The 56,194-nt window shown below is 74.2% G+C and carries 53 protein-coding genes and 6 pseudogenes (1 of these 59 running past the window's edge); 33 read left to right on the forward strand and 26 right to left on the reverse strand.

Translation table 11 applies throughout. The annotated features are described in order from the left end of the window. Positions 1–65: 65 nt before the first annotated feature. The 5 genes from KPL57_RS05430 to KPL57_RS05450 are packed head-to-tail and all read left to right on the forward strand — an operon-like array spanning position 66 to position 3,535. The gene (locus KPL57_RS05430) at positions 66–824 is read left to right on the forward strand and encodes an energy-coupling factor ABC transporter permease (RefSeq protein WP_020626267.1); all 759 of its coding nucleotides are present in this window, start codon (positions 66–68) and stop codon (positions 822–824) included. Next, the gene (locus tag KPL57_RS05435; RefSeq protein ID WP_020626268.1) at positions 821–1,111 is read left to right on the forward strand and encodes an energy-coupling factor ABC transporter substrate-binding protein; all 291 of its coding nucleotides are present in this window, start codon (positions 821–823) and stop codon (positions 1,109–1,111) included. The genes KPL57_RS05430 and KPL57_RS05435 overlap by 4 nt, the downstream gene beginning before the upstream one ends. Beyond that, on the forward strand, positions 1,111–1,842 hold the full coding sequence (gene cbiQ / locus KPL57_RS05440; RefSeq protein ID WP_226350751.1) for a cobalt ECF transporter T component CbiQ: 732 nt from the start codon (positions 1,111–1,113) through the stop codon (positions 1,840–1,842). The genes KPL57_RS05435 and cbiQ overlap by 1 nt, the downstream gene beginning before the upstream one ends. Continuing rightward, the gene (locus KPL57_RS05445) at positions 1,839–2,687 is read left to right on the forward strand and encodes an energy-coupling factor ABC transporter ATP-binding protein (RefSeq protein WP_226350752.1); all 849 of its coding nucleotides are present in this window, start codon (positions 1,839–1,841) and stop codon (positions 2,685–2,687) included. The genes cbiQ and KPL57_RS05445 overlap by 4 nt, the downstream gene beginning before the upstream one ends. 5 nt (positions 2,688–2,692) lie before the next feature. Continuing rightward, the gene (locus KPL57_RS05450; RefSeq protein ID WP_064485377.1) at positions 2,693–3,535 is read left to right on the forward strand and encodes an SAM-dependent methyltransferase; all 843 of its coding nucleotides are present in this window, start codon (positions 2,693–2,695) and stop codon (positions 3,533–3,535) included. 7 nt (positions 3,536–3,542) lie between these two features. Here the strand turns inward: KPL57_RS05450 and KPL57_RS05455 are convergent, their stop codons facing one another. Next, positions 3,543–4,358 (reverse strand): crotonase/enoyl-CoA hydratase family protein, encoded by an 816-nt coding sequence (locus KPL57_RS05455; RefSeq protein WP_020626272.1) that lies wholly within the window; start codon positions 4,356–4,358, stop codon positions 3,543–3,545. Positions 4,359–4,437: 79 nt separating this feature from the next. Here KPL57_RS05455 and KPL57_RS05460 point away from each other — a divergent pair, with 79 nt between their 5' ends. After that, a complete protein-coding gene (locus tag KPL57_RS05460) occupies positions 4,438–5,226 on the forward strand; it encodes an RNA methyltransferase (protein ID WP_226350753.1) in 789 nt (262 codons plus the stop codon). Here KPL57_RS05460 and KPL57_RS05465 read toward each other — a convergent pair. Then, positions 5,214–6,791, reverse strand: coding sequence for an AMP-binding protein (locus tag KPL57_RS05465; protein WP_226350754.1), 1,578 nt, complete (start codon positions 6,789–6,791; stop codon positions 5,214–5,216). The two genes, KPL57_RS05460 and KPL57_RS05465, sit on opposite strands and share 13 nt — an antisense overlap. A 104-nt stretch (positions 6,792–6,895) precedes the next feature. Then, complete coding sequence (locus KPL57_RS05470) at positions 6,896–8,104, reverse strand: MFS transporter (protein ID WP_075308010.1); 1,209 nt, start codon at positions 8,102–8,104, stop codon at positions 6,896–6,898. Between the two features lie 45 nt (positions 8,105–8,149). Between KPL57_RS05470 and KPL57_RS05475 the strand changes: the two genes are divergently transcribed. Then, entirely contained in the window at positions 8,150–9,370 is a 1,221-nt protein-coding gene (locus KPL57_RS05475; protein WP_226350755.1) for an ROK family transcriptional regulator, read from the forward strand. Between the two features lie 10 nt (positions 9,371–9,380). On the opposite strand, the gene KPL57_RS05480 is transcribed toward KPL57_RS05475, so the two are convergent. Continuing rightward, complete coding sequence (locus KPL57_RS05480; RefSeq protein ID WP_226350756.1) at positions 9,381–11,117, reverse strand: pyruvate dehydrogenase; 1,737 nt, start codon at positions 11,115–11,117, stop codon at positions 9,381–9,383. A gap of 196 nt (positions 11,118–11,313) precedes the next feature. On the opposite strand from KPL57_RS05480, the gene KPL57_RS05485 reads away from it, so the two are divergent. The 8 genes and pseudogenes from KPL57_RS05485 (at position 11,314) to KPL57_RS05520 (ending at position 18,435) form a co-directional block, all read left to right on the forward strand. Then, positions 11,314–11,469, forward strand: a complete 156-nt coding sequence (locus KPL57_RS05485; RefSeq protein WP_020622688.1) for a hypothetical protein — start codon at positions 11,314–11,316, stop codon at positions 11,467–11,469. Positions 11,470–11,674: 205 nt separating this feature from the next. Further along, entirely contained in the window at positions 11,675–12,274 is a 600-nt protein-coding gene (gene aroQ / locus KPL57_RS05490; protein WP_226350757.1) for a gamma subclass chorismate mutase AroQ, read from the forward strand. Positions 12,275–12,372: 98 nt separating this feature from the next. Further along, the gene (locus KPL57_RS05495; RefSeq protein WP_226350758.1) at positions 12,373–13,419 is read left to right on the forward strand and encodes a leucyl aminopeptidase; all 1,047 of its coding nucleotides are present in this window, start codon (positions 12,373–12,375) and stop codon (positions 13,417–13,419) included. Further along, positions 13,416–14,162, forward strand: a complete 747-nt coding sequence (locus KPL57_RS05500) for an aspartate/glutamate racemase family protein (protein WP_308252782.1) — start codon at positions 13,416–13,418, stop codon at positions 14,160–14,162. The genes KPL57_RS05495 and KPL57_RS05500 overlap by 4 nt, the downstream gene beginning before the upstream one ends. Before the next feature lie 203 nt (positions 14,163–14,365). Further along, complete coding sequence (locus KPL57_RS05505; protein ID WP_226350759.1) at positions 14,366–15,070, forward strand: GntR family transcriptional regulator; 705 nt, start codon at positions 14,366–14,368, stop codon at positions 15,068–15,070. A 20-nt stretch (positions 15,071–15,090) separates the two neighbouring features. Beyond that, positions 15,091–16,068, forward strand: coding sequence for an ADP-ribosylglycohydrolase family protein (locus tag KPL57_RS05510; RefSeq protein WP_075312282.1), 978 nt, complete (start codon positions 15,091–15,093; stop codon positions 16,066–16,068). 12 nt (positions 16,069–16,080) lie between these two features. Continuing rightward, positions 16,081–17,521: pseudogene (locus KPL57_RS69350) on the forward strand (cytosine permease). Then, a complete protein-coding gene (locus KPL57_RS05520; protein WP_226350760.1) occupies positions 17,518–18,435 on the forward strand; it encodes a PfkB family carbohydrate kinase in 918 nt (305 codons plus the stop codon). The pseudogene KPL57_RS69350 and the gene KPL57_RS05520 overlap by 4 nt, the downstream one beginning before the upstream one ends. Positions 18,436–18,611: 176 nt before the next feature. On the opposite strand, the gene KPL57_RS05525 is transcribed toward KPL57_RS05520, so the two are convergent. From KPL57_RS05525 to KPL57_RS05550, 7 genes and pseudogenes are all read right to left on the reverse strand, one after another. Further along, complete coding sequence (locus KPL57_RS05525; protein ID WP_226350761.1) at positions 18,612–19,088, reverse strand: hypothetical protein; 477 nt, start codon at positions 19,086–19,088, stop codon at positions 18,612–18,614. Positions 19,089–19,157: 69 nt separating this feature from the next. Then, entirely contained in the window at positions 19,158–19,343 is a 186-nt protein-coding gene (locus KPL57_RS05530) for an alpha/beta fold hydrolase (RefSeq protein WP_226350762.1), read from the reverse strand. Further along, complete coding sequence (locus KPL57_RS05535; RefSeq protein ID WP_226350763.1) at positions 19,340–20,014, reverse strand: alpha/beta fold hydrolase; 675 nt, start codon at positions 20,012–20,014, stop codon at positions 19,340–19,342. Before KPL57_RS05535 ends, KPL57_RS05530 begins: the two co-directional genes overlap by 4 nt. After that, positions 20,011–20,391 carry an isochorismatase family protein gene (locus tag KPL57_RS69355; protein WP_308252786.1) on the reverse strand — a complete coding sequence of 127 codons (381 nt, stop codon included), beginning with the start codon at positions 20,389–20,391 and terminating at the stop codon, positions 20,011–20,013. The genes KPL57_RS05535 and KPL57_RS69355 overlap by 4 nt, the downstream gene beginning before the upstream one ends. Beyond that, complete coding sequence (locus KPL57_RS69360) at positions 20,292–20,663, reverse strand: isochorismatase family protein (protein ID WP_308252783.1); 372 nt, start codon at positions 20,661–20,663, stop codon at positions 20,292–20,294. Before KPL57_RS69360 ends, KPL57_RS69355 begins: the two co-directional genes overlap by 100 nt. Further along, a complete protein-coding gene (locus tag KPL57_RS05545; protein WP_226350764.1) occupies positions 20,660–21,208 on the reverse strand; it encodes a (2Fe-2S)-binding protein in 549 nt (182 codons plus the stop codon). The genes KPL57_RS69360 and KPL57_RS05545 overlap by 4 nt, the downstream gene beginning before the upstream one ends. Beyond that, positions 21,205–21,618: pseudogene (locus KPL57_RS05550) on the reverse strand (molybdopterin cofactor-binding domain-containing protein); the annotation flags it as partial. The pseudogene KPL57_RS05550 and the gene KPL57_RS05545, both read right to left, overlap by 4 nt. A gap of 142 nt (positions 21,619–21,760) precedes the next feature. Here KPL57_RS05550 and KPL57_RS05555 point away from each other — a divergent pair. Beyond that, positions 21,761–22,984: an ISAs1 family transposase gene (locus KPL57_RS05555; RefSeq protein ID WP_226350739.1), complete on the forward strand. Its 1,224-nt coding sequence runs from the start codon at positions 21,761–21,763 to the stop codon at positions 22,982–22,984. A 16-nt stretch (positions 22,985–23,000) separates the two neighbouring features. On the opposite strand, the pseudogene KPL57_RS05560 reads toward KPL57_RS05555, so the two are convergent. Further along, positions 23,001–23,675: pseudogene (locus KPL57_RS05560) on the reverse strand (molybdopterin cofactor-binding domain-containing protein); the annotation flags it as partial. 108 nt (positions 23,676–23,783) lie between these two features. Here KPL57_RS05560 and KPL57_RS05565 point away from each other — a divergent pair. Continuing rightward, entirely contained in the window at positions 23,784–24,581 is a 798-nt protein-coding gene (locus KPL57_RS05565) for a transposase family protein (protein ID WP_226350737.1), read from the forward strand. Positions 24,582–24,612: 31 nt separating this feature from the next. Here KPL57_RS05565 and KPL57_RS05570 read toward each other — a convergent pair. The 6 genes and pseudogenes from KPL57_RS05570 to KPL57_RS05600 form a co-directional block, all read right to left on the reverse strand. Further along, a pseudogene (locus tag KPL57_RS05570) lies at positions 24,613–25,893 on the reverse strand (xanthine dehydrogenase family protein molybdopterin-binding subunit); the annotation flags it as partial. Next, positions 25,886–26,670: pseudogene (locus tag KPL57_RS05575) on the reverse strand (xanthine dehydrogenase family protein subunit M). The pseudogenes KPL57_RS05570 and KPL57_RS05575, both read right to left, overlap by 8 nt. Further along, positions 26,667–28,073 (reverse strand): MFS transporter, encoded by a 1,407-nt coding sequence (locus tag KPL57_RS05580; RefSeq protein WP_226350765.1) that lies wholly within the window; start codon positions 28,071–28,073, stop codon positions 26,667–26,669. The pseudogene KPL57_RS05575 and the gene KPL57_RS05580 overlap by 4 nt, the downstream one beginning before the upstream one ends. A 12-nt stretch (positions 28,074–28,085) precedes the next feature. After that, positions 28,086–29,356: pseudogene (locus KPL57_RS69365) on the reverse strand (FAD-dependent monooxygenase). A gap of 135 nt (positions 29,357–29,491) precedes the next feature. Further along, positions 29,492–29,905, reverse strand: a complete 414-nt coding sequence (locus KPL57_RS05595; protein ID WP_226350768.1) for a MarR family winged helix-turn-helix transcriptional regulator — start codon at positions 29,903–29,905, stop codon at positions 29,492–29,494. 200 nt (positions 29,906–30,105) lie between these two features. Continuing rightward, positions 30,106–30,612, reverse strand: a complete 507-nt coding sequence (locus KPL57_RS05600; RefSeq protein ID WP_308252784.1) for a TetR/AcrR family transcriptional regulator — start codon at positions 30,610–30,612, stop codon at positions 30,106–30,108. 403 nt (positions 30,613–31,015) lie between these two features. On the opposite strand from KPL57_RS05600, the gene KPL57_RS05605 reads away from it, so the two are divergent. Both KPL57_RS05605 and KPL57_RS05610 read left to right on the forward strand, forming a co-directional pair. Next, complete coding sequence (locus KPL57_RS05605; RefSeq protein WP_226350769.1) at positions 31,016–31,270, forward strand: hypothetical protein; 255 nt, start codon at positions 31,016–31,018, stop codon at positions 31,268–31,270. Next, positions 31,213–31,809, forward strand: a complete 597-nt coding sequence (locus tag KPL57_RS05610; RefSeq protein ID WP_226350770.1) for a hypothetical protein — start codon at positions 31,213–31,215, stop codon at positions 31,807–31,809. The genes KPL57_RS05605 and KPL57_RS05610 overlap by 58 nt, the downstream gene beginning before the upstream one ends. Positions 31,810–31,903: 94 nt before the next feature. Here the strand turns inward: KPL57_RS05610 and KPL57_RS05615 are convergent, their stop codons facing one another. Further along, positions 31,904–33,556 carry a glycoside hydrolase family 13 protein gene (locus KPL57_RS05615; protein ID WP_075307981.1) on the reverse strand — a complete coding sequence of 551 codons (1,653 nt, stop codon included), beginning with the start codon at positions 33,554–33,556 and terminating at the stop codon, positions 31,904–31,906. Positions 33,557–33,639: 83 nt separating this feature from the next. Here KPL57_RS05615 and KPL57_RS05620 point away from each other — a divergent pair, with 83 nt between their 5' ends. Next, the gene (locus KPL57_RS05620; RefSeq protein WP_226350771.1) at positions 33,640–34,665 is read left to right on the forward strand and encodes a LacI family DNA-binding transcriptional regulator; all 1,026 of its coding nucleotides are present in this window, start codon (positions 33,640–33,642) and stop codon (positions 34,663–34,665) included. Here KPL57_RS05620 and KPL57_RS05625 read toward each other — a convergent pair. Beyond that, positions 34,658–36,394, reverse strand: a complete 1,737-nt coding sequence (locus tag KPL57_RS05625) for an HAD-IC family P-type ATPase (RefSeq protein WP_226350772.1) — start codon at positions 36,392–36,394, stop codon at positions 34,658–34,660. The two genes, KPL57_RS05620 and KPL57_RS05625, sit on opposite strands and share 8 nt — an antisense overlap. After that, complete coding sequence (locus tag KPL57_RS05630; RefSeq protein WP_170917028.1) at positions 36,394–37,122, reverse strand: GntR family transcriptional regulator; 729 nt, start codon at positions 37,120–37,122, stop codon at positions 36,394–36,396. The genes KPL57_RS05625 and KPL57_RS05630 overlap by 1 nt, the downstream gene beginning before the upstream one ends. 59 nt (positions 37,123–37,181) lie before the next feature. Here KPL57_RS05630 and KPL57_RS05635 point away from each other — a divergent pair, with 59 nt between their 5' ends. Further along, complete coding sequence (locus tag KPL57_RS05635; protein ID WP_226350773.1) at positions 37,182–38,720, forward strand: long-chain-fatty-acid--CoA ligase; 1,539 nt, start codon at positions 37,182–37,184, stop codon at positions 38,718–38,720. Between the two features lie 49 nt (positions 38,721–38,769). Then, positions 38,770–39,186 carry a hypothetical protein gene (locus KPL57_RS05640; protein WP_226350774.1) on the forward strand — a complete coding sequence of 139 codons (417 nt, stop codon included), beginning with the start codon at positions 38,770–38,772 and terminating at the stop codon, positions 39,184–39,186. Here the strand turns inward: KPL57_RS05640 and KPL57_RS05645 are convergent. Then, positions 39,171–39,458, reverse strand: coding sequence for a DUF1540 domain-containing protein (locus KPL57_RS05645; RefSeq protein WP_043279421.1), 288 nt, complete (start codon positions 39,456–39,458; stop codon positions 39,171–39,173). The two genes, KPL57_RS05640 and KPL57_RS05645, sit on opposite strands and share 16 nt — an antisense overlap. A gap of 349 nt (positions 39,459–39,807) precedes the next feature. On the opposite strand from KPL57_RS05645, the gene KPL57_RS05650 reads away from it, so the two are divergent. Beyond that, the gene (locus KPL57_RS05650; protein WP_020624910.1) at positions 39,808–40,614 is read left to right on the forward strand and encodes an SGNH/GDSL hydrolase family protein; all 807 of its coding nucleotides are present in this window, start codon (positions 39,808–39,810) and stop codon (positions 40,612–40,614) included. A gap of 66 nt (positions 40,615–40,680) precedes the next feature. Here KPL57_RS05650 and bla read toward each other — a convergent pair whose 3' ends face one another. Then, on the reverse strand, positions 40,681–41,592 hold the full coding sequence (bla, locus tag KPL57_RS05655) for a class A beta-lactamase (RefSeq protein WP_226350775.1): 912 nt from the start codon (positions 41,590–41,592) through the stop codon (positions 40,681–40,683). 84 nt (positions 41,593–41,676) lie between these two features. Here bla and KPL57_RS05665 point away from each other — a divergent pair, with 84 nt between their 5' ends. Both KPL57_RS05665 and KPL57_RS05670 read left to right on the forward strand, forming a co-directional pair. Further along, positions 41,677–42,546: a LysR family transcriptional regulator gene (locus KPL57_RS05665; RefSeq protein WP_308252785.1), complete on the forward strand. Its 870-nt coding sequence runs from the start codon at positions 41,677–41,679 to the stop codon at positions 42,544–42,546. Beyond that, positions 42,543–43,442: a serine hydrolase gene (locus KPL57_RS05670; protein WP_226350776.1), complete on the forward strand. Its 900-nt coding sequence runs from the start codon at positions 42,543–42,545 to the stop codon at positions 43,440–43,442. The genes KPL57_RS05665 and KPL57_RS05670 overlap by 4 nt, the downstream gene beginning before the upstream one ends. Before the next feature lie 9 nt (positions 43,443–43,451). Here KPL57_RS05670 and KPL57_RS05675 read toward each other — a convergent pair whose 3' ends face one another. Further along, positions 43,452–44,732 (reverse strand): amidohydrolase, encoded by a 1,281-nt coding sequence (locus tag KPL57_RS05675; protein WP_374111629.1) that lies wholly within the window; start codon positions 44,730–44,732, stop codon positions 43,452–43,454. A 223-nt stretch (positions 44,733–44,955) separates the two neighbouring features. Between KPL57_RS05675 and KPL57_RS05680 the strand changes: the two genes are divergently transcribed. From KPL57_RS05680 to KPL57_RS05715, 8 genes are all read left to right on the forward strand, one after another. Beyond that, positions 44,956–46,098: a hypothetical protein gene (locus KPL57_RS05680; protein WP_226350777.1), complete on the forward strand. Its 1,143-nt coding sequence runs from the start codon at positions 44,956–44,958 to the stop codon at positions 46,096–46,098. A 49-nt stretch (positions 46,099–46,147) separates the two neighbouring features. Next, a complete protein-coding gene (locus tag KPL57_RS05685) occupies positions 46,148–47,929 on the forward strand; it encodes a lipopolysaccharide biosynthesis protein (protein ID WP_226350778.1) in 1,782 nt (593 codons plus the stop codon). Between the two features lie 126 nt (positions 47,930–48,055). After that, positions 48,056–48,901, forward strand: a complete 846-nt coding sequence (locus KPL57_RS05690; RefSeq protein WP_020626597.1) for a 3-hydroxybutyryl-CoA dehydrogenase — start codon at positions 48,056–48,058, stop codon at positions 48,899–48,901. Positions 48,902–49,043: 142 nt separating this feature from the next. Further along, positions 49,044–51,203 carry a molybdopterin-dependent oxidoreductase gene (locus KPL57_RS05695; RefSeq protein WP_226350779.1) on the forward strand — a complete coding sequence of 720 codons (2,160 nt, stop codon included), beginning with the start codon at positions 49,044–49,046 and terminating at the stop codon, positions 51,201–51,203. An 84-nt stretch (positions 51,204–51,287) separates the two neighbouring features. Further along, entirely contained in the window at positions 51,288–51,602 is a 315-nt protein-coding gene (gene fdxA, locus KPL57_RS05700; protein WP_060713408.1) for a ferredoxin, read from the forward strand. Further along, a complete protein-coding gene (locus KPL57_RS05705) occupies positions 51,599–52,573 on the forward strand; it encodes an NAD(P)/FAD-dependent oxidoreductase (RefSeq protein WP_226350780.1) in 975 nt (324 codons plus the stop codon). Before fdxA ends, KPL57_RS05705 begins: the two co-directional genes overlap by 4 nt. Next, on the forward strand, positions 52,570–53,025 hold the full coding sequence (locus tag KPL57_RS05710; RefSeq protein WP_226350781.1) for a CBS domain-containing protein: 456 nt from the start codon (positions 52,570–52,572) through the stop codon (positions 53,023–53,025). Before KPL57_RS05705 ends, KPL57_RS05710 begins: the two co-directional genes overlap by 4 nt. A 22-nt stretch (positions 53,026–53,047) precedes the next feature. Beyond that, positions 53,048–53,983 (forward strand): helix-turn-helix domain-containing protein, encoded by a 936-nt coding sequence (locus KPL57_RS05715; protein WP_075308544.1) that lies wholly within the window; start codon positions 53,048–53,050, stop codon positions 53,981–53,983. Between the two features lie 38 nt (positions 53,984–54,021). Here the strand turns inward: KPL57_RS05715 and KPL57_RS05720 are convergent, their stop codons facing one another. Beyond that, the gene (locus KPL57_RS05720) at positions 54,022–54,831 is read right to left on the reverse strand and encodes an alpha/beta fold hydrolase (RefSeq protein WP_020622147.1); all 810 of its coding nucleotides are present in this window, start codon (positions 54,829–54,831) and stop codon (positions 54,022–54,024) included. Between the two features lie 41 nt (positions 54,832–54,872). After that, positions 54,873–56,194, reverse strand: the 3' portion of a protein-coding gene (locus KPL57_RS05725) for an NAD(P)/FAD-dependent oxidoreductase (RefSeq protein ID WP_020622148.1). It continues 151 nt past the right edge of the window; only the last 1,322 of its 1,473 coding nucleotides appear in the window; its start codon lies beyond the right edge, outside the window; it ends in the stop codon at positions 54,873–54,875.

Here is a 56,194-nt window from a genome sequence, read left to right on the forward strand (position 1 = left end):
GCACTGCACACCTGTCCGGATATTCAGGCTTGCACGAGCTAACGGCGGGGCCGTAGCGTTCGTCCGTGCACATCGCCGAGGGCTATCTCCCGCCGCTGCACGCGGCGGCCTGGACCGTCGTCGCCGCGCCGTTCGTCGTGCACGGCGCCCGGGCCGTGGTACAGCGCGTGCGGGAGGATCCGGACACCAAGCTGCTGCTCGCCGCGGCCGGCGCGTTCACCTTCGTCCTGTCCGCGCTCAAGATCCCGTCGGTGACCGGGTCGTCGTCGCACCCGACCGGCACCGGGCTGGGCGCGGTGCTGTTCCGACCACCGGTGATGGCGCTGCTCGGGACGGTGGTGCTGTTCTTCCAGGCCGTCCTGCTCGCCCACGGCGGGCTGACCACGCTCGGCGCCAACGCGTTCTCCATGGCGATCGCCGGGCCGTGGATCGCCTACGGCGCCTACGTCGTGGTCCGCAAGTTCGGGGGGTCGCTGGGGCCCGCGGTGTTCGCCGCGGCCTTCCTCGGTGACCTCGGCACCTACACGATCACCAGCGCGCAGCTGGCGCTCGCGTTCCCCGACCCCACCTCCGGGTTCGGCGGAGCCTTCGTCACCTTCGCCTCGATCTTCTCGATCACGCAGATCCCGCTGGCCGTGGCCGAGGGGCTGCTGACCGTGCTCGTCGTGCGGCTGCTCGTGCGCATCACCCCGGACGAGCTGCGCCGCCTCGGCGTGCTGCGTCCGGCCACGAGCACGGCCACGACGACGAGCACGACCACCGACACCGGTGGCGCCGCCCCGGCCGCGACCGCGCAGGGCCCGGAGAAGGAGGCGTCGGCGTGAGTCGCTCGACCGTCGTGAACATCCTGCTGGTCGTCGCCGTCGTCGCGTTGTTCGCGGTGCCGGTGCTGTTCGTGCCCGGCGAGTACGCCGGGTCCGACGGCCAGGCGGGCGAGGCCATCGAGGCCACCGGCTACCAGCCGTGGTTCAGCCCGGTGTGGGAGCCGCCGTCGGGCGAGATCGAGTCCGGGATCTTCGCGATGCAGGCCGCGGCCGGCGCGGGCGTGCTCGGCTACTGCATCGGCGTCGCCCGCACGCGCAGCCGGGAGAAGGCCGCCCGGCAGACCTGATGCTGCTGATCGACGAGACCGCCCACGCCAACCGCTGGCGGTCCCGGCACCCGGGGGAGAAGGCGTTCCTCGCCCTGGGGCTCCTGCTGCTCGCGGTCGTCCTCCCGCCGTGGCCCGGTGCCGTGCTGACCGGCGGCGCGGCGCTGGCGCTGCTCCTGGGTGGGGCCCGGGTGCCGTGGCGGACCGCGCTGCGGCTGCTCGCCCTGCCGCTCGGGTTCGTCGTCGTGGGGGCGCTGCCGCTGCTGGTGACCGTGGGCGGGGACCCGTGGCTCGCACTCGCACCGGGTGGACCGGCCCGGGCGGCCGCGCTCGTCGGACGCTCGCTGGCGGCGGTGTCCTGTCTGATCCTCTTTGCCGCGACGACGCCGCTCGCGGACACCCTGCCGCGGCTGCGGTGGGTGCCACCCGCCGTCCTGGAGATCACCCTGCTCGTCTACCGGATGCTGTTCCTGCTGCTGGACTCGCTCACCGCGGTCCGGGAGGCCCAGTCCCTCCGGATGGGGTTCCGGACGCGGCGGACCACCTTCCGGTCGCTGGCCGCGCAGGGGAGCGCGGTGTTCGTCCGGGCCTTCGACCGTGCCCGCCGCCTCGAGGCGGGCCTCGCCTCCCGCGGCTACGACGGATCGCTGCGCGTCCGGGTGCCCGCCCGCACCGTCTCGCCCGCCTTCGTCGCGGCGAGTGCGGCGCTGCTCGTCGCCGTCCCGCTGACGGCACTGGTGGTCCTCCCGTGACCGCGGTCCTGGAGGCCCGCGGACTGGTCTTCGCCTACCCGGACGGGCCGGTCGTGCTCGACGGGGCGGACCTCGCCGTCGACCCGGGGCGCAGGCTCGCCGTGCTCGGACCCAACGGCGGCGGCAAGACCACCCTGTTCCGGCTGCTGCTCGGGCTGCTCGCCCCGGCGGCCGGGGAGGTACTGCTCGACGGTGAGCCGGTCCGGCGCACCCGCCGCGGGCTGGCGCGGCTGCGCGAGTCCGCCCAGCTCGTCCTGCAGGACCCCGACGACCAGCTGTTCTCCGCCGACGTCGCGCAGGACGTGTCGTTCGGGCCGCTCAACCTCGGTCTCGACGGGGCCGAGGTCGACGCCCGGGTGCACGACGCGCTGGCCGCCGTCGGCATCGCCGACCTCGCCGACCGGCCGACGCACCGGCTGTCGTTCGGACAGCGCAAGCGGGTCGCGATCGCCGGTGCCCTCGCCGTCCGGCCCCAGGTGCTGGTGCTCGACGAGCCGACCGCGGGCCTGGACCCGGCCGGGGTGGAGGAGCTCGTCGTCGTGCTGGAGGACCTGCAGCGCGCCGGGACCGCGGTCGTGCTGTCCACCCACGACGTCGACCTCGCCCACCGCTGGGCCGACGACGTCGCCGTTGTCGCGCGGGGGCGGGTGCGGCGCGGTCCGGCGGCCGAGATCCTCGGCGACGCCGCGCTGCTCGCGGACGCGCGGCTCGGCCCGGCCTGGGCGCCGGCCGTCGCGCGGCTGCTCGCGCTGGTGGGCCTCCCGGGGACGACCCCCGCCACGGCGGCGGAGCTGCACGAGGTCCTGTCGGGACTTGCGGCCAGGGAGACACCGGCGGGAGGGTGAGGTCCATGACCGTCCCGGAACCCGCACCCGTCCCGGTGGACGAGATCGACCTGACGCTGCCCAACCCGGCGCGGATCTACGACTACATGCTCGGCGGCGGCCACAACTTCGCCACCGACCGGGAGTTCGCCGAGCGCCTGCTCGTCGCGCTGCCCGACACGCGGGAGCTCGCGCTCGCCAACCGGGCCTTCCTCGGCCGGGCCGTGCGGGCCTGTCTCGACCGGGGGGTGCGCCAGTTCCTCGACCTCGGCTCCGGCATCCCCACCGCCGAGCCGGTGCACGAGATCGCCCACCGTGCCGACCCGACGGCGCGCGTCGCCTACGTCGACGTCGAGCCGGTGTCGGTCGCGATGAGCCGCCAGCTCCTGACCGGTGTGGAGGGGGCCTCGATCACCGCGGCCGACCTCACCGACGTCGAGGCCGTGCTCGCCGCCCCGGGCGTGGCGGGCCTGCTCGACCCGGCCGAGCCGGTCGCCGTGCTCGCGGTCTCGGTGCTGCACTTCGTCGGCGACGACGACCTGCTCGGCGCCCTGTTCGACCGCTACGCGACGGCGTTCGGACCCGGCAGCATGCTCGTCGTCTCGCACGGCAGCACCGATGTCGACGACCCGCGCATCGCCGAACGGATGCGCACCGTCGAGCGGTTCACCCAGGACACCGCGCAGCCGGCCCGGTCCCGGGACCGGGCCCTGCTGCGCAGGCTGCTCGTCGACCGGCCCGGGCACCGGCTGGAGCTGCTGGAGCCGGGCATGGTCGACGTCGCCGACTGGCGGGCCGAGGCCGGGCGGTCGCCCGCCGGGCCCGCCGGGATGTACGCGGTCGTCGGTGAGGTCGTCCCGCGACGGTAGGGCGGGGTCAGTCCCGGTAGACGCCCTGGCGCTTCTCCATGAACGCGGTGACGGCCTCGGTCAGGTCGGCCGACACGAGCTGCCCGCCGTTCCAGGTGGCGATCTGGTCGAGCCCGTCGGCGACGGAGTGGTCACGGGCGTAGGTGATCGCGTACTTCGTGCCGCGCAGCGCCAGCGGGGACTTCGCCGCCAGCGACGCGGCGAGCTCGGCGACACCGTTCTCCAGCGCCTCGGCGTCGTCGTACACGCCGTTGACCAGGCGCAGCTCCTTCGCCTCGGTGCCGGACACCGGGCGGCAGGTGTAGGCCAGCTCGCGGGTGACGCCCTCGCCGACGATGCGCGGCAGCCGCTGCAGGACGCCGACGTCGGCGGCCAGGCCCATGTCGACCTCCTTCAGCACGAACGACGCGTCGGCGGTCGCGTAGCGCAGGTCGCAGGCGACGGCCAGGTCCAGGCCCGCGCCGAGGCAGACGCCGTGGATCGCGGCGATCACCGGTGTGCGGCAGCGCTCGATCGCGGTCAGGCAGTCCTGCAGGTCGAGAATCGTGCGGCGCAGCGCGTCGGCGCCGTGACCCACCGAGTCACCCGAGGCCTTCTCGCGCAGCCCGCCCAGCATCGACACGTCGATGCCCGAACAGAAGTGCCGCCCGTTGCCGCTGATCACCACGACCCGCACGGCGGGGTCGGCGTCCAGCTCGCGCACCGCGTCACGCAGCCCGAACCACATCGGCTCGTGCAGCGCGTTCGCCGCCTTCGGGCGGTCCAGGCGCAGCCGCGCGACCCCGTCCGTCACCTCGACCGCGATCCCCGTCGGCTCGCCCATCGGTCCCACCCTCCACGTGTCCAGCCCGGTCACCGGGAGGTTACCCCGGAGTAGGACGGCGGTGTCCTAGGCTCGTCCGGTGCCCGACCTGACCAGCACCGCCAACCCGCGCGTCAAGAACCTGGTCCGGCTGCGCACCCGTCGCCACCGCGACGCGGCGGGCGTCACCGTGATCGAGGGGCACGACGAGCTGGCGCTCGCGCTCGACGCCGGCGTCGAGCCGAGCGAGGTGTACTGGGCGCCGGACCTGGTGCGGTCCGACGCGCTGCTGCCCCGGATGCCGTCGGCGCGGGTGTTCTCGGTGAGCCGGGAGGTGTTCGCCCGGATCGCCTACCGCGAGTCCCCGGACGGCTGGCTCGCCGTCGCACCGGCCCCCGGCCGCCCGCTCGACGAGCTGGACCTCGGGCCGGACCCGCTCGTGCTGGTCGCCGAGGGCGTCGAGAAGCCCGGCAACGTCGGGGCGATGCTGCGCACCGCCGAGGCGTGCGGGGTGGACGCGGTGGTCATCGCGACGCCGGAGCGGGGCGGCACCGACTTCGCCAACCCCAACGTGGTGCGCGCGTCCAAGGGGACGGTGTTCGCGGTGCCGGTCGCGTCCGCGTCGACCCCCGAGGTCCTCGACTGGCTCGACCGGCGCGGCATCGCCACCCTCGTCACAACCCCGGCGGGGACGACCGGGCTCGCCGCCACCGACCTGACCGGGCCGAGCGCGCTGGTCATCGGGACCGAGGCGACCGGGGTGACCGACGCGTGGCTCGACCGGGCCGACGCCACGGTGGTCATCCCGATGCGTGGGCGGGTCAACTCGCTCAACGCCTCGATCGCCGCGGCCGTGGTGCTCTACGAGGCGGTCCGTCAGCGCGGCTGACCGGCGAGCTCGGCGCGCAGCCGCTTCTTGTCGGTCTTGCCGATCCCGGTCAGCGGGATCCGTTCGACGAACTCCACGGTGCGCGGCACGTACATCGCACCGGCGCGGTCGGCGACCAGCTCGGTCAGCTCGTCCGCGCTCGGGGACGGGGAGTCGGTGACGACGGCGGCGTGCACGGTCTCGGTGCCGTCGTCGTCGGGCACGCCGAAGACCGCGGCGTGCCGGACGGCCGGGTGCTCCATGAGCAGGTCCTCCAGCTCGGAGGTGTACACGTGCCCGCCCACGACGACGATCATGTCCTTCACGCGGTCGAGCAGGTGCAGGTAGCCGTCGGCGTCCTGGCGGGCGACGTCACCGGTGCGGACCCAGCCGTCGACGACCGTCGCGGCGCTCAGCTCCGGCTGCTTCCAGTAGCCGTCCATCTCCATGCCGGTGTGCACCCACAGCTCGCCGCGCTCGCCCGGGGCGACGGGCCGGCCGTCGGCGTCGGTGATGGCGATCGTGGTGGTGGGGATCGGCCGCCCGACGGTGCCGAGCAGGTCGGGGTTCCGGTGCTCCTCGGCGGTGAGCACGCTGATCCCGCCGGCCTCGGTCTGGCCGTAGAACTGGGTGAACACCGGGCCGATCCGGCGCAGCGCCTCGGCGATGCGGCGCGGGTTGGCGGGGGCACCGCCGTAGACCAGCGACCGCAGCGACGACAGGTCGGTCCGGTCCAGGTCGGGGTGGTCGAGGAGGCGGTAGATCAGCGGCGGCAGCAGGAAGGTGTGGGTGATCCGCTCCCGCTCGATCGCGGCGAGGAACGCACCCGGCTCGAAGGAGTCCTGCAGCACGACGGTGCCGCCCTCGGCCAGCGTGCGGTCGGCCATCGAGCCGCCGACGTGGGCGACCGGGGTGGCGACGAGCAGCCGCCCGCCGGTGGCGCCCGCGCCGAAGTTGCCGGCCCGGCGGCGCATCTCGGCGCCGCGCCGGTGGTGGTCGAAGGTGTAGGTGATGCCCTTCGGGTGCCCGGTGGTGCCGCCGGTGTGGCGGATCTGCTCGACGTCGTGCGGGAGGGCCCGGCCCCGGACCGGCTCGGCCGACGCGGTCGCGGCGAGCTCCAGCAGGTCGGTGCCGCCGTCGTGGGCACCCAGCCAGAGGACCTCGACGCCGTCGACGAGAGCCAGGACCGCCTCGGCGGACGCGGCGGCGTCGGCGTCGGCGAGCACCAGCGGCGCCTCGACGTCGGCGACGATCCGGGCCGTGGCGGCGGCCGACAGGCCCTCGTGCGGCTGGGTGATCCCGGCACCGAGCAGGGTCACCGCGAGCCGCGCGACGACGGCCTCGGGGGTGTTGCCCGCCAGCAGCGCGACGACCGATCCCCGCTCGACCCGCTCGTCGAGGACGTGGGCGAGCCGGTGCACCGTGTCCACCAGCTCGCCGGCGCGGATCCGGCGGTCGCGGTGCACCAGCGCCTCGCGGTCGCGGTCGGTGGCGAGGGCGTCGAGCAGCTCCTCGACGTCGCTGTACAGGCCCCCGCCGTCCGGGACAGCGCCGTCCAGGACGTCCTCGTGCAGACCGGTGGTCATCGCGGGTCTCCTCCCGTCGGGATCGTTGTTTAACGCAACGATCAACTCGGAGGCAGGCTTCCCAGAGGTGATCCGATCGACACCTCTCGTTTACACCGGAGTGCTCAGGCGGCCAGGGCGAGCTCCGCGCGCCGCTCGGCGCGCTCCATCCGCACCGCCTGCCACAGGGCGACCAGGCCCAGCAGCGGCAGCACCGTCGCGACGGCGGCGGGCGAGGTCCAGCCCCACCCGGCGGCCAGGACGAGTCCGCCCAGTGCGGCACCGAGGGCGTTCGCCACGTTGAACGCCGCGTGGTGCAGCGCCGCGCCCAGCGTCGGGCCCTCGCGGCCGGCGTCCATCAGCCGGGTCGCGAGCGCCGGGGTGGTCGCGGTGGTGGTGAAGGCCAGGGAGAACAGCGCCAGCAGCGCGAACACCGGCGAGGACGCGGTGAGCGCGAACAGGGCCATCGACACCGTGGCGGCGCCGAGCCCGGCCGCGATCGTGCGCACCGGCGCCGCCTCGGCGAGCCGGCCGCCGACCTGGTTGCCCAGCGTCATGCCGAGGCCGAACACGGCGAGCGCGAGCGGCACGGCCGCGGCGGCCAGGCCGGACACCTCGGTGAGCACCGGGGTGATGTAGCTGTACACCGCGAACGACCCGCCGAACCCGGTCGCGATGACCGCCATGGTGATCCACACCTGGCCGCGGCGCAGCGCGGAGAGCTCGCCGAGGATCGAGCCCCGGCGCTCCTCGCGGACGTCGGGGACCAGGCGCCACACGGCCAGCATCGTGACCACCGCGACGACGCCGACGGTCAGGTAGGCGGCCGGCCAGCCCGCCGCCTGCCCGAGCCAGGTCGCCCCGGGCACACCGACGATGTTGGCGATCATCAGCCCGCTCATGACGGTGGCGATGGCGCGCGGTCGCCGCTCCCGCGGCACCAGCGAGGCCGCGAGCACCGACGCGGTGCCGAAGTAGGCGCCGTGCGGCAGTCCGGCCAGGAACCGGGTCACGACGAAGGTGCCGAAGGTCGGGGCGAACGCCGACGCCACGTTGGCCACCGCCAGCGCGCCCGCCAGGGCGAGGAGCAGGTGCTTGCGCGGCCACCGTGCGCCGAGCACGGCGAGGACCGGCGCGCCGACGACGACGCCGATCGCGTAGGCACTGATGGCGGTTCCGGCCTGCGGCACGGTGGCGCCGAGGTCGGCGGCGAAGGCGGGCAGGAGACCCATCGAGGCGAACTCGGTGGTGCCGATGGCCAGGCCGCCGAGGGCCATCGCGGCGAGCGCGAGCCCGGTGGTGGGAGACTGGGGCGAGGTGAGAGCCTTTTTCATCGTGACACGAGGATAAATCGTGGCAGGCCGGAGGTGTCAACGACGATGACCGCGATGTCAGCGGGTTCACGTTCCGGGCCCGTCGCCGATCCGGGCGAACGCCCCGGACGGGCCGAGACCGACCGCTGGCGTGCCACCGCCGAGGTGCTGGCCGAGGTCCGGCGCGAGCCCGGCCTGACCCGTGTCGAGCTCGCCCGGCGGCTGTGCCTGGCCAGCGGTTCGGCCACCGAGATCGCGGCCCGGCTGCGTGACCTGGGCTGGGTCACCGAGGAGCGCGCCCCCTGCGGTGGGCGCGGGCGGCCGACCACCACCCTGACGCCCAACCCGGACGGGCCGGGCGTCGTCGCCGTCGACGTGCGGTTCGAGGGATGGCGGGCCGGACTCGCCGGGCTGGACGGCGTGCCGTTCGCGGTGCGGTCGGGCCCGCACCGGCGTCGCGACCCGGACTCCGTCGCCACGGAGCTGGACGGGGTGGTCGGTGAGCTGGTCGCGCAGGCACCCGGACCGGTGGTGGCGGTCGGGGTCGGTGTGGCCGCGACGGTCGTCGACGAGCACTTCGCCGAGACCGGTGGCGGCCAGGGCTGGAGCCCGCTGGACGTGCGCCGGATCGGCGCCGGGCCGGGCCTGCCCGTGCTGGTCGGCAACGACGCCAACCTCGCGGGCATCGCCGAGGTCCGCGACGGTGCCGCGGCCGGTGCGGGCACGGCGCTGTTCCTCACCGTCGAGGTGGGCATCGGCGGCGCGTTGCTGCTCGACGGGCGCGCCCAGGCCGGTGCCCGCGGCGCGGCGGGGGAGCTGGGACACCTGCCGTTCGGCGACCCGGCGGCCCGCTGCGCCTGCGGCGCGCGGGGCTGCTGGACCACCGGCGTCGACGGCCGGGCGCTGGCCAGGATGCTGGGCGAGCCCGAGCCGGACGCCCCGTACAGCTACGCCCGCGCCGTGCTCGACCGTGCCGCGGCCGGCGAGCCCGGCCCGGCGGCCGCGGTGACGAGCGCGTCGGCGTCGCTGGCCCGTGGGACCGCCGGGCTGGTCAACGCGCACGACCCGGAGGTCGTCGTGCTGGCCGGGCTCGGCCCCGCCCTGCGGGCCGCGGCGCCCGAGGCGTTCGCCGTCGCCTACGACGACGGGCTGATGGCCTTCCGTCGCGCCCTCGCGCCGCCGGTGCACGACGACGCGCACGGCGAGGACGGCGTGCTCCGGGGCGCCGCCGCGATCGCGCTGGACCACGCGGTCTCGGCCCCCGGGCTCGCCGCCCGCGCCGGCTGACGCACCCCGCTCAGGGGCGCGGGATCGAGCGCAGGTTGCTGCGCGCCAGCTCGACCATCCTCCCGACGCCGCCGTCGAGCACCGTGCGGGTCGCGGCGAGGGCGAACCCGCGGACCTGCGCGGCGGTGATGTGCGGCGGGATGGACAGCGCGTTCGGGTCGGTGCGCACGTCGACCAGTGCCGGGCCGCGGTGGTCCAGCGCCCGGCGCAGCGCGGCGCGCACGTCCGACGGGTCGTCGACGGCCTCGGCGTACAGGCCGGCGGCGCGGTCGATCCCGGCCAGGTCGGCCGGGCCGTGGTCGGTCTGGAACGACGGGTAGCCCGCGACCATCATCTCCAGCCGGATCATGCCCAGCGACCCGTTGTTGAACGCGACGACGGTCAGCGGCAGGTCGTGCTCGGCCGCGGTCAGCAGCTCGCCGAGCAGCATGGTCAGCCCGCCGTCGCCGGACAGGGACACGACCTGGCGGTCCGGGTACGCGAACTGCGCACCGATCGCGTGCGGCAGGTCGTTGGCCATCGTCCCGTGCCGGTAGGAGCCGATGATCCGGCGCCGGCCGTTGGGGGACAGGTAGCGCGCCGCCCACACGTTGCACATGCCGGTGTCGACGGTGGCGATCGCGTCCTCGGCCATCTCCTCGTCGAGGACCGCCGCGACGTGCTCGGGGTGGATCGGGCGCAGGTCGGAGACCTTGCGCGTGTAGGCGCCGACGACCTTCTCCAGCGCCTCCGCGTGCTTGCGCAGCATCCGGTCGAGGAAGGAGCGGTCGGTCTTCTCCGCGATCCGCGGCAGCAGCGCGTCCAGGGTGGACGCGGCGTCGCCGTGCACGCCCAGCTCCAGCAGGGTGCGACGCCCGAGGCGTGCGGGGTCGACGTCGATCTGCACGGTTCCGCGCTGGGGCAGGAACGAGTCGTAGGGGAAGTCGGTGCCGATCAGGATCAGCAGGTCGGCCTCGTGCGTCGCCTCGTAGCAGGCGCCGTAGCCGAGGAGTCCGGACATGCCCACGTCGTAGGGGTTGTCGTACTGGATCCACTCCTTGCCGCGCAGCGAGTGGCCGATCGGCGCCTTCACCCTGTCGGCGAGTGCGAGCACCTGCTCGCGGGCGCGCTCGATGCCGGCCCCGACGAACAGCGTCACGGTGTCCGCGGCGTCGACGAGCCGGGCCAGCTCGGCCACCTGCTCCTCGGACGGTCGCACGACGCCGGTGGGCGGGGACAGGTGCGAGGAGCCGGTGTCGCTCGGGGCGTCGAGCGCGCTGACGTCGCCCGGCAGGACCAGCACCGACACGTCGGACTCGGCGAGCGCGGTCTGCATCGCGATCCGCTGCATCCGGGGCATCTGCTCGGGCCGCGAGATCAGCTCGCAGTACGCCGAGCACTCGGTGAACAGCCGTTCCGGGTGGGTCTCCTGGAAGTAGCCGGTGCCGATCTGGACCGACGGGATGTGCGAGGCGATCGCCAGCACCGGCGCACCGGTGCGGTGGGCGTCCATCAGGCCCTGGATCAGATGCGTGTTGCCGGGGCCGCAGCTGCCGGCGCAGACCGCGAGCCGCCCGGTGAGCTGGGCCTCCGCCGCGGCCGCGAGCGCCGCGGCCTCCTCGTTGTGCACGTGCACCCACCGGATGCGGCCGTCGCGGCGGATCGCGTCCGCGATCGGGTTGAGGCTGTCGCCCACCAGGCCGTAGATCCGTTCGACGCCGGCCTGGTGCAGCAGCTCGATCATCTGGTCGGCCACGGTGCGGCCCATGTCGTCCTCCTCGCGCTCGGGTGCGAGAGCCGTGTTCCCCCTCCGGCGCCGGGCCGAACCGTTCCGGCGTGTGACGGTCCCCGCGTACCGCCCGGCGCACGGCAGGTCACGAATCGGGCATCGGAATCGATTCCCGCGCTGCGGAACCATCCGGACGTGAGTACTTTCCCCTCACATTCCTGGGAGGGGACGCGAAATGATCATTCTTGGTCTGATCCTGCTGCTGGTGGGCTATTTCACCGGTATCTCCATTCTCTACTACCTCGGCGGCCTGCTGGTGATCGTCGGTGTGGTCCTGCTGATCCTGGGGGCGATCGGACGGCCGGTGGGAGGGCGCAAGGCCTGGTTCTGACCGGGCTGGCCGGACTCGGCCACGGGAATCCGCGGACCGGGTGACGGCCGGCGTCGTTGCATTCTCCGCGGGGTGCGTCTCCGGAAGACCGGAAACGCACCCCCGCGGTGTGTCGTGGCGAAAGGATCACCGGGGCAGGGGGCGGATTCCGGGAATGTCGCGGGCGTCGGGGGGTCGCGACCGCTGCGGTCGTAGGCTCGCGGCTGTGATCGGCAGACGCGGTACCGCACTGGCCGGGGCCGTCCTGGCCCTGGGACTGCTGGCCGGGTGCGGCGACCAGCCCCTCCCGCTGACCGAGGGCCCGCCCGGCGCGTCCCCGGCCGACGGGCTCATCCGGATCGTCGAGCTGTCCGCGCAGCGCGCCCGGATCTCGGACCAGGTGGCCGCGGCGAAGTTCGGCACCGGAACGGCCGTCACCGACCCGGCACGGGAGGCGGCCGTCGTCGCCGAGACCCGGGCCGACGCGACCCGCGACGGCGTCGACCCCGACTGGGCGGCCCGGATCGTCGCCGACCAGATCGCGGCGAGCACCCAGGTGCAGAACGACCTGATCCGGCAGTGGACCGACCGGCCCGACACCCGTCCCGCGCAGCGGCCCGAGCTGGCCCGGGTGCGGCCGCAGCTGGACCGGATCGGCGACGAGCTGGTGGTCGCGCTGAAGCTGGCCGGCCCGGCCCGGGCGAACGAGGAGTGCCCGTCGACCCTGGCCCAGGCCGCGGTCGAACAGGCCCGTGGGCTCGACGAGGTCCACCGCAACGCCCTCGGGCGGTCGCTGAAGTCGGTCTGCGACGGCGCCCCCGGCTGATCCGTCCCGTGTGACGGTGCCGTTTCCGCTCGTCGCAAGGTATTGCGTATCCGGATAGTACGTGCTCGGATTAATCGGACGAGACACGGAGGTGCGCGATGGACCAGGACCTGTTCAACGACATCTGCCTGCAGCAGCTGACGCTGTCGGGCGTGCACGAGGGGGAGACGGTCGTCGTCCTCACCCGGGGCGCGGAACGGACCGAGTACGCCGACGCCTTCCTCTGGGCGATCCAGAAGCTGGGTGCGACCGGCTACCACATGCGGCTGCCGTCGCCGGCGAGCGCGGGCGGCGCCTGGGCGGTCGGCGACTCCGGCCTGGGCAACATCCCGCTGGCCGTGGACGCGCTCAAGGCCGCGGACATGGTCGTGGACTGCACGTTCCTGCTGTTCAGCAAGGAGCAGTTCGCGATCCAGGACGCGGACACCCGCATCCTCACCGCGGTCGAGCCGCCCGAGCTGCTGGCCCGGCTGATGCCGACCACCGAGCTGCGCGAGCGCGTCGAGACCGGCGCGGAGCTGCTGGCCAAGGCGTCGACCATGCGGATCACCAGCCCGCACGGCACCGACGTCACCTACCGGCTCGGCATGTACCCGACGATGAGCGAGTACGGCTACACCGACACCTCAGGCCGCTGGGACCACTGGCCGGCCGCCTTCGTGTTCACCGGCGGTGCCGACGACGGCGTCGACGGGAAGATCGTCCTCGCCCCCGGCGACGTGCTGCTGCCGTTCAACACCTACGTGCAGACCCCCGTCGAGATCACCATCGAGGAGGGCTTCATCCGCGACATCCGCGGTGGCGCTGGCTCCTCCGGGCTCGACGCGGACCTGCTGCGCTCCTACATCGAGAGCTTCGACGACCCGCGAGGCTACGGCATGAGCCACGTCGGCTGGGGTCTCGACGAGCGCGCCCACTGGCACGGCCTGACCCAGTTCGGCGGTGGCATGGGCATGGAGCTGCGCAGCTTCTACGGCAACGTCATGTTCTCGATCGGCCCGAACAACGAGCTCGGCGGCCCGAACGACACCGCCTGCCACTTCGACATCCCGATGCGCGGCAACTCGCTGTTCCTCGACGACGAGCTGATCGTCGACGCCGGGGAGCTGACCGTCCCGGAGATGCGCCCGGTGGGGAAGCGATGACCGACCACCACGTGGGGATGATCGTCCCCAGCTCGAACCTCACGATGGAGACCGAGCTCCCGCGGATGCTGCGCGCCCGCGAGGACGTGCTGCCCGACGACCGGTTCGTCTTCCACGCGGCGCGGGCCCGGATGCAGCACGTGACGCCCGAGCAGCTGCGTGCGATGAACTCCCAGGCCCGGCGGGCCGCGGCCGAGCTGGCCGACGCCCGCCCGGACGTCGTCGCGACCGCCTGTCTGGTGGCGATCATGGCGCAGGGCCCCGGCTACCACTGCACCGCCGAGGACGACATCACCGCCGCGCTGCGGGCCGAGGGCTCCGAGGCGCCCGTCGTCTCCAGTGCGGGGGCGCTGCTGTCCGGGATCGCCGCGCTCGGGGCGCAGCGGGTCGCGATCATCACGCCGTACCTGGAGCCGCTGACGAAGGCGGTCGTGGACTACCTCGAGGACGCGGGGGTGCGGGTCGTCGACTCGCTGTCGCTGGAGGTGCCCGACAACCTCGCCGTCGCCCGGCTCGACCCGGCCGACCTGCGCGAGCACTGGCGCAGGCTGGACCTGACCGGTGCCGACGCGCTGGTGCTCAGCGCGTGCGTGCAGATGCCGTCGCTGCCGTCGATCGAGGCGGTGCAGGAGGAAGTGGGGATCCCGGTGCTGTCCGCGGCCACCGCGACGGCGCACCGCATCCTCACCGAGCTCGGGCTGGAGCCGCGGGTGCCCGGGGCGGGGGCGCTGCTCGCCGGCTGAGCCCCGTGGGGCCGGGACCCGCGTGCCGCACCGGCACGCGGGTCTTCGTCGTGTCCGCGGCCCGACCGCCTCCGTGATCGCCGGGTGTGGAGCGCAGGGGTCGCCGGGCTGGCGTCCGCACTCCCCGCCCGGCGATCACGACGTCGGGACCGGTGCCGACGTGGGGGTGGACGGGGGCGCCTTGCTGCTGTACATGTTTGTACATGTCTGAACAGGGTGGCCGCTCCAAGAGGGCGCGCCTCGTCGAGGACCTCGCCGGGCGGATCCGCTCCGGCCGGTTGCCGAACGGTGAACAGCTCCCGGGGGAGAACCAGCTCGCCCGCACCTACGCCGTCTCCCGCGGCACGGTCCGCAGCGCGCTGGCCGAGCTCGCGCGGCGCGACCTCATCACCACCGAGACCGGTGTCGGCTCGTTCGTCACCTTCGACGGGTCGCCCCTGGACCAGCGGCTCGGCTGGGCGCAGGCGTTCGCCGCGTCCGGCGCGGCCGTCCGCACCGAGCTGCTCGGCATCGCCGCGGGCGGCGACCCCGGTCCCACCGGGTACGAGGGGCCGCTGGTCACCGTGCGCCGGCTGCGGCGGGCCGGGTCCGTCCCGGTCTCGCTGGAGACCGCCTCGCTGCCCGCCACCGGTGACCTCGCCCGGCTCCCGGAGACCGGTCTCGTCGACGGCTCGATCACCGCCACCCTCGCCGCGGCGGGCCTGCTCGGCGTCGCGGGGGAGCAGTGGATCTCGGTCGCCCCGCTCGACACCGCCGACGCCGTCACCCTCGAACGCGAGCCCGGCGAGCTGTTCCTGCGCGCCGTCCGGGCGACCCGCGACGCCCGCGGCGGGCTCGTCGAGCACGTCGTCAGCCTGCTGGATCCGCAGCGCTTCCGGTTCCACCTCGCGTTCGGGGAGCAGCGGTGAGCGACCCGCACGACCGCGCCATGGGCGCGCTGCTCGGCCTCGCCGTCGGCGACGCCCTCGGGATGCCCACCCAGTCGCTGTCCCGGGCCGCGATCACCGAGCGCTACGGCGTCGTCGACCGGCTCCTCGACGGCGCCGACGACCAGCCGATCGCCCCGAAGCTCCCGGCGGGCACCGTCACCGACGACACCGAGCAGGCGCTGCTGCTCGCCCGGATCCTGCTCGACCACGGCGGCCATGTCCCGGCCCGGGTGTTCGCCGGTGCCCTGGAGGCGTGGGAGCAGGACATGATCCGGCGCGGGTCGCTGGACCTGCTCGGCCCGTCCACCCGCCGGGCCCTGACCCGGCTCGCGGACGGTGAGCCGCCGGAGCTCGCGGGCCGCGACGGCGTCACCAACGGCGCCGCGATGCGCGTCGCGCCGGTCGGCATCGCGCACACCGGTCCGCGGCTCCTCGACGCCGTGGTGGAGTCCGCGGTCGTCACCCACCACACCGCACCCGGGATCGCCGCCGCCGCCGCGGTGGCCGCCGCGGTGTCGGCCGGGGTGTCCGGCGCGGGGCTCCCTGCCGCGCTGGACGCCGCGCTCGACGCCGCCCGGGCCGGTGCGCGACGTGGCGGCTGGGCGGCGGGCGCCGACGTCGCCGCCCGCCTCGACGTCGCGTTCCGGGTCCTGCCCGGGCTCGACCGCGCCGCGCTCGCCGACACCGTCGTCGACGTCGTCGGCACCTCGGTCACCGCGACCGAGTCCGTCGTCGCGGCCCTCGGGCTCGCCGCCGCCCTCGGCGACGATCCCCGGGCCGCGCTGGTCACCGCCGCCTCGCTGGGCGGTGACACCGACACCGTCGCCGCGATCTGCGGCGCGGTCCTCGGAGCGGTGCACGGCGCCGCCGCACTGCCCGCCGACCTCGTCGGCACCGTTCGCCGGGTCAACGCCGCCCTGCTCGATCCCCTCGACGACGTGGTCGAGGGGCTGCTCCGCCTCCGCCTTCCATCCTGACAGGAGGCCGACATGGCCACCAGCACGACCGACACCGGCACCGCCGGGACCGGCACGCTCGAGACCCGCGGCATCGAACCCGTCCCGGTCGCCGAACGGCACGGCCGCCCGGGGCAGCTCTTCTGGGTCTGGTTCGCCGCGAACATCTCCATCCTCGGTCTCCCGCTCGGCGCGACGCTGGTCGCCTCCGGGCTGAACATCACCCAGGCGGTGATCGCCGCGGTGCTCGGCAGCGTCGGGTCGTTCGCGATCGTCGGCGCCGTCTCGATCGCCGGGCGGCGCGGCGGGGCCCCCGGCTGACGCTGTCGCGTGCGGTGTTCGGCGCCCGCGGCAACATCGGCCCGACCCTGGTCTCGCTGCTGTCGCGGCTGGGCTGGGAGACGGTCAACACCACCACGGCCGCGTTCGCGCTGCTGTCGCTGGTCACGATCGTCGCGGGCACCAGCCCGTCGGCGAAGGACCACCCGGTGATCACGATCGTCTGCATCGCGGTGTTCGTGCTGTGCACGGTGCTCGTCGCCGGGCTGGGGCACGCGGTGCTCGTCGCGGTGCAGCGCTGGGCGACCTGGGTGTTCGGCGCGCTGAACATCGTCGTCGGCGGGTTCCTGGTCGCCACCGTCGACTGGGCCGCGGTCGCCGCGGCCGCCCCCGCGCCGTCGGGTGCGGTCGTCGCCGCGGTCGGGGTGATCGCGGCGGGCACCGGCATCGGCTGGGCCAACGCCTCGGCCGACATGTCCCGCTACCAGTCCCCGTCGATGCGGGCCGGCTCCCTGGTCGCCTCGGCCGCGGCCGGTGCGGGCATCCCGCTGGTGCTGCTGATCTCGCTGGGCAGCCTGCTCGCCGCCGGTGACCCGACCCTGGCCACCGCCGAGGACCCGGTCGCCGCGATCCGCGACCTGCTCCCCGCGTGGATGGCGATCCCGTACCTGGTCGCCGCGTTCGGCGGGCTGCTGCTGTCCAACCACCTGTCGGTCTACTCGGCCGGGCTGACCACGCTGACCTGGGCGTGCGGCTGCCGCGGGTGTACGCCGTCGTCGTCGACGTGCTCGTGACCTTCGTCGGCGCGATCTACTTCATGCTGATCGCCGACGGCTTCTACCCGCCGTTCATCGCCTTCATCAGCGCCCTCGCCGTGCCGATCACCGCCTGGGTCGGGGTGTTCGCCGTCGACATGCTGCGTCGCCGTCACTACGACCCGGTGGCCCTGATGGACACCTCGCACAGCAGCGGCTACTGGTACCGCGGCGGGATCGAGCCGCGGGCGACGGCGGCCTGGGCGCTGGCGATCGTCGTCGGTTACCTGTTCGCCACCGTCGGGCCGTCGTCGGAGCCGTGGTTCACCGGGCCGCTCGCCGGCACCTGGTTCGGCGAGAACGGGCTGGCCTGGGTGATCACCTTCGTCGTCGCGGCCGGGGTGTACGCCGCGCTGGGCGGGGCCCGGGAGCAGCGGTGACCGGCCGGCTCGTCCACTCCGGACAGGTCCTGGTCGACCTGGTCATGCAGGTTCCCGCGCTGCCCCCGCCGGGCGGTGACGTGCTCGCCACCGGCACCACGATGCTGCCCGGCGGCGGGTTCAACGTCGTCGCCGCGGCCGCCCGGGCCGGGGCCGAGGTCCTCTACGCCGGCGGGCACGGCACCGGTCCGCACGGCGACCTGGTGCGGGCCGCGCTGGCCGCGGAGGGTGTCACGGTGACCGCGCCGCCCGACCCCGGTGGCGACACCGGGATCTGCGTGACCCTGGTCGACCCCTCCGGGGAGCGGACCTTCGTCACCGGCAGCGGGGTCGAGACCGCGCTCCCCGCCGGGCTCCCCGCGACCACCGCCGACGACGTGCTCTACGTGTCCGGCTACAGCCTGCTCGTCCCGGACAAGGCCGGGGCGCTGCTCGCCGCGGCCGAGGAGTCGTCGGCGACGGTCCTGCTCGATCCGGGGCCGCTGGTCACGGACGTGCCGGACACGCTGTGGGAGCGGATGCTCGCCGCGACCGGGGTACTGAGCACCAACGCCCGGGAGGCGCGGCTGCTGACCGGGGAGCCGACCCCGGCGCGTGCCGCCGGGGCGCTGGCCCGGCAACTGCGCGACGACGCGGCCGTGGTCGTCCGCGACGGAGCCGCGGGCTGCGTGGTCGTCCGCGACGGGACGGTGGAGGCCGTCCCGGCGCCGGTGGTGGACGCCGTCGACACCAACGGCGCCGGGGACGCGCACTGCGGTGTCCTGGCCGCGGAGCTGCTGCGCGGCACCGCGTGGTCCGAGGCGGTCGCCCGGGCCGGTGCGGCCGCGGCACTCGCGGTCACCCGGCACGGGCCGGCCACGGCGCCGACCCGGGCGGAGCTGGACGCGTTCCTCACCGGGGCTGCCGCGGGGTGAGGGTGTGCGCCGTTGGTAGAGCTGCGCTCCGTCGGGCAGGGCGCGCCCGTCGGTACGGTGCGGCCGCCGGGCGGCGCGGCGGCGTCGTCGCTCCATGATCGGCACGAGTGGAGCGCCGAGGCCGGTGGACTGCGCTCCGGACTCCACTCCTGGCGATCATGGACGGCGCAGGGCCCTCAGGTTTCCGGCGCCCGCCGCCGTCGCCATGCCCTGGACGGTCTCCTGGACCGCGCGGAACGCCGGGCCGCAGACGGTGGCGTCGCCTTCGGCGAGGGTGCCGGGTCGGCCTGGCAGCCCTTCGCGGCGAAGTCGTCCAGCGCCTTCCCGACGAGGTCGGCCTGCGTGGCCGCGCGGGGTGCGTCCTGCCGGACCTGGGGCAGCACGTTGCGGATCTCGGTGGTGAACCGGCCGCAGCGCGGGAAGACCTTCGCCGCGTCGCCCGACCAGCAGGGGTCCTGGGCGTAGAAGCGGAACTTGGTCCGCAGCGCCTCCAGCCGGGGGCGCCGACCCGCTCCGAGGCGGTCTGTCCCGGCCAGGGCTCGGTGTCCTGCGCCGACGAGCTGGCGGGACGGTCGGCGGAGCAGCCTGCCAGGAGCAGGGCGGCCACCAGCAGGACGGCCGCCCGCAGCAGGGACGTGATCGGGCGCGGGCACGGTTGCACACCGAGACGGTAGGCCCGCGCCGATCGCCCGGGAGCCGGGGCGGCGTTGGGCGGGGCGGGGTCAGCCCCGGAGGAGCCCGGTGAGCGTCGTGCGCAGCAGCCCCAGCGCCGCGGCCGGGTTGTCCCAGAACACCATGTGCCCGGCGTCCGGGACGGCGACGAGCCGGGCGTCCGGCTGGGCGGCGGCGAGCTCGGCGACCCCGGACGCGGGCACGACGGGAGAGTCCGCGCCGTACAGCAGCGTCACCGCGCCGGGACGCTCGGCCAGACGTCGAAGAAGTCCTCGGACTCGAACCCGGCGTGCGTCGCGGCGATCGCGGCCTCGTCGCAGGAGGACAGCCAGCGCGCGCGCAGCTCCTGCTCGCGGCGGGGCCAGCGCGGCCAGGACCGCGCGACCCCGTCGGCGTCGGTGCCGTGCTGCGCCTTGTGCAGCTGGCCCAGGAACGCCTCCAGCGTCGTCGGGTACGGCGAGCGGCCGGGTCCCGACAGCGGCGGGTCGACGAGGACGGCGCCGCCGACCGGCCGTCGCGTCGCGGCGACGGCGGCGATCCGGGCGCCCATCGAGTGCCCGAACAGGATGGTGTCGGGGCCGAGCTCCAGCGCGTCGAGCACGGCCAGCGCGTCACCGGCGTAGTCGTCGAGGGTCCAGGAGCCGCCGGTGTCGGACAGCCCGCGACCGCGGACGTCGAGCACCACCGGGCGGCACAGGTCGACGAGCTCGCGGGCGACGAAGTCCATCGTCACCGCGGGGCTGGTGATGCCGGGCAGGACCAGCACGGCGACGCCGTCGCCGCCGTAGTCCAGGGCGTGCAGCGCCAGGTCGCCGTGCCGCACCCAGCGGGACACGGCGGGGACGTCGGCGAGGTCGGCGAGCGCGTCCTGGCGGACCTGCCGGAGACGGGTGGACGTGACGGTCACAGGAGTCCCTTCAGGTAGGCGAGCGCGTCGTCGAGACCGATCACGTCGCCGTACTTGGCGTGGATGTCGAACAGGTTCGCCTCGTGCGGCCCGGCCGCGCGGTCGCCGACGCACTCACGCGGCACCAGCACGCCGAAACCGGACTGGACGGCGTCGACGGCGGTCGCGCGGACACAGCCCGAGGTGGTGGCCCCGCACACCAGCACGGTGTCCACACCGGAGGACTGCAGCAGGGTCGCGAGCCCGGTGTCGAAGAACGCCGAGGCACCCTTCTTGGTCAGGGTGTGGTCGGTGCCGCGGACGTCGAGCCGGGGGTCGAAGCCGACGGCGGCGAACCCTCGACGAGCGAGCGCATGCCGGGCGCCTTCACCAGCCAGGGCAGGGTGTCGAGCTCGGCGGGGGTGTAGGCGATCGTCGTCCACACCACCGGGGCGTCGAGGGTGCGGGCCGCCCCGACCAGGGTCGACGTCGCCGCGACGACCTCGGACAGCTCGCTGCCGGTGGGCAGCGCGGGATCGGTGAACCCGACCGTCAGGTCCACGACGACGACCGCGGGCCGGGTCCCGCGCCGCGCGGCCGCGCCGAACCCGGCCGTGGCATAGGTCGCGTCGGTGCCGGCCCCGTGCAGACCGGTGGCGTGCGGGCTCATGCGGACGCTCCGTCCAGTGCGGACTGCGGTGCGGAACGGGGTGCGGAGTCCAGTGCGGACTGCAGCGCGGCGCGGCGCCGGCCCGCGCAGTCCTCCACGGCGTCGACGATGGTCTGGTAGCCGGTGCACCGGCACAGGTTCGACGCCACGACCTCGCGGATCTGCTCGCGATCCGCGTCGGGGGACTCGGCGAGGTAGCCCTCGGCCAGCATCAGGAACCCGGGGGTGCAGAAGCCGCACTGCAGCCCGTGGTGCTCACCGAAGCACTGCTGCAGGTCCGACAGCCCGCCGTCGGGCCCGGACAGCGACTCGACCGTACGGATCGCCGCGTTCTCCACCTGCACGGCGAACAGCAGGCAGGCGCGGGCGGGCGCGTCGTCGACGAGCACGGTGCACGCCCCGCAGATCCCGTGCTCGCAGCCGACGTGGGTGCCGGTCAGCCCCAGGTCGTGGCGGAGCACGTCGGCCAGCGTGCGGCGCGGCGGGATCGCCAGCTCGTGACGCTCGCCGTTGACGGTCAGCTCGACCAGCTGGACGTCGGTCACGATGCCTCCTGGTTCAGGGCCGCGAAGAGGGCGGCGCGGGGGATCGGGGTGGAGTCCAGCTCGACGCCGGTCGTGCGCAGCGCGTCGTTGACGGCGTTGAGCACGGCCGCGGGGGCGCCGATCGTGCCGCCCTCGCCCGCGCCCTTCGCGCCGTCGGCGGTGAACGCGCACGGCGTCTCGAGGTGCTCGATGCGCACGTCGGGGATCTCGGCGGCGGTCGGGACCTTGTACTCCATGAAGCTCGGCGCGAGCGGCTGGCCGAGCTCGTCGTAGACGACCTGCTCGAACAGCGCCCCGGCGATGCCCTGGGCGATGCCGCCGCGGGCCTGCCCCTCGACGACGCGCGGGTGGATGGCGACGCCGCAGTCCTCGACGCAGACGTAGCGCAGGATCTCCACGCCGCCGGTGCCCCAGGGCCCCGGCAAAGTCGTGATGGGTGGGTCCTGAGCTGCGGTGATGTGGGGGGTGGGGGTGGGTGCGGACACAGGCTTGGCGTGATCATGAGGGTGTCGAATCCTTGCTCACGTCAGGAAGCCTGTGTCCGCAGTGTCAGTGTCTCCGATCGTTGCTGCTCTGGAAGGCCTGGAGGTCGGTCCTGACGCGGGGAGAGCCGCGCCGGTCGGTGAGGCGGCGGGGTTGTCGCTGGTGGAGGCCCTGTCGCGAGTGCCGGACCCGCGGAAACCACGCGGTGTCCGCCACGGTGTCCTCGCGGTGTTGCTACTGGGGGCGTGCGCGGTGTTGGCGGGGGCCCGGTCGTTCACCGCGATCGCCGAGTACGCCCATGACGTCGGCCGCGCCGTGCTGGACGTGCTCGGGGTGGGCGCGGTCGCTCCGCACGAGTCGACCATCCGCCGGGTCCTGCAACGGGTCGACGCCTCGGCGCTGGAGGCGGCGTTGCAGTCCTGGGTGTTGCCCCAGCTCAGCGCCCAGCCGGCCCCGGAGGGCACACCCCGGCGAGAACAGCGTCGCGTGCTGGCCTTGGACGGCAAGACCCTGCGCGGCGCCCGCGTCCGTGCCGCCGACGGCAGGGTCTGGCTCCCGCATCTGGTGTCGGTGCTCGACCAGACCAGCGGTGGCGTGCTCGGCCAGGTTCAGGTCGCAGAGAAAGGCAGCGAGATCACCGCGTTCACCGCGCTGCTCGACCCCCTCGACCTCGACGATGTACTGGTCACCGCGGACGCTCTGCACACCCAGCGAGCCCACGCCGACTACCTACACCGCCGCGGCGGGCACTACCTGATGACGATCAAAGCGAACCAGCCCACGCTGCTGGCACGGGTACGGGCGCTGCCCTGGACCCAGATCGGCGTCGCTGATCGTCAACGCGGGCGTGGGCACGGCCGCGTCGAGACCCGCACGATCAGCGTGGTCAGCCTGCACCCCTGTCCCGACCTGGGCGCAGAGTTCTTCCCCCACGCATCCCAGGCGATCAAGCTGGTGCGCCGGCGTCGCCCACTGCGGCCTGGCGGGAAGTGGAGAACCGAGACCGCCTACGCGATCACCAGCCTGACCAGCACCGACGCCGATCCAGGACTGCTCGCCCGCTGGATCCGTGGGCACTGGTCGATCGAGAATCGCCTGCACTGGGTCCGTGATGTCTGCTTCGACGAAGACCGCGCCACCGCCCACACCGGTCACGCCCCGCAGGTCATGTCGGCGTTGCGGAACCTCGCGATCACCGCGCTACGCCTGCACGGCGTCAGCAACATCGCCGCAGCACTCCGCCACCACGCCCGCGACCCCCATCGACCACTGACCACCTACAAGATCATCTAGCGACTTTGCCGGGGCCCTGGCCGGTGCCCGGGTCCAGCGCGACGACGCAGCCGTGCGTGGCGTTGGAGAACGTGCCGTCGCCGCCGACGTCGAAGCTCGCCGTCGCGGTCAGGCCCGGCCCGACCTCCTTGGGAAGCAGGTGCGCGCGCAGGTAGGCGACGTCGGCCAGCTCGGCGTAGGAGAACGTGCGGTCCCCGGCGCGCACCCCGCCGCGGCCGTCGAGCCGGGCCGAGTCCACGTCGGTCCCGGCCAGGTGTGCGGCCAGGGCACGGAGCTGGTCGCCCAGCTTCACCGCCGCCGCGGCCGCCGCGGACCCGCCGATCGTCACCGAGCGGGACGCGAACGAGCCCCAGCCGTAGGTGATCCGGTCGGTGTCGCCCTGGACGATCGTGACCTTGTCGTAGGGCAGGCCGAGCCGGTCGGCGACGATCTGGGCGAAGGTCGTCTCGTGGCTCTGGCCGTGCGAGAGCGTGCCGGTGGTGACGGTGACCGTGCCGTCCAGGTCCATCGTGATCTGGGACAGGTCGAACCCGGGGACGACCTGCATCTTCCGCGCCGCGAACGCGCCGGAGCCGTAGCCGGTGCGCTCGGAGAAGCAGGAGTAGCCGATGCCGAGGACCCGGCCGTCGGACAGGCTGCGCCCGGGCCAGCCCTCGTCGCGCAGCACCTGCTCGCACAGGTCGAGGGACTGAGCCTTTTTCAACCTGACGTTTGTGCTGGTCAGGGGCGTGAAGGCCGGCCGGGGTGGGGCTCCTGGTAGACGGATGGGTGTCGAACCGTCGTCTGCCAGGAGCCCCGTGTGCTGTCCTACCCATCCGGGATGAACGTGTCCAGCCGTAGCGTCCGTGATCTTGCTGATCTTCTCCGGGGGCATCGGCGTCAGCGTGGAACACGCTGGCGCCGGCTCTCAGCCGGTCGGCAGGCCTTGCTGGTGCTCGCCTACCTGCGTAAGGGCGAGACCTACGCTGCCCTGGCCTGCGGGTTCGCGGTGAGCACCGCGACGGTGTACCGGTACCTGACCGAGGCGATCGGTCTGCTCGCCGCGCTCGCCCCGACCCTGGAACAGGCCATCACCGTCGCCGCTGGGAAGGCGTTCGTGATCCTGGACGGCACGCTGCTGCGTATCGACCGGGTCGGCATGACATCCGGCTACGACCGGGCGTTCTACTCCGGCAAACACAAGTGCCACGGCCTGAACGTGCAGGTCATCGCCGACCCCGTCGGCAGGCTGGTGTGGATCTCCCCACCGCTACCCGGAGCCCGGCACGACATGGGTGCCGCCCGCGCCCACGGGATCATCGACGCGGTCAACACCGCCGGGGTGCGGGCGATCGCTGACACCGCCTACCAAGGCGGCGGGCCCGCGATCACCGTCCCCCACCGACGCCGCCGCCGCGACCTCGACACCGGCCGGTACCGGCCCCTGTCAGCGAATCAGAAAGCGGTCAACGCCGCCCACGCCCGACGACGGGCACCCGGTGAACGGGTCAACGCCGAGCTGAAGAACTGGAAGATCCTCCGCAAGATCCGCTCCAGCCCCAACCAGGCCACCCAGCTCGTCGCCGCGGTCCAGACCCTCATGATCACAGCTACCTGACCAGCACAAACGTCAGGTTGAAAAAGGCTCACTCCCGGTAGGACCCCGGGTCGTAGGTGATCGCGTTGACCCCGCGGTAGGGGAACTCGGTGATCAGGTTGCGGCGGCGGACCTCCAGGGCGTCGAGCCCGAGCTCGCGGGCGGCGCGCTCCATCAGCCGCTCCATCACCATCACGTACTGCGGCCGGGACACCCCGCGGTACGGCGCGGTCGGCGCCTTGTTCGTGGTGACCGCGCGGCCGCGCACCCGGTAGGCGGGCACCCGGTAGACGCCGGGCATCTCCGCCGAGGCCATCAGCGGCTCGATGCCCGCGGTGAACGGGTAGCAGGAGTAGGCGCCCATGTCGCAGACGACGTCGGACTCCAGGGCGAGGATCTCCCCGTCGGCGGTGAACGCGGCGCGGGCGGTGTAGTGCTGCTCGCGGGCCAGGAAGCTCGCGGTCAGCGCCTCGCGCCGGTCCTCGATCCACTTCACCGGACGGCGGAGCCGCTTCGCGGCGGCCGCGGCGACGATCTCCTCCCGGCCGACGACGCACTTCTGCCCGAACCCGCCGCCCATGTCCGGCACCAGGACCCGGACCTGTCTCTCGTCGAGCCCGGCACAGCGGGCCAGGACCGTGCGGACCTGGTGCGGGACCTGGGTGCAGGTGCGCACGACCAGCTGCTCGTCGCGGTCGTCCCAGTCGGCGACGACGCCGCGGGTCTCCAGCGGGAGCGCGTTCTGCCGACCGGTCCGTGCCTCGACCGAGACGACCGTGTGCGCGTCGGCGAACACGTCGTCGATGCCCTCGGTCGCGAACAGCGACACGTCCACGAGCACGTTGCCGGGGGCCTCGTCGTGCACCGGTGGGCCGGCCGCGGCCAGCGCGGCGGCCTCGGTGACCACCGGGTCGAGCGGGTCGAGCTCGACGACGGCGGCCTCCACCCCGTCCTCGGCGGCGTAGGGGTCGGTGGCGAGCACGATCGCGAGGGGCTCGCCGACGTAGCGGACCTTCTCCCCGGCCAGCACCGGCATCGAGGTCGGGACGAACTCCTCGATCGGCCGGTCGAGCAACGCGGTGATGTCGCGCAGGGCGAGGTCGGCGGCGGCGAACGCGGCGACGACGCCGGGGACCGCACGGACCTCGGACAGGTCGACGTCGACCACCCTGGCGTGTGCCTCGGTGCTGCGCACGAACGCGGCGTGCAGCATCCGGGGCAGGGTGATGTCGTCGACGAACCGGCCGCGGCCGGTGAGCAGCCGCGGGTCCTCCCGGCGCGGGACGGACGCGCCGACCCAGCTGCCGTCGCGGCGGAATCCGGGCTCAGCCACCGGCGGCCTCCTCCCGTGCCCGGGCGACGAGGGTGCGGACCAGGCCGCGGCGGTACGCCGCGGGGATCCCGGCCTCGTCGCGCAGCTCCAGCCCGTCGGCGATCTCCGACGGCGTCCCGGCCGGGCCGACCAGCACCGGGACGGCGCCGACCCCACCGAGCACGACCTCCTCGGTGTCCAGGTCCACCCCCGCCGCGACGACGGCGAAGTCGCCACGCCGGTCGGCGTACTCGGTGAGCGCCGCCCGCGGCGCGGGCCGGGGGAACACGACCTCGACGATCACCTCGTCGGGGGCCAGGGCGGTGGTGAACGGGCCGAGGAAGAACTCCCGCGCCCGGATCTCGCGGCGCCCGCCGGCCCCTCGGCGACGACCACGGCGTCGAGGAGCACGGCCAGCAGACACCACTCGGCGGTGGCGTCGCCGTGCGCGATCGACCCCCCGACGGTGCCGCGGGTGCGGATCGGCAGGTGCCCGACCCAGCGCATCGCGGCCGACAGGACCGCGAAGTCCGGCCCGAGGTCGGCCCGCTCGACGGCCCGGTGCGTGGTGAGTGCGCCGATCCGGAGTGCACCGCCGGTGCGGTGGATGCCGGCCAGGCCCGGCACGTGCGTGAGGTCGATCAGGTGCCCGGGGCGGGCCATCCGGTAGTTCATCATCGCGACCAGGCTCTGCCCGCCGGCGAGCAGCTTGGGCTCGTCGTCGGCCAGCTCGGTCAGCAGGTCGACCGCCCCGCGCACCGACGACGCCCGGTGGTAGGTGAACGCGGCGGGCTTCACGCCTTCTCCACCCGCTCCACGGCCGGCGCGTCGAGGGTCTGCTCGTCGCCGGTGATGCGGTCCAGCTCGCGACCCCGGGTCTCGGGGGCGCCCAGCGCCATGAACGTCACCGCAGCCACCACCAGCAGCGCCATCAGCGTGAAGGTCAGCGGCAGGCCCAGCACCGGCCACAGCAGGCTGCCGAAGATCAGCGGGACGAAGCCGGTCACCGCCCGGCTCGACGACGACGCCCAGCCGAAGCCCGAGGCCCGCAGCTCGGTGGGGTAGAGCTCGGAGACGTAGGCGTACATGACCGGGATGACGACCAGGGCGAAGAACCCGAACACCGCGATCATCGCGACCGCAGCCGTGGACGAGCCCATGACCAGCGAGAACACGACCAGCGACAGTGCGGCGCACGGTCCCGCGACGCCGATGACCCACTTGCGGCCGACGACCTCGACCAGCAGCACCGAGGTGATGACCTCGAGGATGCCGACCGCGTTCATGACCGTGGTGGAGGCGAACGCGGCCACCTCGCCCATGCCCTGGGCCCGCAGGATCGACGGCATCCAGGACAGCGCGGCGTAGTAGACGACCATGACGGTGATGAACAGCGACCAGGCGACGCCGGTGATGCGCGGGTTGAACGACCACACCATGCGTAGCTGCTCGGCCAGCGCGCCGAGACCGCGGCGGCGCGAGGTGGTCGGCTCCGGCGCGGCGGCGGTGATCGTGTACTGCTCGACGGGGGCGCCGGTGCGGCGGACCATGTCGTCGATGACGGCGCGGGCCTCGGCCTCGCGGCCGGTCCGGGCCAGGTAGAGCGGGGACTCCGGGACGCCGCGGCGGACCCAGACCAGCAGCAGCGCGGGCAGCACCATCAGCGCGAGCATCCAGCGCCAGTTGCCCTCGACGGGCACCAGCAGGGTCGCCGACAGCCCGGCGAGGGTGGCGCCGATCGGCCACCAGCCGTCCATCGCGGCGAGCACCTTGCCCCGGTAGCGCCGGGGTGAGAACTCGCTGACGATCGCGTAGTCGACCGGGATGCAGCCGCCGAGCCCGATGCCGGCCAGGAAGCGCAGTGCCAGGAAGACCTCCCAGCTGGGGGAGAAGGCGCCCAGTACGGAGAACAGGGCGAAGATCAGCAGCGTGATGCTGAAGACCCGCTTGCGGCCCATCCGGTCGGCGATCGTGCCGAACGCGACGGCGCCGACGGCCATGCCGATGAGGTTGGCCGTCGCGACGAGGCCGCGCTGGCCGGTCGAGAGGTCGAACTCGACGCCGAGCAGTGGGGTGAGGAAGCCGTTGAGGGCGACGTCCCAGGCGTCGAACATGTAGCCGAGGCCGCCGATGAGGAAGATCTTCCCCTGGCCGCCCCAGCGCCAGGGCAGGTCCTGGACGACCTGGTCTCCGGTACGCATGTCGGTGCTCCTCTATCGGGCGAAGGGGTAGGTGACGGACTCGTCGTCCGGATCGTTCAACGGGGAACCCCGCCACAGCCAGTCGTAGGACACGTCGGACTCGCCCTGGAAGCGGCGCAGCTTCTCGTCGCGTTCACGCGCTGCTCGGGGCCGTCGGGCAGGTGGTAGAAGTCCATGTTCTGCAGCGAGGCGTCCTGGACGACGCCCGCGTGCTTGGCGCGGCGCTGCACGTAGCGGCGCGAGCGCGGTGTCGATCCCGCCGCGGCCGGCCGCGCCGAGCTCCTCGGCCAGCACGGCGGCGTCCTCCATCGCCTGCGAGGCGCCCTGGGCCTGGTAGGGGAGCATCGCGTGGCAGGCGTCGCCGAGCAGGGCGACCCGGCCGTCGAGCCAGACCGGGTCGCGGCGGCGCCGGTACAGCGCCCACACCGAGACGTCGTCCTTGGCCTTGGACAGCATCGCCGGGACGCGGTCGTCCCAGTCGGCGAAGTCGGCGACGAGGTCCTCGGCGGTGGCGGGGGCGCTCCAGTCGCGCTCGACCTGCTCGGTGCAGGGCACGATCGCGACGACGTTGAGGTACTCGCCGCGGCGGATCATGTAGTGCACCAGGTGCTTGCCGGGGCCGTACCAGATCGTGGAGTGGTAGCGGTCGAGCAGGAACCGGGTCGCCGGGTCCGCGGCGATCAGCTCGCCGGGGATCAGGGCGCGGTAGGCCATCTCGCCGGAGAAGGCGAGGGTGTCGTCGAACCCGGCGAGGTCGCGCCCCCGGACCGGATGCCGTCGGCGCCGACCAGCACGTCGCCGGCGACCCGCAGCCCGCGCGCGGTGACCGCCACCGGGCGGCCCGGGTCGCTGCGGTCGAGCTCGACGACCTTCGCGTCGGTGTGCACGGTCACGGCGGGGCCGGGCCGTCCGGGTCGAGGCAGGCATCGAGCAGGACCCGGTGCAGGTCGGCGCGGTGGTAGTGCCAGTACGGGGCGCACCGTAGGCCTCGACGACCTGCTGCCCGAGCGGGAGCTGGGCGATGATCGAGCCGTCGGCCCAGCGCCGCGCGCACCTGGTCCTGCGGGGCGGTGTGGATCCGCTCCAGCGACCGGCGCAGCCCCAGGCCGAACAGGATGCGGCTGGCGTTGGGGGCGGTCTGGATCCCGGCGCCGACCTCGCCGAGCTGCGGCGCGGCCTCGCACGGTGGCCCGGAAGCCCTGGCGGCGCAGGGCCAGTGCGGCGGTCAGCCCGCCGAGGCCGCCGCCCGTGACCGTGATCTCCAGGGACTGGCTGGGTGCCACGACTACCTCCTCGCATCCGGCGGACCTGTGACGTGGCCCGCACGAGAAGTAATCCGAGCACGTACTATCCGGATACGCAAGGTTCTCGCGGGAACGACCCGGAAGGGAAACGGGGGTGTAACCGGGCGGGCGGGTTCAGTCGTCGCCGGGCAGCGACGTCCGCTCCGCGACCGCCTCCCAGTGGGCGCCGAGGGTGTTGAGCAGGCCGGCGATCTCCGAGCGCCGGTCCTGCGGGACCGCGGCCAGCAGCTCCGCGTCCAGGCGCCGCGTCCGGCGGGTGACCTCGGCGAGGGCGGCCGCGCCGTCGTCGGTGAGGGAGAGGATCTTGCGCCGGGCGTCGCGGGGGGACTCGGTGCGCTCGATGAGTCCTCGGCGCTCCATCCGGCGGCAGACGTCGGCCATCGTGGAGGTGTCCAGGGCGACGGCGCCGGCCAGCGAGCTCTGGTCGGACTCGGGGTAGGCGCGGATCGCCGACAGCACCGCGAACTGCGGGCCGGTCAGCACCGGGTCGACGTGGCGGCTCCAGGCGGCGAGGTACGCCTGGTACATGCGGCGCGCGCCCGTAGCCGGGGGCGGCGACCAGGTCGGCCGGCGGAGCGGTCGCGACGGCGCGGACGGCGGTGTTCCCCGCGGTCCGTTCCGCGGCGCAACGGCTCGCCCATGATGCCTCCGTGCTCGTCCGGGCCGGTGCCCTCGTCCGGGACGGATCCTACGTGTCCGGACGATCACCCGGGTGCCCGGGCCGGGGCTCAGCGCGGACGCAGGCCGTCGACGAGCAGGTCCAGCAGGCGTCCGGCCTGCTCGCGTCCCTGCGGGTCGGCGACGGCCATGCAGATCCCGCTGGTGCCGACGAGCACGTCCGCGGCGTCGACGTCGTCGCGCAGGGTGCCGTCGGCGATGCCGGCCTGCTGGAGCAGGCGGACGGCCTCGACCATCCGCTCGCGACTCTGGGCGAACGGGTTGTGCCCGCAGGCGACGAGGGCGTGCAGCGAGTCCGCGAGGTGCTTCTTGGTGATCACGTAGTCGACGAAGCGGTCCATCCAGGCCCGCAGTGCCTGGTCCGCGGGCAGCTCGGTGCGCAGCTGTTCGGCCGCGGCGCAGAGCCGGTCGAGCTCGTTGCGGTAGACCGCCTCGACCAGGGAGTCCCGGTTCGGGAAGTGCCGGTAGAGCGTGCCGATGCCGACGCCGGCGTCCTTCGCGATGCCGTCGAGGGTCGTGGCGGGGCCGCCGCGGCTCTCCGCGGTGAACGCGCGCACGGCCGCGGCCAGCAGCAGCTCACGGTTGCGCGCGCCGTCCGCGCAGGCCGGAACGTGTGCTGGTGCCCATGACGGTGCCTCCTCGGGTGGACTGACGATCCCACGATACGTCTTGCGATCCGGAGGATGCTCCGGATAGAGTCCCGAGTCATACGGAGGATCCTCCGTTTACTTGTCCCCGGGGACACGGCGACGCAACGACGACGTCACCGACCGCGTACCCGGTGCTCAGAAGGGATCACGCCATGCTGTTCCGCTCCACGACCGACCGATCCCGTCCCGTCTCCACCATCACCTCGACCACCTCGACGGCGCCGCTGTCCTCCCGGTCGCACCGGCCGGGCCACCGCCTCCGACGTCCTCGCCGGCGTCGACCTCACCGGGCGGCGCGCCGTCGTCACCGGTGCCACCACCGGGGTCGGCCTCGCGGCACCGCCCGCGCACTGGCCGCCGCCGGGCCGAGGTCACCCTCGCCGTGCGCGACGCCGAGGCCGGGGCCGTCGCCCGCGACGGCATCGTCGCCGACACCGGCAACGAGCGCGTCGCCGTCGGCGAGCTCGACCTGTCCGACCAGCGCTCGGTCGCCCGCTTCGTGCGCCTGTGGGACGGCCCGCTGCACATGCTCGTGCACGCCGTCGCCGGTGCCCGGCCCCGCTGACCCGCACCGTCGACGACTGGGAGCTGCACCTGGCCGTCAACCACCTCGGGCCGGCGTCGCTCACCTCGGGGCTGCACTGGGCGCTCACCGCGGTCGACGGCGCGCGGGTGGTCACCGTGACCTCCGCCGCCCACCGGGACGCGGCGTTCGACCCGGAGGACCCGCACTTCTCCGACCAGCGCTACGACGCCCACCTCGCCCACGCCCGGTCCCGGAGTGCGGCGCTGCTGCACGCGGTCGAGGCCGCGCGTCGCTGGTCGGGCGACGGGATCGCGGTGAACGCCGCCGACCCCGGCCCGGTGGGGGTCGACCCCGAGCAGGGGGCCGCGACGGTCGTACTGGCCGCGGCGTCACCGCTGGTCGGTGGGATCAGCGGGCGCTACTTCGCCGGGCTCGCGGAGGCGGGACCGGTCGGGCCGGGAGTGGAGGGCGGGGTCGCCACCCACGCGCTCGACCCGGTCGTCGCACGGCGGGTGTGGCGCTGGACCGAGCGCACGCTGCGCGAGGTCTGGTTCGCCGGGCTGCCCATCGTCGCCTGAGCCGCCGACGGCCGGGCCGGGCGGGTGCCCGGCCCGGCCGTCGTGGGCGGACCGGCCGGCGACGCGGCTCAGTGGTGCGGCTCAGTGCCGCAGCTCAGTGGCGCAGCCACACCGCGGTGTCGGAGGGGACCTCGCCGCGCGCGGTGAGCGGGCCGCTGGCCAGCATCACCTCGGCGTCCTCGGGCAGCGACACCGGCGCGGAGGAGACGTTCACCAGGCAGGTGAAGCCGCCGTCGCCGGCGTCCGAGGTACGGGTCAGGGCCAGCGTGCCCTCCGGCGACTCCTGCCAGGCCAGGGTGCCGCCGCCGAGCGCGGGGTGGGCGCGGCGGATGGCCAGCGCGTCGCGGTAGAGGTGCAGCACCGAGTCCGGGTCGGCCTCCTGGGCGTCCGCGGCGTGCCGGGCGAAGACCGCGGGCTGGGGCAGCCACGGTTCGCCGGACGGGCCGAAGCCGAAGCCCGGCGCGTCCGCGACCCACGGCAGCGGGACGCGGCAGCCGTCGCGTCCGCGCAGGGTGTGCCCGGACAGCTCCCAGGTCGGGTCGTCGAGCCGGTCGGTCGGGATGTCCTCGACCTCGGGCAGCCCGAACTCCTCGCCCTGGTAGAGGTACGCGGTGCCGGGCAGCGCGAGCATCAGCAGCGTCGCCGCGCGGGCCCGGCGCAGCCCGAGCTCCGGGTCGGCAGGCAGGGCGATCACGTCGTCGAGGTTCCAGCCGCGCCCGGCCTCGGGCTTGCGGGCCAGCCGGCTGGGGTGCCGGCAGACGTCGTGGTTGGACAGCACCCAGGTCGCCGGTGCGCCGACCCGGGTGTTCTCGGCGATCGCGTCGTCGATGTTGGCGCGCAGGTCGTCGGCCAGCCAGGCGGCGGTGAGGAAGTTGAAGCTGAACGCGGTCTGCAGCTCGTCCGGGCGCAGGTAGCGGGCCAGCCGCTGCGGGTCCGGCACCCAGGCCTCGGCGACGAACACCCGCGGCGGGTCGTAGGTGTCGCCGATCCGGCGCCACGACCGGAAGATGTCGTGCACGCCGTCGCGGTCGAGGTAGGGGTGGCTGCCGTCCTGGACGTCGTTGACGCCCTCGACGATGTCGGGCAGCCCGGGCTCCTTCACCATCGAGTTCGCGACGTCGACGCGGAACCCGTCCACACCCCGGTCGAACCAGAAGCGCAGTGTCTCCTCGAAATCGGCGCGGATCTCCGGGTGCTCCCAGTTCACGTCCGGCTGCCGGATGTCGAACAGGTGCAGGTACCACTGCTCCGGGGTCCCATCGGGGGAGACGACCCGCTCCCACGCGGACCCGCCGAACATCGACTGCCAGTTGTTCGGCGGCAGCGCGCCGTCGGTGCCGCGGCCGTCGCGGAAGATGTAGCGCTCGCGCTCCGGCGAGCCGGGGCCGGCGGCCAGCGCCTGCCGGAACCACACGTGCTCGTCGGAGTGGTGGTTCGGGACGATGTCGAGCAGCACCTTGATGCCGCGCTCGTGCGCCTCGGCGATCAGGGCCTCGGCCTGCGCGGTGTCGCCGAACATCGGGTTGATCGCGCGGTAGTCGGCCACGTCGTAGCCGCCGTCGGCCAGCGGAGACGGGTACCAGGGGTTGATCCAGATCGCGTCGACGCCGAGCCGGTCGAGATGGTCGAGCCTGCTGCGCAGGCCGGTGAGGTCACCGGTCCCGTCGCCGTTCCCGTCGGCGAAGCTGCGGATGTAGACCTGGTAGACGACGGCGTTGCGCCACCAGTCCTGCTCGTGCACGGACATGATGCTCCCGGGGACGGATCGTGGGCGGGGCGGTGTTGCAGAGTGTTTCATCCGGTTGCAACCGCTGTCGAGAGGCGGGCACGATGACCCCCGTGACGGACGAGCCGGTGCGCGAGGTCGTACGCCGGGTGGGTGTCCGGCGGGTCGCCGAGCTCGCCGGGGTCTCGCCGGCGACGGTGTCGCGCGCCCTGCGCGAGGGCACCCCCGTCTCGCACGACACCCGCGAACGCGTCCGGCGGGCGGCGGCCTCCCTCGGCTACTCCGTCCCGGTCCGGCCGCTGACGGTCGCCGTGCTCGCCCGCTTCCCGACCCGCTGGTTCTTCGCCGAGGCCGTCGCCGGGGTGGAGGGCGTGCTGTCCGCGGCCGGGCACGTCACCCAGCTGCACAACCTCGGCGACCCTCAGGCGCGGGCGCACTTCTTCGCGACGCTGCCGGTGCGCGGTCGCGCCGACGGGCTGATCGTCGTCGCCTCGGCCATCGACACCACCGAGGCCGCGGCGCTGGACGCGCTGGGGATCCCGGTCGTCGTACTCGGCGGGGACATGCCCGGTCGGCCGCGGATCGGCATCGACGACCGCGCCGGTGCCCGGACCGCCGTCCGTCACCTGCTCGGGCTCGGCCACCGCGGCGTCGCGCTGGTGTCGTTCGACCCCGACGAGGCCAACGGCCGCGCCACGACGACCGACCGGCGCGACGGCTGGGCCGACGCGCACGCCGAGGCCGGGCGCCCCCGAGGCCCGGTCGTCGCCACCGGGGCCGGGGTGGCCGACGGCGACGCCGCGGCCGCCGAGCTGCTCTCGCTGCCGGTGATGCCGACCGCGGTGTTCGCGATGTCCGACGAGCTCGCCGTCGGCGTGCTGCGCACCCTGCGCCGCGCCGGCGTGACGGTGCCGGGGCAGGTGTCGGTGGTCGGGTTCGACGACCACGGGTCGGCCGCCGTCGCCGAGCTCACCACGGTCGCCCAGCCGGTCCGCCGCCAGGGCGAGCTCGCCGCCCGGGCGCTGCTCGCCGCGCTGGGCGGCGGCGTCCCCGGTGATGTCCCCGGCGACATCGAGGTGCCGACCCGGCTGGTGGTCCGGGCGACGACGGCGCCACCGCGGGTCAGCTGACCAGCCGGTCCGGGCGCAGTTCCACCCGGCGCAGCAGCTGCGCGTTCAGCGCGACGACGACCGTCGACAGGCTCATCAGCAGCGCACCGACCGCGGGCGGGAGCACGAACCCGACCGGGGCGAGCACCCCGGCCGCGAGCGGCACCGAGACCAGGTTGTAGCCGGCCGCCCACCACAGGTTCTGCAGCATCTTCCGGTACCCGGCGCGGGACAGTGCGATCACCGACAGCACCCCGCGCGGGTCGGACGAGGCGAGGACCACCCCGGCCGAGGCGACGGCGACGTCGGTTCCGGCCCCGATCGCGATGCCGACGTCGGCCCGGGCCAGCGCCGGGGCGTCGTTCACGCCGTCGCCGACCATCGTCACGACCGCGCCGCGGGCCTGGAGCCGGGCCACCGCCTCGTCCTTGCCCTCGGGCAGCACCTCGGCGACCACCTCGTCGACGCCCAGGTCGCGGGCGACCGCCTCGGCTACCGGGCGCGCGTCGCCGGTGAGCATCACGACCCGCACACCGCGGGCGTGCAGTGCGTCGACCGCGGCCCGGGACTCCGGGCGGACCGCGTCGGCGAGCGCGAGCGCGCCCACCACCTCGCCGGGTTCCGCACCGGTCACCACGTACAGCACGGTGGCTCCGTCGTCGCCCCACCGGCGCACGTCACCGGCGAGCTCGGCGGGCACACCGAGACCGCGCTCGCGCAGCAGCGCCGGGCCGCCCACCGCGACCGGCCGCCCGTCGACGGTCGCGGAGACACCGCGTCCGGTGTAGGAGCGGAACCCCTCGGCGACCGGGACGTCCCGCCCGTCGGCCGCGGTGACGACCGCCCGGGCCAGCGGGTGCTCGCTGTCGGCCTCGACGGCGGCGGCCAGGGCCAGGGTCTGCTCGGCGCCCGCGGTCCCGACGACCCGGGGGCTGCCGGTGGTCAGCGTGCCGGTCTTGACGTAGGCGACGGTGTCGTCGAAGGCGCGGCGGGCGAGCCCGAGCATCAGCCCGGCGAGCATCATCCGCTCCAGGTTCAGGCCGGCCATGAGCTGGCGCCAGCCCTGCCCCTCGGTGCCGACGACGGCGTCGGCGGGCAGCTCACAGGCGTCGAAGTAGAGGTCGTTGACCTCCTTGCCGCCCATCGTCTCGATACCGCGCACGGTCAGCCCCGCGGCGTCGGCGGGAACGACGAACATGGTGAGGCCGTCGTGCTTGCCGCCCTCGGTGGAGGTGCGGGCGACCAGCAGGATGTGCGACGCGATGTGCGCGTTGGAGCACCAGGTCTTCTGCCCGTCGATCCGCCAGCCGGTCTCGGTCTTGGTCGCCTTGCACTTCAGGCCGCCGACGTCGGAGCCGGCCTCGGGCTCGGACATCGAGATCGCCAGGACGTTGCCCCGGCACATCCCGCCGAGCAGCTCCTGCTTCTGGTCCTCGGTGCCGAACTTCTCGATCGCGGCCGCGGTGATGGCGGTCGTGCCGAAGCCGGCGATGGGGGCCTGGCCGTAGGCGGTCTCCTCCAGGAACACGAGCAGCTCGCGCATGCCCTGGCCCGCACCGCCGTAGGCCTCCGGGGCCGCGATGCCGACCCAGCCCAGCTCGGCCATCTTCCGGTACAGCTCGTCGGAGTGGGCGTGCCGGCCGCCGTCGGTCAGCTCGTCGCGGCGCTCCTTGGAGCCGACCTCGCGGCGGCAGAACTCGCCGATCGCGGTGGCCAGGGCGGCCTGCTCCTCGGTCAGGGTGACGGGCATCAGATGACTCCTTCGTCGTGGTGGGTCCACATTCCGGTGCGGTCCAGGTGTGCGAGCAACAGGTCGCGGCCGTCGAGGACGTGGCGGCGCATCGCAGCCCGTGCCGCGTCCGGGTCGGCGGCGCCCAGTGCGTCCAGCAGGACGACGTGCGCGTCGACCGCGCCGGTCCGCCAGGCGGGCGAACCGGTGTAGAAGTGCGCCGGCAGGTAGTGCGACGAGCGCCCCACCAGCCAGGCGAGCTTGCGCGACCCCGCCGACCGGTTGATCTCGGCGTGCAGCCGGTGCTCGGCGGACACGAGCGGGTCCAGCTCGGCCGGGTCGTGGGTCTCGGGGGTGTGTTCGCACAGCCGGGCGATCCGGTCGGCGAGCTCGCGCAGCGGTGCGAGATCGGCGGGGGACAGCCGCTGCGCGGCACGCGCGGCCAGCGTCCCGGTCAGGTCGGCCTGCACCTCGAACAAATCCGCGACGTCGTCGCGGGTCAGCTCGGCGACGACGAACCCGCGCCGCGGCACCGCGTGGACCATGTCCTCGGCGCGCAGCGACTGGAGCGCCTCGCGGACCGGGGTGTGGCTGACGCCGAGGTCGGCGGCGATCCGGTCCATCCGCAGGAAGGTGCCCGGCCGGAGCTCGCCGGACAGGATGCGGTCCCGCAGGACGAGCGCGATCCGGTCGGGCAGCTGGGGGGTGCGACCCGGTGAGAGGTCGAGCACGGAGTCGGCCGTCGACACGCCAACTATCATATACGATTCTGTCGAACCTGCGTCACCGACGACCGAGGGAGAACGACGTGCCAGGTCAGAGCTCTGCCGAGGACTTCCGGCTCACCGACATCCTGGCCGATCCGGCCCGCGCGGACCTCGTCGCGCTGTCGGTCGACGGCGTCGCCACGACCTACGGCGAGCTGGAGCAGCGGGCCGGGCGGACCGCGGCGGCACTGCGCGACCTCGGTCTCGGTGCGGGGGACCGCGTCGTGTGGATCGGGAAGAACCGGCCGGAGTTCCTGGAGCTGCTCTTCGCCGCCCCGCGGATCGGCGCCGTGTCGGTCCCGCTCAACACCCGGCTCACCGAGGCCGACCTGCTGGCACTGGTCGACGACGCCCGCGCCGGGCTGGTGGTGCTCGGCCCGGACTTCGCCGGGCTGCGCGCGGCGTTCGGAGAGCGGCCGGTCGTCGTCGTGGGGGAGGACCACGCGGCCTGGCGCGATGCCGCGACCACCGTCCTGCCGTCGTCGCCGCCTGCCGGATCCGGCCCGGACGACACGGTGCTGCAGCTCTACACGTCCGGCACCACCGGCCTGCCCAAGGGGGTGCTGCTCGCGCACCGGCAGTTCAGCGCGCTGCTACTCGCCGCCGGGCACTGGTCGATCGACCACACGTCGTCGGCGCTGGTCGCGATGCCGCTGTTCCACATCGGCGGGGTCGGCTACGCGCTGGTGTGCCTGGCGGCCGGCGCGCGTTGTGTGCTGGTCGCCGACATCGTCCCCGGCCCGCTGCTCGACACGATGACCGACGAGCGTGTCACGAACGCCTTCCTCGTCCCCGCCGTGCTGCAGATGCTGTCCGCGGTGCCCGGTGCCGCCGACCGGGACTGGTCGGCGCTGCGGTCGATCGCCTACGGCGCCTCGCCGATCACGGTCGGCGCGTTGCGTGCGGTCGTCGAGACCTTCCGGGCGCCGCTGTTCCAGGTCTACGGTGCGACCGAGACCACCGGTGCGATCACCCAGCTCGATCCGGCCGACCACGACCCGGACGGCCCGCGGGCACACCTCATGCGCTCGGCCGGGCGGCCCTACCCGTGGGTCGAGCTGACGATCGTCGACCCGGCGACCGGTCGCGTACTGGGCCCGGGCGAGGTGGGGGAGGTGCGGATCCGCTCCGACCAGGTCACTGCCGGCTACTGGAACCGGCCCGAGGACACCGCGGCCGCACTCGGCGACGACGCCACGCTGCGCACCGGCGACGGTGGCTACCTCGACGCCGAGGGATACCTGTTCCTCACCGACCGGATCAAGGACATGATCGTCACCGGCGCGGAGAACGTGTACCCGATCGAGGTGGAGAACGTGCTGTCCGAGCATCCCGACGTCGCCGACGTCGCGGTGATCGGGGTGCCCGACGAGCGCTGGGGCGAGGCGGTGAAGGCCGTCGTCGTGCCGCGGCCGGGGACGACGGTCGATCCGCAGGCGCTCATCGAGTGGTTGCGCCCACGGATCGCGGGCTTCAAGCGGCCCCGCTCGGTCGACGTCGTGGAGGCGTTGCCGCGCAACCCCAGCGGCAAGATCCTCAAGCGCGAGCTGCGCGAGACCTACCGCAAGGCCTTCACCTGACCGAGATCATCGGTTAGCCTCGCCTCAGTACCGGTGAGGGAGGGCTTCCATGTCTCTGCGTCTGCCGACCGGCAGCATCACGGTGCTGCTCGGACCGTCGGTGCAGCGTCGCCGCACGATGAACCGGCTCGACGACGCGAGTGGTCGGTGCGCGGACGGGCACGATGCCGTGGTGCGCAGGCTCGGCGCGCGGGCGACCGAGTCGGCGGCCGACCGGCTGGCGTCGGTGGAGGCGGTCCGGCGGGGTCCGACCGCGATGGTCCTCGCCGACCGCCTGACCGACAGCCTCGACGCGCACGACCGCAGCACGGTGCTCTTCGCACTGCGGGCGGTCGCCGCGGACGGGGTCGCCGTCCTCGTCGACGACATCGACCCCGTCGCGGCCCTCGCCGTCGCCGACGGCGCGTTGCGCGTCGACGAGCGCGGCGAGGTCCGGATGGAGGAGCTGGCCTACTTGGCCTCGTAGGTGAGGCAGTCGGCGGCGTCGGCGCCCGCGCCGATGTTCACCGACGACGCGGTGCACTCGAGCTTCTCGTTGAACCGACAGTCCGAGCGGTGACAGGCACCGACGAGACCGTTGCCGCTGCCGCCGCGGAACGAGATCTCGACGAAGGTGCCGCAGTGGGCGTGCTCACCGGAGATCGTGATCGCCCCCGCACCGCAGCTGGAGTCGGAGTTGTAGGAGCAGCTGGTGGCGGCGCACTGCTGAACCTGGGGCATGTCCTGAGCCGTGGTCATGGCGCTCAGGTTGTCGGGGTCGCGTGACGCGCGCCAGGCAACAGAGGCTCGCCTGACCGGCGGTGCGGGCCGCCTCACTTGCACCCCCGACCTGGGCGTCTGTTGCGGCACACCTCTCAGATGAGTGGTGTGAATCACATTGCGTGCCCGTCGGATGGGTGATCCGCAGTGGGCGCGGAGGTGGCGGGCCGGTGACGGCACCTCTCGGTCACCCGTCGCGTCCGCCGTCCGCCGTCCGTCGCACGGGCCCCCGCGCCGGCGGTCCCGGAGCCGTGCGCGGCGGACCGGTGGGGGTGGGCGATGATCCTGTCTCCGGACCCGGTGGAGCGGGCCCGGAGAGGGAGGCGACGTGGACGAGGACCTGATGGGCCGGCTGATCCGGTTCGCCGACCTGACCGCCTGGCCGGCGTTCGCGGCGCTCGGGGTGCAGGAGGAGTCGATCGACCGGCTGCTCGCGACGACCGCGGGCCTGGACCCGTCGGCCGTCGCCGGGGTTCGTGCCGGGCTCGCCGCACGGGTCCGGTCCGCGGCGCGGGCACTGCGGAACGAGCCGCCGGTCGCCGACGGGCTGCACCGGATGGGGCTGCGTCCGGGAGAGCGGGTCGTGGTCGTCGGCGACTCGCTGTCCGCCGACCGGCTGAGCTGGGCACGGCTGCTCGCCGAGCTGGTCCCGATGGTCGAACCGGAGACGACGGTCGAGGTGCTCGCGCTGTCCGGCCGGACCAGCTCCGAGGCGCTCGCGCTCGGCCCGGTCCTGGTCTCCCGGGTGCCGACCCGGGTGCTGGTCATGCTGGGCACGAACGACATCCGCCGGGAGGGCACGACCACCGGGATCCGGATGGTGTCGATCAGCGAGACGGCACGGAACCTGCGGGCGCTGCGCCTGCTGCTGGAGACCGAGAGCGGCGCCCGGGTGCGGTTCGTCGTCCCGCCGCCGGTCGACCCCCGTCGGGTGGCCGCCACCCGCGAGCTCACCGGCGAGTGGTGGGACCCGGCCGACGTCCCCGAGCTCGTCGCGACGGTCCTGGAGGTCGACCCGGATGCGGTCGACCTGTCCGGGATGCCGGTGCGGCCCGACTTCTGGGAGGACGACGGCCTGCACCCCAGCCCGATCGGCCAGGTCGCGATCCTGCGGGCGGTGCTCGCCCGGATCTGACCGGCGCCCCCGCTCCCGCCCCCCGGCCGGACCTCGGTGTCCGGTCGGGTCGGGTGCGCCGTCGGATCAGCCGCGCAGCGCGGCGACGGCGGCGCGGGCCGCGGCGGCGACGGCGGCCTCCCCGCGCTGCTCGTCGGCCGGGTCGGCCGGGACGGTGAACACCGTCAGGACCAGCGGTGCGCCGTCCGGCGGGTAGAGCACCCCGGAGTCGTTGCGCTCCCCGCGCGGTCCGGAGCCGGTCTTGTCGCCCACGCCCCAGCCCGCCGGGACCGCCGCGCGGATCTGCCGGTCGCCGGTGGTGTTCGCGCGCAGCCAGCCGGCCAGCCGGTCGCGCTGTGGGGCCGGGAGTGCGTCGCCGAGGACGAGGGTGCGCAGCGTGGACGCCAGCGCGGCCGGGGTCGAGGTGTCGCGCTCGCCGTCGCGGTCGTTCAGCGCGGTCTCCGCGCGGTCGGAGCGGGTGACCGTGTCGCCGGTGGTGCGGAGCCAGGCGGTCAGCTCGGCGGGGGAGCCGACCTCGCGCAGCAGCAGGTTGTGGGCGGTGTTGTCCGAGACGGTGATGGCGGCCTCGCACAGCTGGGCCACCGTCATCCCGGTCGCGAGGTTCCGGGTGGTGACGGGCGCGTACTCCAGCAGGTCCGCGCGTCCGTAGCGGACCGGGCGGTCGAGCAGGCCGGGGTCGGACAGCGAGCGGTGCAGCGTGAATCCGGCCATGAGCGCCTTGGTCACCGAGCACATCAGGAAGCGGTCGCCGCCGCGGTGCCCGGCGCTTCGGCCGGTGCCGGTGTCGAGCACGTGCACCCCGATCGTGCGGGCGTAGGTGCGCTCGACGTCGGCAATCGCGGGGATCGGCGCGGTCCCGGTGTCCGGGGCCGGCGGAGCGGCTGCGGGAGGAGCGGGTGCGGGCGGTGCACAACCGGTCAGCGCGGTGCCGCCGAGTGCTGCGCCGGCGAGGAGCAGGGAGCGACGTGAGATCGTCATGGGCGCACCGTGGTCGATCCGCGGCGATAGCGCGAATACGATCGAGCTGCGCGTGTGATACCCGTTCGATATGAGGCGAGGCCGGTGGACCTGCTACGGCACCTGAGCTTCTTCGTCGCCGTCGCCGAGGAACGGCACTTCGGCCGCGCGGCCGCCCGGCTCGGCATGGCGCAGCCGCCGCTGTCGCAGGGACTGCGCCGGCTCGAGACCCGACTCGGGGTGGTGCTGTTCGACCGCGGACCCGGTGGCGTCGCGCCGACGGCGGCCGGGCGCGACCTGCTGCCCCGCGCCCGTGCGCTGCTGGAGGACGCCGATGCGCTCGTCCTGGCCGCCGTCCGACACGCCGAGGCCGCCCGGGTGCTGCGGCTCGGGGCCGTCGCCGACCTCGGCCCGGCCGCGACCGCACGGCTGGCTGCCCGCGCGGCGGCGGTGACCGGGCTGCGGGTCGCGCCCACCGTCGCCACCACGGTGGCCCTGGTCGACGCGGTGTCGGACGGGACGCTCGACGTCGCCGTCGTCGCGCACCCGGCGGTGCTGGAGTCCGCGCGCGCCGGTCCGGTCGTGGCGTTGCCGACCACGTTGTTGCTGCCCGCCGGACACCCGGCCGCGGCGGGGCCCGGGCCGGTCGTGCTGCGGACGCTGCGCGGCCTGGAGCTCGCGACCACGCCGCGGGCGCACGCCCCGGCCGCCCACGACCTGCTGCTCGACACCCTCGACATCCGTGGCTGCCCGGTCACCGCGGCCGGGGCCGCGTCGCCGTCGGAGGCACTCGCGCTGGTCGCGACGGGTGCCGCGTTCGCGCTCACCCCCGATCCCGGCCTGGGCGCCGAGGGCGACGCCCGCCGATCGGCGGCGGGGGAGCCGGTGCCGTTCCGGGTCCGGGTGGTGCACCGCACCGGGACACCGGAGGGCGTCGTCGACGCGCTCGTCGCGGCACTGCGGGAGCCCGGGTGAGCCCCGCCGACGAGGTCCGCGCGGTGTTCCGCGACGCCGGGGTGCGCGGCTGGCTGCACGCCCGCCCGGTCTCCGGGGACGGCCCGCACCACTCCGACCGCGACGTCGACGCCGGCGCCCACGCCCCTGTCGTGATGGCGTCGGTCTACAAGCTGTTCGTGCTGGTCGCCTACTGCCGGGAGGTCGACGCGGGCACGGTCGACCCGCGGGAGCCTGTCGTCGTCCCGGTGCCGCGCACGCCAGGGCTCACCGGCATCTCCGCGCTCGTCGACCCGGTGACGATGAGCTGGCGGGACCTGGTCACGTCGATGGTGACGGCCTCGGACAACGCCGCGGCCGACGTCGTGCACAGCCGGGTCGGCCGGGACCGGGTCGCCGCGCTGCCCGCCGAGCTGGGCCTGTCCGGGACCCGCATTCGCGGCGGCACCGACGACGTGTTCGCCGACCTGCTCGCCGACACCGGTACCGACGACGTCGCCGCGGCCTTCGGGGTGCTCGCCGACAACGACGTCCCGGTCGAGGTCCGCGCGCTCAGCCCGGTCTACGGGTCGGCGACCACCGCCGCGGACGTCACCGCGCTGCTCGCGCTGCTGTGGCGGGGCGAGCTCGCGTCGGAGGCGTCGACGGCGTTCGCCCGCCGGCTGCTCGGGGCCCAGATCTGGCCGCACCGGCTGCGTGCCGGATTCCCCGCACCGACGCAGGTGGCGGGCAAGACGGGCACGGTCGGCGCGGTGCGCAACGACGTCGGGGTCGTGACCTACCCGGGCGAGCACCCGGTCGCCGTCGCCGTGTTCACCCACTCCGCCCGCAGCGACACCACCGTGCCGCGCGCGGACGCCGCGATCGGCGCCGCCGCCCGGGTCGCGGTGCACGCGCTGCGGGCCCCCGCGCTCTGAGCCGCCGCCTCAGCCCGCCGGCAGCCACTCCCGCGCCGCCGCGACCAGCGCCGCGACCCCGACCGACAACGTCGGCTCGATCACCGGCGCGTAGCGGGGGGAGTGGTTCGACGGCAGCGACGCGCTCCGTTCCCGGATCTCCGCGACGCCGGCCGCACCCTCGAACGCGCCCGGGTCGGCCCCGCCGAGCAGCCAGAACACGCACGGGACCCCGGCGGCGACGGCGAACCGCCCGACGTCCTCGCTCCCGGTCACCGGCCCCGGGTCGACGACCGGGAGCGGGGTGACCGTGGCCAGCGCGGCCCGGGTGCGTTCCGCCGCGTCGGCGTCGTTGACCACCGGCGGGAACGACTCCAGCAGCCGGACCTCGGGGTCCCTCGGTGCCCCGGAGGCCGCGGCCTCGCCGCGCACGGTCCGCTCGATCCCGGCGAGCACCCGCCCGCGCACCGACGGGGTGTACGAGCGCACGGTCAGCCCCAGCTCGGCGGAGTCGGGGATGACGTTCTCCTTGGTGCCCGCCCGCAGCATCCCGACGCTGAGCACCGCGGTCTCGGTCGCGGCGATCTCGCGCGGCACGACGGTGTGCAGCCGCAGCGTCGTCGCGGCGGCGAGCAGCACCGGGTCGACGGTGGTCTCCGGGCGAGCCCCGTGCCCGCCCACGCCGTGCAGGGTGATCCGCAGGCTGTCGCTGCCCGCGAAGGCCGGCCCGGCGGCGACGGCGAGGAGCCCGGCGGGCAGCGGCGCGACGTGCTGGCCGAGCACGACGTCGGGGGTGCCGAACCGGTCGTAGAGGCCGTCGTCGAGCATCGCGTCGGCCCCGGCGCCGAACTCCTCGGCGGGTTGGAACACCACGAGCAGCGTGCCCCGCCAGGTGTCGCGGGCCGCGGCGAGCTCGGCGGCGGCACCGACCAGGCAGGTCACGTGCATGTCGTGCCCGCAGGCGTGCGCGACGGCGGTCTCCTCGCCGTCGCGGCCGACGGCCCGGACGGTGCTGGCGTAGTCGAGGCCGGTGTCCTCGGCGACGGGCAGTGCGTCCATGTCGGCGCGCAGCAGCGCGGTGGGGCCGTCGCCGTTGCGCAGCACGCCGACGACGCCGGTCCGCCCCACGCCCTCGGTCACCTCGTAGCCGTACCGGCGCAGCCGTTCCGCGGCGATCCCCGCGGTGCGGGTCTCGGCGAAGGAGAGCTCGGGATGGCGGTGGAGGTCGCGGTACAGGTCGGCGAGGTCGTCGAGGTTGGCGAGGTCGTCGTCGAGGTCGTCGAGGCCGGCGCCGGGGTGACTGTCGCTCACACCCGGCGAACGTAGTCCGGAACCCGTTCGAGCGACACGGGCGGCGCAGTGGAGTGATGGCGACACCCTCACCCGATGTGGTGAAACCGCCATCCCGGGGACAACCGGATGACCGGTCGGGTTAACGGTTTGTTCAAGTTCGCCCTAGGATTAGCCCATGACGCAACCGGCTGGAGCGCCTCGATGACCCTGGAACAGGTCCGTCCGACCGGTCCGGACACCGGTGACCGGTGGCGCGGCCTGGCCGTGTTCGTGGTCCGCTCCGCTGCTCGACGAGGCCGTCGCGGGCGTGGCCCGTGGGCTGGAGATCCTCGACGTCGTCGTCCTCGACGACCAGCAGGTCACCCGGGTCCGGGGCCAGGTGCCCGCACCGCCCGCCCGGCCGGTCCCGGCCGGCGCGCCGTACGCGCTCGTGGTCGCCTGCGACGTGGTCGCCCCGGTCGGCACCTCCGGGGTGCGGGCCACCCAGGACCGGGTCGCCGCCGTCCTCGACTACACCGAGAAGCGGGTGCTGCGCCGCGTCCCGCCGCGCGAGCACTACCTGCCGGTGCAGGCATCGTCGTCGCCGGAGCACGCCCTCGCCCTGCTCGACGCGCTCGGGGACCCGGGGATCCTGCACCGCATCGCCGGCCCGGTCGCCGATCTCGGCCGCCGGTGCGCGATGCCCTTCCCGGTCGTGCGGATGCTCGGCGGCACCTCGCCCGGGTTCCGCGCCCGCGTCGCTCTGGTCCGCCACCCGGTGCACGGGCCGTCGGTGTGCAAGGTGTTCCGGCCCGGGGCGCACGAGGCGTTCGAGCGCGAGCTGCGTGCCCGCCTCGAGCTCGGTGACCTCCCGGAGGTCCCGGAGCTGCTCGAGCGCGGGGAGAACTGGCTGCTCACCCCGTTCTACGGCGACACCGGCCGGCACGTCGTGCGCCGGCTGCCGGGTGAGCTCGCCCAGCTGCGCCCGGAGGTCGTGCGGACGCTGCTGCGGTTCTGCCGCGACCTGCACGAGCGTGGCCGTTTCGTGCTCGACCTGTCCCCGCACAACCTGGTGTGGGACGAGCGCGCCGGGCTGAAGGTCCTCGACCTGGAGTTCGTCCTCGACTACCCGGGCGAGCCGCCGTCGTGGTCGGACTGCTGGAGCCTGCGCGGCGTGCCCGCGGAGTACCGCGCGTCGGTGGAGGGACTGCCCGACCTGGTGCTGACCCGCGGCGTCGGGAACTCGGTGTTCCATCCGGCGATCTCCGGGATGAACCGCGCCCGGCTGCTCGCCGAGCCCCGTCGCGGCGACGCCGCGCACAGCGGGGCCACCCAGCTCGCCTGGTACAGCGCGCTCGGTACCGTCGGCCGGTTGCATCCCGCACTCCGCGGGAAGCGGCACTGACGGCGCGCCCTCCGACGCGCCGACCCGCCCCGACGACCGGAGGACCCGCGTGACCGGACCCGGCGGCGACCTGCCCGACGACCCGACCCGGCCCCTGCGGCCCGTCCCGGCCGACCCACCGCCGCCGGACGGCCCGCCGTCGTCGCCGGACCGGGCGACGGGCGGACCCTCGCTCACGACACGGACCGCGCGCGGCTTCGCCTGGGCGTTCACCGGCACCGTCGGCCAGGCGGTCCTGCAGATCGGCGCCACCGTCGCGCTCGCCCGGCTGCTGACCCCGGACGAGTTCGGTGCCGCCGCGGCCGCGCTGCTCGTCGTCGGGCTGACCCAGCTGGTGACCCAGCTCGGCGTCGCCGCGTCGCTGGTGCACCGCGAACGTCTCGACGACCGCGACGTGACGGCCGCGTTCTGGTTCTCGGTGCTGGTCGCCGCGGTGTTCGCGGCCGTGCTCGCGGCCGGCTCTCCGGTGCTCAGCCCGCTCGTCGGGCTGCCCGCCGACTCCGGGCTGCTGCCGCTGCTGTCGGTGGCGCTGTTGTTCGCAGGTGCCGCCGCGACGCCGCTCGGACTGCTGCAACGCGACCTGCGGTTCCGCTCGATGGCCACCGTCGACCTCGTCGCGGCCGGGCCGGCGCTGATCGGGGTGAGCGTGGCGTTGGCCGCGGCCGGGTTCGGTGCCACCGCGCTCGCCTACGGCGAGATCGCCGCCGCCGTCGCCAAGTGCGTCGGCTACCTCGTGCTGACCCGTCCCCGGTTCCGGCCCGAGGGCCCTGCCGCGAGCTGGGCCCGGCTGCGTCCGCTGCTCGGCTACGGCACCGGTTTCTCCCTGGCCCAGCTCGGCAACTGGTTCGCGCTCAACGCCGACAAGCTCGTCGTCGCCAACGCCCTGGGCACCGGCCCGCTCGGTGTCTACGGCCGTGCCTACAACCTGCTCTCCGAGCCGGCCAACATCATCGGCGGTGCCGCGGACAAGGCGCTGTTCCCGGCTATGGCCCGGGTCCGCGACGACGGCCCCCGGCTGCGCGCCGCCTACGTCCGCAGCGCCAGCCTCGTCGCGCTGGTCACCGTCCCGGCCGCGGTCCTGCTGTGCGTGCTCGCGCCCGAAGTCGTGCACGTGCTGCTCGGCGACCAGTGGGACGCCGTCGTGCCGCTCGTGCAGCTGTTCGCGCTGGTGCTGCTGCCGCGCACCTCCTACAAGATCAGCACCTCGCTGACCCGGGCCACCGGCGCGGTCTACCGGGCGGCCTGGCGGCAGTGGCTCTACGCCGGCTACGTCGTCGTGCTGACCGTGACGGGTGGGCTGCTGTGGGGCCTGGTCGGCGTCGCGGCGGGGGCCTCGCTCGCCATCGTGATCCACTTCCTGGTGATGCTGCAGTTCTCCGCACGGGTCTCACCCGGCCTGATGGGCGCGGTCCTGCGGATGTACCTCAAGCACGTCCCGGCGCTGGTGCTGACCGTCGCGGCGACCTGGGGCGTCGCGACGCTGGTCCGCCCGCTCGGGATCGACCTGGTCACCCTCGCCGTCGCCGCCCTGGCCGGCGGGATCGCCACGCTCGGGACGCTGGTCGTACTGCGCGGACGGTTCGCTGCCGAGCTCGGCGTGGTGCGGAGCCTGCGCGGGGGCGGGGCTCCCCGCGGGCCGCGCCCGGCCGGCTCCGGACCCGGCCCTGTAGATCCCGCGGACCCCGCAGCCCCCGCGGCGTCTGCCGGACCCGCGCTCCCGACCGGGCCCGCCGCTCCCGCGGCCCCGGTGGACGACGCCACCGTGCAGCTGCCCGCCGTCGGCCGCGGTGACGTGCCGCGGACGGTCGGGACGCCCGCCGACCGCCGCTGAGCCGACGCCCCGCGTGCGCCCGGACACGCCCTGCGGGCAGGGTTGTGCACGGTCCGACGACGACGGAGGTCGTCGACCGTCGGTGTCCCGGAGATCCCGGGACGCGTGCGAGGGAACGAGGTGCTCATGGAGCGCGTAGGCGTCGTCGGCTGCGGCCAGATGGGATCCGGGATCGCGGAGGTCGCGGCACGGGCCGGGTACGGCGTGCGGGTCGTGGAGACCTCCGCCGCCGCCGTGGAGGCCGGCCGAGCGCGGCTGGAGTCGTCGCTGGCCCGGGCGGAGAAGCGCGGCCGGATCGACTCGGCGGAGGAGGTCCTGGCCCGCATCGAGGTGATCGAGGGCCTGGACGCGCTGGCCGACCGGGAGCTCGTCGTCGAGGCGATCGCCGAGGACGAGGCCCTCAAGACCGGCGTCTTCCGGGAGCTGGACCGGCTCGTCACCGACACCGGCGCGGTGCTGGCGTCGAACACGTCGTCCATCCCGATCATGAAGCTGGCGGTGGCGACGAAGCGGCCGGAGAAGGTCGTCGGCATCCACTTCTTCAACCCGGTGCCGGTGTTGTCGCTGGTCGAGCTCGTCCCGAGCCTGATGACCGCCGACGACACGCTCGCCGCCGCCCGCACCTTCGTCGAGGAGGGGCTCGGCAAGAAGGCGATCGACTGCCAGGACCGCGCCGGGTTCGTCGTCAACGCGCTGCTGGTGCCGTTCCTGCTGTCGGCGATCCGGATGATGGAGTCCGGCTTCGCCACCGCCGAGGACATCGACGAGGGACTGGTCCGCGGCTGCGCACACCCGCAGGGCCCGCTCGCGCTGTCCGACCTGATCGGCCTGGACACCGTGCAGGCCGTCGCCGAGTCGATGTACGCGGAGTTCAAGGAGCCGCTGTACGCGCCGCCGCCGCTGCTGGCCCGCATGGTCGACGCCGGGCTGCTCGGCAAGAAGGCGGGGCGCGGCTTCTACACCTACTCCTGAGCCACCTGCTCCGCAGCCCCGTACCCGGGGAGCGCGGTTGTGCTCCCCGGGACAACGGGTGTGCTCCCCGGGCCAAGACCGCAGGTCGTCGGGCGGCCAGTCTCGTGGGCGACGCCATCCCACCACGAGGCGAGGAGCATCCATGACCGCGACGCACGAGGCCCCGGCGACCACCGTGACGGAGAAGGTGGTCAAGGCCGCCTGTCCGCAGGACTGCCCGGACACCTGCGCGATGCTGGTGACCGTCGACGGCGAGGGGAAGGCCACCTCGGTCGTCGGCGACCCGGACCACCCGTACACCAACGGCGGTCTGTGCGTGAAGGTCAACAACTACCTGGACCGGGTCTACGACCCGGGCCGCGTGCTGTTCCCGATGCGCCGGACCGGACCGAAGGGCAGCGGCCGCTTCGAGCGGATCAGCTGGGACGACGCCGTCACCGAGATCGCGACCCGGTTCCGGGCGATCGCCGACGAGCACGGCCCCGAGGCCATCATGCCGGTGAGCTACCTGGGCACCCAGGGCATCCTCAACGGCCTGAACGTCGGCGACCCGTTCTTCGCCAAGCTGGGCGCCACCGTCGCCGAGCGCACCTACTGCGACTCCGGCTCCTGCACCGCCTACGCCATGACCATCGGCGACACCGCCGGCGTGGACCCGGAGAGCCTCGTGCACTCCAAGTTCATCCTGGTGTGGGCGTGCAACATCATGAGCACCAACCTGCACCTGTGGCCCTACATCGCGAAGGCGAAGAAGAACGGGGCGAAGGTCGTCGTCGTCGACCCGGTCCGCACCCGCACCGCGGCCGCCGCCGACCAGCACATCGCGATCCGCCCCGGCACCGACGGCGCTCTCGCCCTGGCCATGGCGAACGTGATCATCGCCGAGGGACTGACCGACGACGACTACATCGCGAACCACACCGTCGGCTACGACGAGTTCGCCGAGCGCGTGTCCCGCTACACCCCCGAGTGGGCCGAGTCCGAGGCCGGCGTGCCCGCCGAGACCATCCGCACGCTGGCCCGCGAGTACGTCGGCGCCCAGCCGTCGGTGATCCGGATCGGCGTCGCCGTCGAGCGGCACGCGGGCGGCGGCCAGACCGTGCGCGCGCTGTCCTGCCTGCCCGGCCTCGTCGGCGCCTGGCGCAAGCCCGGCGGTGGGATCCTGCAGCTGCCGCTGTGGGCGTTCCCGGTCAACTGGGGCGCCTTCATGCACCCGGAGATGCTGACCCCGGGCACCCGCGTCATCAACCAGTACCGGCTCGGTGCCGCGCTGTCCGGTGACCTGCCGGCCGGGCCGCCGATCAAGGGCCTGTTCGTCTACAACTCCAACCCGGTCGTCACCACCCCCGACCAGGACCGGTTGATCGCGGGTCTGCAGCGCGAGGACCTGTTCACGGTCGTGTCGGAGCAGTTCATGACCGACACCGCGGAGTACGCCGACATCGTCCTGCCGGCCACGACGCAGCTCGAGCAGGACGACATCATGTTCTCCTGGGGCCACCTCTACGTGACCTACAACCACCAGTCGATCGAGCCGCTCGGCGAGGCCGTCCCGAACACCGAGATGTTCCGCCGGATCGCGGCCGCGATGGGCTTCGACGACCCGGTCTTCCGCCGCACCGACGCCGAGATGATCGCCGAGGCGTTCGACTGGTCCCACCCGCACATGGAGGGGATCACCGTCGAGTCGCTGAAGGAGCAGGGCTGGCAGCGGCTCAACGTCCCCGCCCCGGACGCCTACGCCCCGCACGCGGAGGGCGGTTTCCCGACGCCGTCGGGCAAGGTCGAGTTCGTCTCCTCCGCCGCGGCGGGCGGGAACTTCGTCGTCCCGCTGTTCCGGCAGGGCTCCAACGACCACCAGCCCGGCGAGCCGGTCGACCCGCTGCCGCACTACATCCCGCCGCGCGAGTCCGCCGCGGCGGACCCGGAGCTGGCGGCGCGCTACCCGCTGAACCTGCTCACGCCCAAGTCGCACGCGTTCGTGAACTCCAGCTTCGGCAGCCACGAGTTCCACCGCCGCGTCGCGAACGAGCACACCCTGATCGTGCACCCGGACGACGCCGCCGCCCGCGGCATCACCGACGGGTCCCCGGTGCGGGTGTTCAACGACCGCGGTGAGTTCACCGTCCTCGCCTCGCTGCAGGACACCGTGTCCCCCGGCGTGGTCGTCAGCCCGATGGGCGGCTGGCGGAAGAACTCCAAGGCGGGTTCCACCCTGGCCGCCGTCAACCCGACGGTGTTCGGCGACCTGGGCAACGCGCCCACGTTCTCCGACACCCTCGTCGAGGTCGAGACCGCCTGAGCCACGCGGCCCGGCCGGAGCCCCCCTCTCCGGCCGGGCCGCCCACCCACCTGCCACCACCGTCCACATCGGAGGAAAGACCCCGTGGCCTACGTCGTCACCGAAGCCTGCATCGACGTGCAGGACCGTGCCTGCATGGAGGAGTGCCCGGTCGACTGCATCTACCCGGGGGAGCGGATGATGTACATCCATCCCGACGAGTGCGTCGACTGCGGCAAGTGCATGCCCGCCTGCCCCAGCGAGGCCATCCACTGGGAGCACAAGATGCCCGCCGAACAGCTCGACTTCGTCGAGGCGAACGCGCTGTTCGTGCGCGAGCAGGGCTTCTCCGGCGGAGGCGAGGACGCCGACCCCGCCGACGGCGACCACCCGATCGTCGCTGCGCGGAAGCCCCGGTGAGCGGCGAGCTCAGCGCGGACCTGGTCGTCGTCGGTGCCGGACCGACCGGGCTCTACGCCACCTACTACGCCGGCTTCCGCGGGCTGTCGGTGGTCGTGGTCGACGCCCTGGACCAGCTCGGCGGGCAGATGTCGGTGCTCTACCCGGAGAAGCCGGTGTTCGACGTCGCCGGCTTTCCCCGGGTCCGCGCCCAGGACCTGGTCGACTCCCTGATCGAGCAGGCGGCCCTGGCCGAACCGACCTACCTGCTCGGGCACGACGCCGTCGGGCTGGAGCAGTTCGACGACGGCGTCGCGGTCACCACCGACCGCGGCGTGCGGATCCGGGCGGGCGCGTTGCTGGTCACCGGCGGGATGGGCCGGTTCACCCCGCGCCCGCTGCCCGCGGGCGGCGACTACGTCGGACGCGGGCTGCGCTACGCCGTGCCGCGCCCGGCCGAGCTGACCGGCAGGGACGTGCTGATCGTCGGCGGCGGGGACTCCGCGGTGGACTGGGCGCTGTGCCTGGAGCCGCTGGCCGCGTCGGTCACCCTGGTGCACCGGCGCGACGCCTTCCGCGCGCACGAGCGCAGTGTCACCGAGCTGCGTGCCTCCTCGGTGCGGATCCTGACCCCCTACGAGGTCGCCGACGTCCGCGGCGACGACCGGGTGGCCGAGGTCGACGTCGCCGGCCCGGACGGCGTCGAGACGCTGGAGGTCGACGAGCTCGTGGCCGCGCTCGGCTTCAAGGCCGACCTGGCCGCGCTGTCGAGCTGGGGGATCGGGATGAGCCGGCGCCACGTCGCCGTCGACCGGTCCATGCGCACGACGCTGCCGCGGGTGTTCGCGGCCGGGGACATCACCGACTTCGAGGGCAAGGTCCGGCTCATCTCGGTCGGGTTCGGCGAGGCCGCGCTGGCGGTCAACAACCTCGTCCCGCTGGTGCGACCGGCCCTGCCGGTCGTGCCCGGCCACTCGAGCGCCGCGGCATGAGCGCCCCGGCCGCGGGGCCCGGCGGCGGGTGGTCGCCGGGCACGGTCGGGCGGGCGATGATCGGCTGCCCGAAGACCTGCGGGCGCACCACCACGGTGCACCAGGCACGCGAGGCCCTGCGCGACGGACACGTGCACGCGCTGCTCGTCGTCGACCGGGGGGTGCTGCTCACCGTCGTCGAGCGGGCCGACCTGGAGGGGCGCCCCGCCGCCGCGCCGGTGCGCTGGCTCGGTGGGCTCTCCGGCCGGACCGTCGCCCCGGCCGCCGACGCCGAGTCCGTACGGGGCGCGATGGCCGCGGCCGGCCGGCGGCGCCTGGCCGTCGTCGACGACCGGGGCCGGCTGCTGGGCCTGCTCTGTCTCAAGCGCTCCGGGGCCGGGTTCTGCACGGAGGAAGGGGTCCGGGCACGCGCCGCGGAACGCGTTCCTCACATCGGAGCTACACGATCGTGACGTGCGCGTGCGATGCTCGGGTATGGCTTTGGTCACGCTCGACACCACCACCGTGGCCGAGACCGACCGGTTGGACTTCTGGCGCTCGACGGTCTGCGACCAGTTCGTGCCCCTCGACGTCAGGCCCTCCACCGGCGGCCTGGTCTCCGGACGAGTGACGGCGGCGTCCGTCGCGGGTACTCACCTGCGGCGGATAGCCTCGGTTCCGCACCGCTTCGACAGGACTGTACGGCAAGTTCGTTCCGCAGACGAGGACTTCCTCCAGATCGCGCTCGCCCGCCGTGGACGCACCCTGGTCGTCCAGGACGGGCGGGAGGCGGTGATCGGCCCCGGCGAGTTCGTGATCTACGACAGCAGCCGGCCGTTCACCTTCGTCACCTCGGACTGCTTCGAGTACCAGGTCTGCCTGCACCCGAAGGGCGCCCTGCCGCTGTCGGCCGCCGAGACCGCCGCCGTCACCGCGATCACCTTCGACGGCCGTCGCGGCATCGGCGCGATGCTCCCGCCGCTGCTGTCGTCGCTGAACCGCGCGATCGGCGACGACGTGCCCGAGGCCGCCCAGGAGGCCGTCGCCCGCACCATCGGGGACGTGTTCGTCGCGCTGGTGCGCAGCACCGTACCGGCGGCCGCCCCGGAGAACCTGCACGTCACCCGGGCCCGCGGGTTCATCCGCGAGCACATCGCCGACCGGGACCTCGACCCCGCCGGGGTGGCGGCCGCCTGTGCGATCTCGGTCAGCTACCTGCACAAGCTGTTCGCCGAGGAGGGGACCACGGTGGCCGGGGCGATCCGGGAGGAACGGCTCCAGGGCGCCTGGGCCGACCTGCGCCGCCCCGAGCTCGCGCACGTCGGGGTCGGCGCGATCGGCGCCCGATGGGGCATGCCGGACCCGGCGGCGTTCAGCCGGGCCTTCCGGACCCGGTTCGGGCGGTCCCCGAAGGCGCACCGCGAGTCCTGAGGGCCGGCCGGGCGGGGAGGCCCGCCCGGCCGCTCCGCTCAGATCCGCTGTTCGCCGAGGAACCCGGTGACCAGCTTCGTCAGGTCCTCGGGCCGCTCCAGGTGCATGCAGTGGCTGGACCCCGGCCCGGTCACCAGCTCGAAGCGGGCGCCCGGGATGCGCTCGGCCACCGCACGGGACTGCCATGGCGGGGTCAGCAGGTCCTGCTCGCCCACCGCGACCAGCGTCGGTGCCGTGATCGCGTCCAGCCGGTCGAGGGTGTCGTGGCCGAGGTCGGCGTCCCACTGCTCGACGGTCACCTGCATCTGTGCCTCGTCCTGCGGGAACGCCGGCAGCAGCGCCTCCAGCAGCGCGCCCACGTTCGGGTCGTCGAGCGCCTGCGGGGAGAACGCGAGCCCCGACGCGGTCAGCGCGGACTCCATGTCGCGGTGCACGTAGGGCAGGCGCAGCGCGCTCAGCACCGCGCGCTGGAAGCCGTCGGTGCGGCCCCAGGTGCCGTAGAGGACCTGCGAGGCGACCTGCCCGGGGCGGGCCAGCGCGATCTCCTGCGCGACGGCCGAGCCCAGCGACCAGCCGAGCAGGTGCGCGCGCGGGATCTCCAGGGCGTCGAGCAGCGCGGAGGTGTCGGCGGCCATCGACCCGACCGTGATCGGCCCGGACCCGCGGTCGCTGCCGCCCAGCCCCCGGTTGTCGAAGGTGATGACCCGGTGGGTCTGGGCCAGCCGGTGCGCGAGCTCGCCCCAGAGCGGGATCGCGCCGGACGTCCCCATGATCATGAGCAGCGGGTCGCCGTCGCCTGCGGTCTCGTAGTGCAGCTCGACGCCGGTGGACACGGTGATGCGGGGCACGGTGGGTCTCCTCGGGGGTGTGCGGTCGGGGTCGGCGGTGCTCAGCGGTACTGGAGGCCGTCGTCGAGGTCGGCCTTCGGCAGCTCGACCCGGTCGACGTCGTGCTCGTGCATGTGGGTCCACGGTTCGCGGTCGCCCTGGCCGAACATCCGGTGCGCGGACCGCCCGATGTAGCCGGGGTTGAAGTTCTCCTCCGAGACCCACGGCAGGCGCGGCATGTCGGCGTCCTGCGGTGCGACGGTGGGGACGACGACCTGGTGGCCGCGCTCGTCCATGCGCGCGAGGATGCGGCCGATCAGGTCGTTGACCAGGTCGATCCGCAGCGTCCAGCTGTGCCGGAAGTAGCCGAAGGCGTAGGCCATGTTCGGGATGCCCTCGATCATCAGCCCGCGCCAGGTGACGTGGCGGGTGAAGTCGACCGGCTCGCCGTCGACGGTGAAGGGGATGTCGCCGAACACGGCCAGGTCGAACCCGGTCGCGGTGACGACGACGTCGGCCTCGATGACCTCCCCGGAGTCCAGCTCGACGCCCTTCTCGGTGAACCGGGCGATGGTGTCGGTGACGACCGACGCCTTCCCCTCGCGCATCGCGGCGAAGAAGTCGCCGTCGGGTACGAACGCGATGCGCTGCTGCCAGGGGCGGTAGCGGGGGACGAAGTGCTTCTCGATGTCGGTGCCCTCGGGGAGCAGTGGCCGGATCGACTCGATCAGGAACTCGTGCAGCGCGTCCGGGTCGTCGCGGCCGGTGGTGGCCAGCCAGTCGAGCTGCTGGACGTAGGTGCGGCGCAGGATCTCGTGGGTCCACTCGGCGGGCAGGTCGAGGGGCTCCAGCATCGTCGCGAGGTCGTGCACGGTCGGCGCGGGGAACCAGTACGACGGCGAGCGCTGCAGCATCGTCACGTGCTCGGCGGTCGCCGCCGTCGCCGGGACGACCGTCGCCGCGGTGGCGCCGGACCCGATGACCAGCACCTTCTTGCCCGTGACGTCGAGGTCCGACGGCCAGGACTGCGGGTGCACGACGGTCCCCGCGTACTGCTCGAGGCCGGGCCACTGCGGGGTGTAGGGCTCGTCGTGGTTGTAGTAGCCCTGGCACATCCACAGGAACGACGCGGTCATCGACAGGGTCTCGCCGGTGTCGGTGCGCGTCACCTCCGCGGTCCACCGGTTCTCCGCCGACGACCAGCTCAGCGCGGTGACACGGTGGTGGTACCGGATGTGCCCGGCCAGGTCGTCCTCATCGATGACCTCGTCGAGGTAGGCCAGGATCTCTGCGCCCGCGGCGATCGACGGCCCCGTCCACGGCTTGTGCCGGTAGCCGTAGGTGAACAGGTCGCTGTCGGAGCGGGCCCCGGGGAAGCGGTGGG

This window comes from Pseudonocardia sp. ICBG601, from assembly GCF_020496245.1.

Bases quoted from the DNA above. Each gene is read 5' to 3' on its own strand.
- cbiQ (WP_226350751.1), top strand. From the start codon at position 1,111: ATGCTGCTGATCGACGAGACCGCCCACGCCAACCGCTGGCGGTCCCGG.
- KPL57_RS05450 (WP_064485377.1), top strand. From the start codon at position 2,693: ATGACCGTCCCGGAACCCGCACCCGTCCCGGTGGACGAGATCGACCTG.
- KPL57_RS05455 (WP_020626272.1), bottom strand. From the start codon at position 4,358: ATGGGCGAGCCGACGGGGATCGCGGTCGAGGTGACGGACGGGGTCGCG.
- KPL57_RS05465 (WP_226350754.1), bottom strand. From the start codon at position 6,791: ATGACCACCGGTCTGCACGAGGACGTCCTGGACGGCGCTGTCCCGGAC.
- KPL57_RS05470 (WP_075308010.1), bottom strand. From the start codon at position 8,104: ATGAAAAAGGCTCTCACCTCGCCCCAGTCTCCCACCACCGGGCTCGCG.
- KPL57_RS05475 (WP_226350755.1), top strand. From the start codon at position 8,150: ATGACCGCGATGTCAGCGGGTTCACGTTCCGGGCCCGTCGCCGATCCG.
- KPL57_RS05480 (WP_226350756.1), bottom strand. From the start codon at position 11,117: ATGGGCCGCACCGTGGCCGACCAGATGATCGAGCTGCTGCACCAGGCC.
- KPL57_RS05485 (WP_020622688.1), top strand. From the start codon at position 11,314: ATGATCATTCTTGGTCTGATCCTGCTGCTGGTGGGCTATTTCACCGGT.
- KPL57_RS05495 (WP_226350758.1), top strand. From the start codon at position 12,373: ATGGACCAGGACCTGTTCAACGACATCTGCCTGCAGCAGCTGACGCTG.
- KPL57_RS05500 (WP_308252782.1), top strand. From the start codon at position 13,416: ATGACCGACCACCACGTGGGGATGATCGTCCCCAGCTCGAACCTCACG.
- KPL57_RS05505 (WP_226350759.1), top strand. From the start codon at position 14,366: ATGTCTGAACAGGGTGGCCGCTCCAAGAGGGCGCGCCTCGTCGAGGAC.
- KPL57_RS05510 (WP_075312282.1), top strand. From the start codon at position 15,091: ATGGGCGCGCTGCTCGGCCTCGCCGTCGGCGACGCCCTCGGGATGCCC.
- KPL57_RS69360 (WP_308252783.1), bottom strand. From the start codon at position 20,663: ATGAGCCCGCACGCCACCGGTCTGCACGGGGCCGGCACCGACGCGACC.
- KPL57_RS05580 (WP_226350765.1), bottom strand. From the start codon at position 28,073: ATGCGTACCGGAGACCAGGTCGTCCAGGACCTGCCCTGGCGCTGGGGC.
- KPL57_RS05595 (WP_226350768.1), bottom strand. From the start codon at position 29,905: ATGTACCAGGCGTACCTCGCCGCCTGGAGCCGCCACGTCGACCCGGTG.
- KPL57_RS05615 (WP_075307981.1), bottom strand. From the start codon at position 33,556: ATGTCCGTGCACGAGCAGGACTGGTGGCGCAACGCCGTCGTCTACCAG.
- KPL57_RS05620 (WP_226350771.1), top strand. From the start codon at position 33,640: ATGACCCCCGTGACGGACGAGCCGGTGCGCGAGGTCGTACGCCGGGTG.
- KPL57_RS05625 (WP_226350772.1), bottom strand. From the start codon at position 36,394: ATGCCCGTCACCCTGACCGAGGAGCAGGCCGCCCTGGCCACCGCGATC.
- KPL57_RS05640 (WP_226350774.1), top strand. From the start codon at position 38,770: ATGTCTCTGCGTCTGCCGACCGGCAGCATCACGGTGCTGCTCGGACCG.
- KPL57_RS05645 (WP_043279421.1), bottom strand. From the start codon at position 39,458: ATGACCACGGCTCAGGACATGCCCCAGGTTCAGCAGTGCGCCGCCACC.
- bla (WP_226350775.1), bottom strand. From the start codon at position 41,592: ATGACGATCTCACGTCGCTCCCTGCTCCTCGCCGGCGCAGCACTCGGC.
- KPL57_RS05690 (WP_020626597.1), top strand. From the start codon at position 48,056: ATGGAGCGCGTAGGCGTCGTCGGCTGCGGCCAGATGGGATCCGGGATC.
- KPL57_RS05695 (WP_226350779.1), top strand. From the start codon at position 49,044: ATGACCGCGACGCACGAGGCCCCGGCGACCACCGTGACGGAGAAGGTG.
- KPL57_RS05710 (WP_226350781.1), top strand. From the start codon at position 52,570: ATGAGCGCCCCGGCCGCGGGGCCCGGCGGCGGGTGGTCGCCGGGCACG.
- KPL57_RS05715 (WP_075308544.1), top strand. From the start codon at position 53,048: ATGGCTTTGGTCACGCTCGACACCACCACCGTGGCCGAGACCGACCGG.